The 57671-nt window shown below is 40.7% G+C and carries 48 protein-coding genes (2 of these 48 cut by a window edge); 34 read left to right on the top strand and 14 right to left on the bottom strand.

Going from position 1 to position 57671, the window contains the following annotated elements; all coding sequences use genetic code 11:
* Both AABK40_RS22090 and AABK40_RS22085 read left to right on the top strand, forming a co-directional pair.
* A protein-coding gene (locus AABK40_RS22090) for a pyruvate formate lyase family protein (RefSeq protein WP_338399328.1) crosses the window boundary here: on the top strand, positions 1-1765 show its 3' portion. It extends 416 nt beyond the left edge of the window; 1765 of the gene's 2181 nt are visible here — the last part of the coding sequence; its start codon lies off the left edge, out of view; it ends in the stop codon at positions 1763-1765.
* Between the two features lie 5 nt (positions 1766-1770).
* On the top strand, positions 1771-2190 hold the full coding sequence (locus AABK40_RS22085; RefSeq protein ID WP_338399327.1) for a hypothetical protein: 420 nt from the start codon (positions 1771-1773) through the stop codon (positions 2188-2190).
* 198 nt (positions 2191-2388) lie between these two features.
* Here the strand turns inward: AABK40_RS22085 and AABK40_RS22080 are convergent, their stop codons facing one another.
* Both AABK40_RS22080 and AABK40_RS22075 read right to left on the bottom strand, forming a co-directional pair.
* Positions 2389-3234, bottom strand: a complete 846-nt coding sequence (locus AABK40_RS22080) for an AraC family transcriptional regulator (protein WP_338399326.1) — start codon at positions 3232-3234, stop codon at positions 2389-2391.
* A gap of 605 nt (positions 3235-3839) precedes the next feature.
* Positions 3840-4439 carry a DUF4251 domain-containing protein gene (locus AABK40_RS22075; RefSeq protein ID WP_338399325.1) on the bottom strand — a complete coding sequence of 200 codons (600 nt, stop codon included), beginning with the start codon at positions 4437-4439 and terminating at the stop codon, positions 3840-3842.
* 181 nt (positions 4440-4620) lie between these two features.
* On the opposite strand from AABK40_RS22075, the gene AABK40_RS22070 reads away from it, so the two are divergent.
* Together AABK40_RS22070 and AABK40_RS22065 are read left to right on the top strand one after the other, a co-directional pair.
* Positions 4621-5184, top strand: a complete 564-nt coding sequence (locus AABK40_RS22070; RefSeq protein ID WP_338399324.1) for a sigma-70 family RNA polymerase sigma factor — start codon at positions 4621-4623, stop codon at positions 5182-5184.
* Positions 5185-5556: 372 nt separating this feature from the next.
* Positions 5557-7872, top strand: coding sequence for a serine/threonine protein kinase (locus AABK40_RS22065; RefSeq protein ID WP_338399323.1), 2316 nt, complete (start codon positions 5557-5559; stop codon positions 7870-7872).
* Between the two features lie 12 nt (positions 7873-7884).
* Here the strand turns inward: AABK40_RS22065 and AABK40_RS22060 are convergent, their stop codons facing one another.
* The 4 genes from AABK40_RS22060 to AABK40_RS22045 form a co-directional block, all read right to left on the bottom strand.
* Positions 7885-8778, bottom strand: coding sequence for a SphA family protein (locus AABK40_RS22060; RefSeq protein WP_338399322.1), 894 nt, complete (start codon positions 8776-8778; stop codon positions 7885-7887).
* Between the two features lie 227 nt (positions 8779-9005).
* Positions 9006-9761, bottom strand: coding sequence for a hypothetical protein (locus tag AABK40_RS22055; RefSeq protein WP_338399321.1), 756 nt, complete (start codon positions 9759-9761; stop codon positions 9006-9008).
* A gap of 339 nt (positions 9762-10100) precedes the next feature.
* Positions 10101-11369 carry a hypothetical protein gene (locus AABK40_RS22050; RefSeq protein ID WP_338399320.1) on the bottom strand — a complete coding sequence of 423 codons (1269 nt, stop codon included), beginning with the start codon at positions 11367-11369 and terminating at the stop codon, positions 10101-10103.
* A gap of 65 nt (positions 11370-11434) precedes the next feature.
* Positions 11435-12979, bottom strand: a complete 1545-nt coding sequence (locus AABK40_RS22045; protein WP_338399319.1) for an amidase — start codon at positions 12977-12979, stop codon at positions 11435-11437.
* 448 nt (positions 12980-13427) lie between these two features.
* On the opposite strand from AABK40_RS22045, the gene AABK40_RS22040 reads away from it, so the two are divergent.
* Positions 13428-14042 (top strand): hypothetical protein, encoded by a 615-nt coding sequence (locus AABK40_RS22040; RefSeq protein WP_338399318.1) that lies wholly within the window; start codon positions 13428-13430, stop codon positions 14040-14042.
* A gap of 70 nt (positions 14043-14112) precedes the next feature.
* On the opposite strand, the gene AABK40_RS22035 is transcribed toward AABK40_RS22040, so the two are convergent.
* The gene (locus AABK40_RS22035; protein WP_338399317.1) at positions 14113-15057 is read right to left on the bottom strand and encodes a hypothetical protein; all 945 of its coding nucleotides are present in this window, start codon (positions 15055-15057) and stop codon (positions 14113-14115) included.
* Between the two features lie 2587 nt (positions 15058-17644).
* Between AABK40_RS22035 and flxA the strand changes: the two genes are divergently transcribed.
* From flxA to AABK40_RS21915, 24 genes are all read left to right on the top strand, one after another.
* Complete coding sequence (gene flxA / locus AABK40_RS22030; RefSeq protein ID WP_338399316.1) at positions 17645-19174, top strand: flexirubin biosynthesis tyrosine ammonia-lyase FlxA; 1530 nt, start codon at positions 17645-17647, stop codon at positions 19172-19174.
* Between the two features lie 13 nt (positions 19175-19187).
* Positions 19188-19925: a flexirubin biosynthesis SDR family reductase FlxB gene (gene flxB / locus AABK40_RS22025; protein WP_338399315.1), complete on the top strand. Its 738-nt coding sequence runs from the start codon at positions 19188-19190 to the stop codon at positions 19923-19925.
* A gap of 151 nt (positions 19926-20076) precedes the next feature.
* Complete coding sequence (locus AABK40_RS22020; RefSeq protein WP_338399314.1) at positions 20077-21312, top strand: beta-ketoacyl-[acyl-carrier-protein] synthase family protein; 1236 nt, start codon at positions 20077-20079, stop codon at positions 21310-21312.
* Complete coding sequence (locus tag AABK40_RS22015) at positions 21290-21538, top strand: phosphopantetheine-binding protein (protein WP_338399313.1); 249 nt, start codon at positions 21290-21292, stop codon at positions 21536-21538. Before AABK40_RS22020 ends, AABK40_RS22015 begins: the two co-directional genes overlap by 23 nt.
* 3 nt (positions 21539-21541) lie before the next feature.
* Positions 21542-22438, top strand: a complete 897-nt coding sequence (locus tag AABK40_RS22010; RefSeq protein WP_338399312.1) for an LpxL/LpxP family acyltransferase — start codon at positions 21542-21544, stop codon at positions 22436-22438.
* A 1-nt stretch (position 22439) separates the two neighbouring features.
* Entirely contained in the window at positions 22440-23513 is a 1074-nt protein-coding gene (locus AABK40_RS22005; RefSeq protein WP_338399311.1) for a class I SAM-dependent methyltransferase, read from the top strand.
* 6 nt (positions 23514-23519) lie between these two features.
* A complete protein-coding gene (locus tag AABK40_RS22000; RefSeq protein WP_338399310.1) occupies positions 23520-23951 on the top strand; it encodes a hotdog family protein in 432 nt (143 codons plus the stop codon).
* The gene (locus AABK40_RS21995; RefSeq protein WP_338399309.1) at positions 23944-24390 is read left to right on the top strand and encodes an acyl-CoA thioesterase; all 447 of its coding nucleotides are present in this window, start codon (positions 23944-23946) and stop codon (positions 24388-24390) included. The genes AABK40_RS22000 and AABK40_RS21995 overlap by 8 nt, the downstream gene beginning before the upstream one ends.
* Before the next feature lie 10 nt (positions 24391-24400).
* Positions 24401-25513 (top strand): beta-ketoacyl synthase N-terminal-like domain-containing protein, encoded by a 1113-nt coding sequence (locus tag AABK40_RS21990; RefSeq protein ID WP_338399308.1) that lies wholly within the window; start codon positions 24401-24403, stop codon positions 25511-25513.
* Complete coding sequence (locus AABK40_RS21985; protein ID WP_338399307.1) at positions 25506-26090, top strand: hypothetical protein; 585 nt, start codon at positions 25506-25508, stop codon at positions 26088-26090. The genes AABK40_RS21990 and AABK40_RS21985 overlap by 8 nt, the downstream gene beginning before the upstream one ends.
* Before the next feature lie 2 nt (positions 26091-26092).
* A complete protein-coding gene (locus tag AABK40_RS21980; protein WP_338399306.1) occupies positions 26093-26350 on the top strand; it encodes a phosphopantetheine-binding protein in 258 nt (85 codons plus the stop codon).
* On the top strand, positions 26350-27543 hold the full coding sequence (locus AABK40_RS21975; protein WP_338399305.1) for a beta-ketoacyl-[acyl-carrier-protein] synthase family protein: 1194 nt from the start codon (positions 26350-26352) through the stop codon (positions 27541-27543). Before AABK40_RS21980 ends, AABK40_RS21975 begins: the two co-directional genes overlap by 1 nt.
* Positions 27533-28414: a beta-ketoacyl synthase chain length factor gene (locus tag AABK40_RS21970; RefSeq protein ID WP_338399304.1), complete on the top strand. Its 882-nt coding sequence runs from the start codon at positions 27533-27535 to the stop codon at positions 28412-28414. The genes AABK40_RS21975 and AABK40_RS21970 overlap by 11 nt, the downstream gene beginning before the upstream one ends.
* 74 nt (positions 28415-28488) lie before the next feature.
* Positions 28489-29154: a polysaccharide deacetylase family protein gene (locus AABK40_RS21965; RefSeq protein WP_338399303.1), complete on the top strand. Its 666-nt coding sequence runs from the start codon at positions 28489-28491 to the stop codon at positions 29152-29154.
* A 10-nt stretch (positions 29155-29164) separates the two neighbouring features.
* Complete coding sequence (gene lolA2, locus AABK40_RS21960) at positions 29165-29806, top strand: flexirubin biosynthesis/transport protein LolA2 (RefSeq protein ID WP_338399302.1); 642 nt, start codon at positions 29165-29167, stop codon at positions 29804-29806.
* Positions 29781-30404, top strand: coding sequence for a flexirubin biosynthesis protein LolB2 (gene lolB2, locus AABK40_RS21955; RefSeq protein ID WP_338399301.1), 624 nt, complete (start codon positions 29781-29783; stop codon positions 30402-30404). The genes lolA2 and lolB2 overlap by 26 nt, the downstream gene beginning before the upstream one ends.
* A complete protein-coding gene (locus tag AABK40_RS21950) occupies positions 30405-30758 on the top strand; it encodes an ApeI family dehydratase (protein WP_338399300.1) in 354 nt (117 codons plus the stop codon). It abuts the gene before it with no gap.
* A gap of 4 nt (positions 30759-30762) precedes the next feature.
* A complete protein-coding gene (locus tag AABK40_RS21945; RefSeq protein ID WP_338399299.1) occupies positions 30763-31950 on the top strand; it encodes a DUF2062 domain-containing protein in 1188 nt (395 codons plus the stop codon).
* Positions 31943-35746 carry a 1-acyl-sn-glycerol-3-phosphate acyltransferase gene (locus AABK40_RS21940; RefSeq protein ID WP_338399298.1) on the top strand — a complete coding sequence of 1268 codons (3804 nt, stop codon included), beginning with the start codon at positions 31943-31945 and terminating at the stop codon, positions 35744-35746. Before AABK40_RS21945 ends, AABK40_RS21940 begins: the two co-directional genes overlap by 8 nt.
* Positions 35746-37245: a phytoene desaturase family protein gene (locus AABK40_RS21935; RefSeq protein ID WP_338399410.1), complete on the top strand. Its 1500-nt coding sequence runs from the start codon at positions 35746-35748 to the stop codon at positions 37243-37245. Before AABK40_RS21940 ends, AABK40_RS21935 begins: the two co-directional genes overlap by 1 nt.
* 73 nt (positions 37246-37318) lie before the next feature.
* Complete coding sequence (locus tag AABK40_RS21930; protein WP_338399409.1) at positions 37319-38896, top strand: C45 family autoproteolytic acyltransferase/hydrolase; 1578 nt, start codon at positions 37319-37321, stop codon at positions 38894-38896.
* Positions 38877-40190: a flexirubin biosynthesis putative acyl-CoA ligase FlxY gene (flxY, locus tag AABK40_RS21925; RefSeq protein ID WP_338399408.1), complete on the top strand. Its 1314-nt coding sequence runs from the start codon at positions 38877-38879 to the stop codon at positions 40188-40190. The genes AABK40_RS21930 and flxY overlap by 20 nt, the downstream gene beginning before the upstream one ends.
* 186 nt (positions 40191-40376) lie before the next feature.
* A complete protein-coding gene (locus tag AABK40_RS21920) occupies positions 40377-40850 on the top strand; it encodes a hypothetical protein (protein ID WP_338399407.1) in 474 nt (157 codons plus the stop codon).
* A gap of 323 nt (positions 40851-41173) precedes the next feature.
* The gene (locus AABK40_RS21915) at positions 41174-41989 is read left to right on the top strand and encodes a hypothetical protein (RefSeq protein WP_338399406.1); all 816 of its coding nucleotides are present in this window, start codon (positions 41174-41176) and stop codon (positions 41987-41989) included.
* Positions 41990-42144: 155 nt separating this feature from the next.
* On the opposite strand, the gene AABK40_RS21910 is transcribed toward AABK40_RS21915, so the two are convergent.
* The 3 genes from AABK40_RS21910 to AABK40_RS21900 all read right to left on the bottom strand — a co-directional run bounded on the left by AABK40_RS21910 (position 42145) and on the right by AABK40_RS21900 (position 46241).
* The gene (locus AABK40_RS21910) at positions 42145-43680 is read right to left on the bottom strand and encodes a M20 family peptidase (protein WP_338399177.1); all 1536 of its coding nucleotides are present in this window, start codon (positions 43678-43680) and stop codon (positions 42145-42147) included.
* 335 nt (positions 43681-44015) lie between these two features.
* The gene (locus AABK40_RS21905; RefSeq protein WP_338399178.1) at positions 44016-45236 is read right to left on the bottom strand and encodes a DcaP family trimeric outer membrane transporter; all 1221 of its coding nucleotides are present in this window, start codon (positions 45234-45236) and stop codon (positions 44016-44018) included.
* Between the two features lie 30 nt (positions 45237-45266).
* Entirely contained in the window at positions 45267-46241 is a 975-nt protein-coding gene (locus tag AABK40_RS21900) for a hypothetical protein (RefSeq protein WP_338399405.1), read from the bottom strand.
* Between the two features lie 573 nt (positions 46242-46814).
* Here AABK40_RS21900 and AABK40_RS21895 point away from each other — a divergent pair.
* From AABK40_RS21895 to AABK40_RS21875, 5 genes are all read left to right on the top strand, one after another.
* Positions 46815-47765, top strand: coding sequence for an SDR family oxidoreductase (locus AABK40_RS21895; RefSeq protein ID WP_338399404.1), 951 nt, complete (start codon positions 46815-46817; stop codon positions 47763-47765).
* A 9-nt stretch (positions 47766-47774) separates the two neighbouring features.
* Positions 47775-48686: a helix-turn-helix domain-containing protein gene (locus AABK40_RS21890; protein ID WP_338399403.1), complete on the top strand. Its 912-nt coding sequence runs from the start codon at positions 47775-47777 to the stop codon at positions 48684-48686.
* A 3-nt stretch (positions 48687-48689) separates the two neighbouring features.
* Positions 48690-49193: a hypothetical protein gene (locus tag AABK40_RS21885; protein WP_338399402.1), complete on the top strand. Its 504-nt coding sequence runs from the start codon at positions 48690-48692 to the stop codon at positions 49191-49193.
* Between the two features lie 79 nt (positions 49194-49272).
* Positions 49273-50142: an SH3 domain-containing protein gene (locus AABK40_RS21880; RefSeq protein ID WP_338399401.1), complete on the top strand. Its 870-nt coding sequence runs from the start codon at positions 49273-49275 to the stop codon at positions 50140-50142.
* Between the two features lie 548 nt (positions 50143-50690).
* On the top strand, positions 50691-51425 hold the full coding sequence (locus AABK40_RS21875; RefSeq protein ID WP_338399400.1) for a DUF2625 family protein: 735 nt from the start codon (positions 50691-50693) through the stop codon (positions 51423-51425).
* Between the two features lie 124 nt (positions 51426-51549).
* On the opposite strand, the gene AABK40_RS21870 is transcribed toward AABK40_RS21875, so the two are convergent.
* The 4 genes from AABK40_RS21870 to AABK40_RS21855 all read right to left on the bottom strand — a co-directional run.
* Positions 51550-53226, bottom strand: a complete 1677-nt coding sequence (locus AABK40_RS21870; protein WP_338399399.1) for an AAA family ATPase — start codon at positions 53224-53226, stop codon at positions 51550-51552.
* Positions 53227-53308: 82 nt separating this feature from the next.
* Positions 53309-54985: an AAA family ATPase gene (locus AABK40_RS21865; protein ID WP_338399398.1), complete on the bottom strand. Its 1677-nt coding sequence runs from the start codon at positions 54983-54985 to the stop codon at positions 53309-53311.
* Between the two features lie 47 nt (positions 54986-55032).
* Complete coding sequence (locus AABK40_RS21860; RefSeq protein ID WP_338399397.1) at positions 55033-55890, bottom strand: hypothetical protein; 858 nt, start codon at positions 55888-55890, stop codon at positions 55033-55035.
* Positions 55887-57671 carry the 3' end of an ATP-binding protein gene (locus AABK40_RS21855; RefSeq protein ID WP_338399396.1) on the bottom strand. 1917 nt of this gene lie beyond the right edge of the window, so only the last 1785 of its 3702 coding nucleotides appear in the window; its start codon lies beyond the right edge, outside the window — the gene reads right to left on this strand; it ends in the stop codon at positions 55887-55889. The genes AABK40_RS21860 and AABK40_RS21855 overlap by 4 nt, the downstream gene beginning before the upstream one ends.

The raw sequence follows: 57671 nt of genomic DNA, 5'->3' as shown, positions 1-57671 counted from the left end.
AGATTATGAACTGGGACTTGAATTGGGCTGGAGTGGACTTTTAGCGAAGATCGATCATTATAAACAGGTAAATACTACCCCTGAACAACAGGCCTTTTATACTGCCCATCAGCAGGGGATCAATAGCGTTTTGGGTTGGATAAAGCGACATGTTGAAGTGATTGAAGGGATGATTCCTGCGCAAAAAGATGCCGCCTTAAAAGAAAATCTCAAGCAAATGGCTGCTGTAAACAGCAATTTACTCAGTGCTCCACCCAAAACTTTCCGGGAAGCATGCCAATGGATTATCTGGTATCATTTAGCTTCGCGGACCTATAACCGTGATGGTGCCGGAGGACAGATCGATACGCTTCTTCAGCCCTTTTATGAACGAGATTTGGCCTTGGGACACATTGACCGTGCCGAAGCTGTATATCTGCTGTCATGTTTCTTGATCAACGACCCCATATACTGGCAATTGGGTGGACCCGACGGGCAAGGGGGCGATGTAGCTTCAGAAATCTCCTTCTTGATTCTTGAGGCTTGCGATAAGGTGAATAGTTCACTGAACATTACCATTCGGGTGCATGAAAATATGGATCAACAATTGTTCGATCGCTCTCTTCAGTACTTGATAAAAAATAAAAATGCCTGGCCAAGGTATTCCGGAGATAAAGCCCTTGTTGAAGGATTTATGAAAAACGGCTATGAGGAGTCGCTGGCGCAAAAGCGGATTGCGGTGGGCTGCAACTGGATGTCGTTACCGGGGTTGGAATATACCATGAATGACCTGGTGAAGATCAACCTGGCCAAAGTTTTTGAGGTGGCCTGGGAGGAACTGATCGAGGGATCGGATGAATACAACAGTCACCGGTTATGGGAGATTTTCAGCCACCATCTTACGATTGCGGTACAAACGGCCAGTGATGGAATTCGCCACCATTTGAAGTATCAGCAGTTTAATGAGCCAGAATTATTGCTCAATCTGTTGTCGTATGGGCCGCTTGAAAAAGGGGTGGATGTGAGTGCAGGAGGGGCCACTTATTATAACCTCTCGATAGATGGAGCGGGGCTTGCAGTAGTTGCAGACTCTTTTGCCGCCATTGAACAACGCATTGAGCATGAAGGAAAACTCTCCTGGAAGCAGCTGGCGCATTTACTCGATCATAATTTTGAAAACGATGGGGGAGAACGGTATCGTCACCTATTACAGAACAGTCAGCGCTTCGGACAGGGTAATACTTATGGCGATACATGGGCACAAAAAATCAGCCGATATTTTTCTCAATTGGTGAAAGCACAAAGCAATGATCAGGAAGGGTATTGCTTTATTCCTGGGCTATTTTCGTGGGCAAATACTGTGGGTTTGGGGCGAAGTGTAAAGGCGACACCGAATGGAAGAAAAGCCACCACACCTATTTCTCATGGCGCTAACCCAACCGCCGGATTTGTGATTGATGGCGGAGGGTCGCTCGCTTTGGCCACCTCAATAGCCAAAATTCAGCCTGGTTATGGCAATACCGCACCTATGCAGTGGGAGCTGGATCCTTCTTTAGCTGTTAGTGATTATATTGATTTAATTGGGGCCGTCATTAAAACCCATTTCGAATTGGGTGGCACTTTGATCAACGTCAATATTATGGATAAGCAAACGATCCTTGATGCGCACGAACGACCAGAAGCTTACCCGGATTTGGTGGTTCGAATTACAGGATTTACCGCCTATTTTTCAATGTTGTCCAAAGAGTTTAGACAACTGGTAGTGGATAGAATTTTAGAAAACTGATAAAAATGACAGAGCAATATAAGCATCAGGGTGAGGGGTATGCCCCTTTCCTGATTCGGGAAGGTTGGCAAGTAGCACAGCTGAATTATGCGCCATCCCTTAGCGTTGAAAAGATTGATCGACTGGATATTCATTATCACACCGACGAAGCTTTCCTACTGATGGCGGGGGAGGCCGTTTTGGTTTCTGCAAAAATTGCCGATCAGGGCATTCAATACGATATGCAAAAGATGGAGGCCGGCATCATTTATAATATCCCCAAAGAGGTATGGCACACCATAAGCCTAAAGCCTGGGGCTCAAGTGCTGATTATTGAAAAAGACAATACCCACCTCGGAGATTATGAATTTTATTTCTTCAATACTGCGGAACAGCAGGATTTCGCAAATTTAATGAAAGCCTGTTACCGTAATGGAGAAGTGTAATCAGTGTTTGAAATGACCAATAAAATGCCTGTTAATTCCAGCATGATATTTTACTATTCTAAGGGCTGAATGAAAAGCGGCTCAGCCATTTGCAATAAAAATCCCAAAAATTGGAAAGCACATCTGTCATCAAAAGCGTTGATGTGCTTTTTGTTTTTGCCCTTAAAGAATAGGTTGATAATTCGTGTTCATTTCTTGTTAAAAAACCTTGTGGTGCTTAACGCGATACTCCAAAGGCGTCAGGCCATATTGCTTTTTGAACAGTCTGAAGAAATAGCTGTGATTGCTGTAACCAGCGGTTGTATAGATGACTTTCAGTGGCGCATTGGTCATGACTAACTGGACGGCGATATAATTTAGGCGCTGAAAATTAATCATTTCTGTGAGTGTTTTTTGGTAATGAACCTTCATCAATCGGTTAACATGATCGCCACTTCGGTCACATAAACTGATGAATCCCTGCTGACCCTGCCGCATATTTTTTGGCTTTTTGAACCGCTTTAAAGCAGACATTAACCAGGCCGGGGGATCATTCTTCCCCTGTTCTACCACTTCAAGCTGAGAAAATAAATAGAGCAAAAACAAATCAAGCTGTAAAGGACTTTTTTCCTGTTTGGAAATGATATCCGTTCTTTTGATCATAGCCTGAAGCAGATCCGGAGAAAACTGCCCCATGAGTGGCATTGCAGTCGTTTGCTGCCAAAAGAAGGAACGCCCCTGATAATACCTTTCTTGATAATGATGCACCGCTGCCCAGGGAAGAGCAAGGTTAGTGATGACAAGTGCCTGCCCGAGTGAACTCTTAAAAGTATGAACATCTTCCGGCCTGATAAAACAATAACTCCCCTGTTGTATAGCGTACTGCTGACCATTGATCAGGTGTACCCCTGTTCCTGAAGAGATAAAGAAAAATTCGGCATAATCATGAGAATGAAATTGCAAATCACCCACATCTTCTATCACTGTTCTTGCGATATGAAAAGGTGCTGTGGGTGTTTCTACAAAGGTGCTAAAGTGAAATATTTTTCTTTGGGCGACGCTCATAATAAAAAAATTAGGGTGATAGTACTCCTGAAAGAAGTACTATCCAAAATTATTCCACCTTGTGCTGCTAACCGCTAAATTTATATGATAACGATATAATTGTGTGTTGTCCTGATATAAATTGGCTTCAAATTTTCAGCTGATGGACCGAAAAAGGTGATCATAAAAAATTAAGCCGTGACCTGGATATTATCGCCAAAGGCAACCGCATGACATCTGAGTTTTCGGCTTTTTTAAAAAGAATTTGGTTGATAATCATGCCATCACCATTGCAGGACTTGAACAAAATCACTTTAGATCGTTCGAGTCAATAAAGAACACCTTCTATGATAGCGCTTAAAAAAATAGCTAATTACTTAAGTACCGAAGCAGGAACGCAACATCAGAGTCTTTCAATGCCAAAGGGAAGAATATCCAGAAAGGTTTTAGAGGGATGTCTGATCTTTTATACATGCTGTTCCGGTGAGCAGACTATGCTCTGAAATTCGGAGTGAGTCCATTAAAAACGTATAGCTGATGACATAGCAAAAGGGGGAGAATCCTTAGATGATATCAGATACTTCTTATCATCTAAAGATTCTCCCCCTGAAAATATTCATAACTTTTTAAAGCGTATAATCAATCATTCCTTCGTAGGCACCACTTTTACCTGCTGGTATGATTTTTCCCTGATATTTCAGGTCCTCTCCCCAATTGCCACGGATCGTTGCCATGGCAAATCCCGACGGCTGGATGCTCATTGAGACATCAAAACTACCGTTGGCCCCAAAAATACTATACTGCACCTGGTAACCTCCATGCTTTAGTTTTTTGTAGTCGTATTTGGTTACTTGCCCCGCACAGGTAATACCTCCGAGACCATTGAAGCCAAAATCCAAATCATCAAATGCCAACTGCAGGACACCTCTTTCAGGCGTTACAGAAACAAAATTGGTGGAAGCACTCACATTCTCCGTATTTCCGTATCGGTCAAATAGCATATTGGCTTCCAAAATAAAGGATTGGTTTTCGACCATTACTGCGGTGAGTATGGCCATCTTTTCAGCCTCTTCTTTTGCCTTCTCTTTTCTTAGTTTTCTTTGTTCACGACGGATCTGTCGCTTCGATTGTTTGTTGTTCTCACTTTCAGTAGTAACACTGAACAGGGTGAAGGATGACAGGCATACGATCATCAACATTCCCAAAATTGATTTTAAAGTTTTCATCGATTGCAAATTTTTGTTCAACCATGGAAGCCTTGAAAAAACAAACACTTCCTTCTGCAATCACCACTGGGAATTATCGTCGCATTTTCCCTAACTCGCCTGTCTAAATTTATAAAAAACTTAAAAATACTTTGAAAAACCTCCTAAATGAGCGATTATGAAGCCCCAAACAACAACTGCTATGAGTAACTCAAAGACCGAAGTAACCCAATTGCTGAATCAACTTGATGTAGCTTCCAATAGAGAAAAATTGTATCCATTGGTTTATGATAATCTTCATGTGATCGCCAATAAGATTTTTTCTAACGAAAGAAATAACCATACGCTTCAGCCAACGCTGCTGGTTAATGAGGCCTATATGAATCTGGTGGATCAGGAAAACTTATCGTGGAACAGTCGAACCCATTTTTATGTGGTGGGCGCCAAGGCGATTCGCCGAATTTTGGTGCACCATGCCCGTACCAAAAATGCACAAAAAAGAGGAGGTGGAATGGTGAATGTTTCGCTTGATGAGGGGCTTACGGTGGCTGAAAATCAGGAGGAGGCGATTTTGGACATTCACGAAGGACTTGAAAAGTTGGCTGAGGTGTCTCCACGTCAGGCGCAGGTAGTGGAGATGAAATTTTTTGGTGGACTCAAAATGCAAGAGATTGCCGAGGAACTGAATGTCTCTATCAAAACGATTGAGGTAGACTGGAAGGTCGCCAAAGCTTGGTTGCGAAAGTTTATGAAAACGGAGGTTTAGTAATATTAAAACTCATTAATCTTGAGCATCCGATCATAAAGCACGATATAAAGATGTATTGACTTGTCCACAGATTACGCAGATTTCCACAGATTTTTCATTGAGTTTTTTTGAATCGATGCTTACAAATCAATAATTATAAATAATCATGGCAATCCTTCTAATCAAGTAAATCATGGTCTATAATACCAGGCTGTCGAATACGTTTGTACCTATCGGTACTGACGTTGCATGCAACGTCCCTACAGCAGTAGAAATCATGATTTTGGATGGGGTGATTGCATACTTTCGAGAGGCTACTATAATACCCCTAACATTATTGTGTCATGTTATCCAACTTGTTAAAAACAGCTTAGCCATAACTTCTATCCAATGAATCAACCTTTACACGAACGGGCTTCTGCGGTATTGGCCAAAGTGATGGATTTACCATCAGAGAAAGCGAAACAGCTCATTCTGCAAGAGTGTGCCGATGATTCCGCATTGCTTCAGGAAGTGATGACGCTCTTTAATGAGTTCAGCCTTGAGCAGGAACAAAGCACTGAACCAACACCAAACAAGACGGAAACGGCTTCAAAAATCAAAGTTCAGAAGCTGGACAGTATTTTCGTTAAAAGCAAAGCACACTATGACTTTTTCAGTAAGAAAGGGCCCCGAATGGTGCTGGCCTTTACTGTTTTGCTGCTTTTAATTGTTCTTGGGGAATTCGTCCGTTCTTCGATTAAGCGGGTGATCATCAATTCTGAACTCGAGGAAAAGGTGGCGCTTCTGGAAACCACCCGACAGGTGATGCTCGACTGGATCGACTTCGAGAAAGAGCGATTGCAACGAGTTGCTCAAGATGATTTTGTGATTACCCTTGTGCAAAACCTGAACAATATTTCCGATCAAGATTTGACGCCCACCGAAAGAGATCAATTGCTACTTTCCCTTTCGAATAAACTGCGCAGGCTGGAAAAAACCGCCAATTTTGAGTACCTCGGTATTTTGCATCTTGATGTGCCCGAAGTTCAGCTTTCTACCGTTATGGCGACGGATTCAACCCTATCGATTTTCAATGATCTGAAAGTGGGAGAAGGATTTTATGCCCATTACAATGAGTTGAAAAGAGGGGAGACGATCTTTGTTCCCCCTCTGCATGATCGGGAAGCAGGTTACGATGTGCCCGAGGATTTTAAGGGGTCTGCCAATTGTATTTTTGGTACCCCTGTCAAAAATGATCAGGGGCAAACTATCGCCTACCTCTATTCCATATCGATGCCCCAAAATCAGTTTTCCAAAATCTTCAATATTGCGCATCATGGCCGAAGTTCGGAAATTTATGCGTTGGACAATGAGGGGAGAATGGTGAGTGAAAGTCGCTTTATTAAGGACATCAAACCAACACTTTTATTGGACAGTGGGAAATACCATACGGCAGTATATAACCTCGAACTGCTGAACCCTGGAGGAAATATACTGGAGGGTTATGTTCCTGATGTTCCCCGTTTTCAGTGGCCTTTTACCGAGGTGGTGCAAGATATTCAGGCGCACCTGATCAAGCGGGACAGTGTCTTTTCTGGGGGGATTCATAGTGCCTATCGCGATTATCGAGGGATAATGGTAGTGGGGGCATGGCTTTGGCTTCCTGAATATGATTTTGGGATGATCGCCGAAGAGGATGAAGAAGAGGTACTTTCGATGATGTGGCATTTTGACTTGATCTTAGGTGTTTTCTATCTGATCATTGCTGTGTTGTTATATCTTTTGTACAATTCAAATATTGATTTAGCGAGATTTTCTAAAAAAATCCATCAATTGGATCAATTGGGGCAGTATCGATTAATTGAAAAAATCGGGGAAGGCGGATTCGGTGAAGTACATAAGGCAGAGCATTCTTTACTGAGGTTGCCCGTGGCAGTCAAGATGTTGAAAAAGAACATTGCTGATCAGGAAGCGATCGCCCGTTTTGAAAAAGAGGTGGCCATCACTTCTATGCTCAAACACCCTAATACCATCAATGTATTTGATTTCGGCACGACCGAACAAGGGGTCTTTTATTATGTGATGGAATTCATTGATGGCCTGCCTTTGGATAAGGTGCTGAAGATGCATGAACCTTTTCCGATTGAGCGTTGTATCAGTATTCTGAAACAAGTATGTTACTCATTGCAGGAGGCGCACCAGATGAATTTTGTTCACCGCGATATCAAGCCGATGAATATTATGATCAGTCAGCTTGGCGGTGCCTATGACCATGTGAAGCTATTGGATTTTGGATTGGTGAAAGATTTGGATGTGGCGACTGAACTGCAAACGCAGGCAGGGAAAATAGGAGGGACGCCGCTGTTTATGGCGCCTGAAAGAATCCGTGATCCTTTTAATAATGATGCCCGTGTAGATATTTATTCCTTGGGTGCCCTTGGTTTGTATATGCTTTCGGGAAAATACTTGGTGGAACTGATCTCTCAAAAGGTTTTTGCTGGAGATCAGACCATGAATGCTGATTACCGAAACCGACTGATTGAAAGGGAAGATGTGCCTGAGGACTTGAAAAACATATTGATGGAATGCGTGCGATTTGACCCCGAAAAAAGGGTGCAGCATGTTGAGCAAATCATCATGGTTTTGGAAACGCTTGAAAGAGAATATCCATGGTCAAGAACCGATGCGCAAAATTGGTGGAAGACCTATGAGGTTTATGGTTAACGGACATCATTTTTAAAAACGGTAACTGATTACAAAACGGAAAGCATTGCCTTGTGGCCGATTGATGGCCAACAGCTCAAAGTAATTGCGCATGCGGAACGAAAAATGTGATTTGGTGGTGTATCCCATTTCCCAGCCAAAGCCATTTTGCTGATGAAAAGCACGGTGCAAGGAGGGGTCTCCGCCGGTTTGAGGGGTGGTCTGAAATTGAAAAAATCCTACAACACCAAAGTCAAAACGCTCATCGAAAGTGGACCCCAGTCCCCATTCAAAGGTATTGGTCTGACCTGCCGTAACGCCGGTTCCTGCCTGTTGTCCACAGAACTGATAAGTGTTGATTCCACTGAAGTGGAAACGTTTTTCTTTATCGAAATACACGGTGGCGCCTACACTGTAGAAATGACTCAGGTAACCTTTCCCTAAATTATTATTGGCGCCCGCCTTGAATCGTCCTGTTGGGGCGAAAAAACCCGCACGGGCAGTGACAAATACCTGTTTCATTTGCCATTCAAGAGCTACCGGAAGGACGAATAAATCCCCGATGCCAAGTCTTGCGGTATTGACACTCAAGTCCACGGGGCTAAGGGCCAGATTGGTGATTGGAATGCCCAGCATTGCGCTGTATTTGGCACCGAATATCTTTTGCTTTGGGGTGTAAGCAAACAGGTTGATATTAGTGAAACTCATCACTGACTTGTTCATTTCAGACACATTGCCGTCATTGAATCGAAATTGTGAAGCCGTATAAATGTGATTGATGGTGGTATAATAAAATCCTGGCGCGGGAAGATGTGCACCGCGCAATCCATTCAGTGCATACCCGTAATGTCCTGTTTCCAGCACTTGCGCCTGGCTGTAACTCGTTAGGGCAATGACTATTCCGATTAGTATAATAAGAACTCTCATATTTTTGATATTTAATGTTTCATTCATCACTGGGAAAAAAACACCCTTAATCCCTATATTCTTTATAAAAAATAACCCCTTTCTCATCGCTAAAATAAGTGAGGGGTTATGGTAAATTTAGTGGTACAAAAACTTCATGATGGACTATGCACAAAAGATGTTGTTGAAAAATGAGTTGCAGAAAAAAAGCCCCCGAAGGGGCTCCTGAAAAATTGTGCAAACGAAAATTATAAGAAAAATGTCAATCCGATTCGGGCGGTTCCACCCAGTCTTTGATCCTGCTTGTAGAAGCCGGAGAGCTGCATTTTTTCACTCACTTTATATTGAGCCAAAAACTCGCAGGCCACATTGGTGGTTCCGTGTCTGAAGTCGGGCAATTGATAGATCGGTGTAATCATAGTAAAGAAGCGTTCGCTGAAAACGATAGGGGTAATAACCTGAAAGGACATCCCGTGCATTTCACGGTCGTCGGGCATTGGGATAGATTCCCTTACCTGTGGCGCTCCATTTATTTTTTTGGACTGATACATATAGGAAAGCACAGGGAAGAACTGAATCCAGTCAGCGACCATGATGCCGGCCGTTAGACCAGGAGAAACAATGAATCGTCCTGTTCCGAGCCCTTTTTCTGCATCACCTGTTGGGGCAAACACATCAATCGAAGGACCGAAAGCCCCGATGGTTTTTGAGTAGTCTTTATGTGACAGGTAGAAATATCTGAACCGGACATCACCTACGCCTCCTGCTTTGGTTTGGGTATTGTACAGGATCGGCAACTCTCCCATGAATAAGTGTTTCTCCGCAGGAGAGTACATGATCGAAGCACGATACCCCACCTGATTGGATCCTGGTGAAAATTCAACCTGATTGTCCATCAAGGTATAGAAGTTGGTGGGTTTTGAAGCATCAATTTTTTCTTCTTCCTGCGCATAGCCGGTAAGAGAGGCAAAGGCTACCATTAGTATTGTCAATATCTTTTTCATTGCTGTATTTTTTATAATTTTATTGTTTTTGTATTCACTTACCACTGGGAAAAACAGCAATATTTACCCTAATAATCTTGAATAAATAATTTGATTTTTTTTGCTATGAAGTTCAAAAAAGGATTGTACAATATTGTCGGAGGGGTGTTATTGACCATGATGATCAATTTTTAATTGAATAGACCTTATCATTAGGCTGTCGAATATTTTTGTCCCTATCGGTACGGACGTTGCATGCAACGTCCCTACGGCAGTAGAAATCATATTTTTGGTTGGGTGATGGTATATTTTCGACAGGCTACCTTATCATGAAAAATCTGTGGACAAATAAATCCGTGCTTAGAAAGTCATCATCACCCTGAAGCCTGGCACATAGTTCATCTTCTGGTTCACCCCATAGATGATCTGCATATTCACACTCGCCGTAAACCACGGACGCACGAACATCTTATAATAAGCATCCACACCAGCCTCAAATCGACCTTCATACGCTCCAGCACCTTCGTTCAGTACCACACTGTAACCCAATTGATCTCCATGCCGATTGAAGGGGGATAGGTGAACAAATCCCACACCATATCCTGCGCGGTATTTCTGAATCATGCCGTTTCCTGCTGATGCCTTCAGTGTCAGGATACTTTTCTTGCTCAGTCCCTGATTTCCCACATAAGCCCATCCGTAGGCATTTCGCATCGGGTGATATTCTGCCGATGTGATACGGTCAAATCCGTAGCAGGTAAAGACGTGGGAAGAGTACAGGTTGTCCTTGGTGGGAATATTCCACCGAACAAATCCCTGGTAGAACAACGGCTGATTACTGCTGAAAAATCGGTGAGGCTCCATGATCGGGCTCTTTTCGTTCGCATTAACAGCCAGCGCACCAATGCTGACATGGTTGCTCAAATGAAACTCGGTCAGCATGCCAAAGCCCGTACCCATAGGTGGAACAGGGTTGGAGGTCATCGTTTTGCTGAAGAACGTCATTCGGTCCCATCCCGCATAGTTGGTGAAAAGCGTCGAAAAAAGCGGATCAATCTTACCGATAGAGATGTCGAGTCGATCATCAAAAAACAGGTTCTGAACATATAAATATTCCAGACTCAACGCATGCCCAGTTGCATCAAAGCCATTAACCTGACTGAAGATGCCCAAGTCTTTTCCAAATTGCTTGGTGTTTACCCCCGCCAAAAGGGAGTTTTGCTCCACCCATCCGTGCACCTTCATTTTGTAGTTTTTGCTTTCTATCCAGCTGCCCTTGTAAAATAGCCCGAGGCTATGGTTGAGGCTGTGGGTTTGTTGTGAGCCATTGAAGCCAAACTGAACCGAGCTACCATAATAGGAGAGGAAGGCGTGTTTCTTTTTGGAATAATTCCAGTGTTGGAAATTAGTCATCCGTCCCTTGTTTTTGGTGGGTTTTGGCCATTCTTGTTGGTGATCAAAAGCTTCCTGCAAATCGTTTTCCATGGCTTCATGAATTGAGGGGGAAGATACTTTGAGGCTGTCGGTATTTTGGGCATGCAGTGGGACAAAGCTTAGTATCACCCCTAAAAAAATCATCGCCCCTATAATCAGCCAATACAACTGGTTTTTTGTTTTTTCGAGTTTCATGATGGTAAATTTTAGGCTAAAAAAAAGCGGAACTTTCGCCCCGCCTTTCTTCAATCACTGCTTCACTATAAATCCAACAGGGTCATTTGTTTTTTGTATCCTTTATTTTTATAAAGCTCAGCCGTTTCTTCTTCGAAATTACTGACCACTCGGAATACCATTTCGGTATCATAAGGCTTGCCGATGAACTGGATCCCGATAGGCATGTTTTGTCCACTAAGTCCGACTGGTGCACTAACGACCGGCATGAAATTCAACAGGTTGAAAGGCATGGTATATAGTGTTCCGACAAAGGCATCGTAACGAACCCCCTCTTCTTCCACCGTATCTTTGGTGAAATCATAATCGGCAGGAATATGTGGGGTCGCTACCGTTGGGCAAATCATCAAGTCAAAACCTTTGGAAAACACTTCACGGTGGATTGCCGCATACATTCCTTTGATCATCAACTCGGCGTCAAGCTGCTGGTCTTTGCCATAATCCGCTTCAACCGTTGCCTTTATAAAGGTGGCTGCATAGCCCGTCATCTCTTCCATATCATTATAATAGGCCTGGAAACCGGCACCCATCGCACCACTCAATGCCAAGTTTTTGAAACCATTGCGAAGGCTGTCGGCGCTAATACCGAAGTCCAATGCCACTTCCTGAACCACCGCACCGCGCGCCTGCAAATCAAGAATCGCATCGTCCATGGCTTCATCTACCTCGCGGCTTGGCTTGGTGATGCCCATTCCGCCGACATAGGCAATTTTGACACCCTTCAAGTCCTGGTATTCGGTGGGGTATTGTCGGTTAGGCAATAAATTTACCCCATTTGGTGAGTGCCCGTTGATTACGTTGTGCATCATGATCATGTCTGTTGCGTTTCTTGCCATTGGACCTGTGCCAGAGAAGGGTGCCAAAGGAGTTTCGGTGAACACTTCGCCAAAGCAAGGTTTGAAGCCATAAAGTCCGTTCACTGAGGCAGGGATCCGAATTGATCCTCCCATGTCAGAACCTGTTGCCAAGGTAACATAACCCGCGGCCAGGGCTGCACCTGACCCACCTGATGAAGCACCAACCGAATATTGTGGGTTCCATGGGTTACGTGTTACACCCCAAGCTTTGGAGTGGGTAACAAAATTAAGGTATAACTCAGGAACGGTGGTTTGAATCAGTGGAATCACTCCGGCATCCAGCAGCTTCTGGGTAACATCATCTGTATAATCTTTGGGGGCATCATTCAGGTGAACCACAGATCCCATTGTTACTTTCATTCCTTTCTCGTGGTGTTCATCTTTGAGTCCAACGGTTATGCCTTCCAAAGGCCGCTGTGTTCCGCTGGCGTAGCGTTTCGCCGATTCATAAGCACGTTCACGTGCGGTTTGAAAATGCTGATAAGTAATCGCGTTGATTTCTTTGTTGGTTTTTTCAATTTGCTGAATCTGCGCCTCAACAACATCAATGGGCTTGATCACCCCCGTCTTAAATAGTTTTACCTGAACATGAGCAGGCATAAATGCCAGTTCCTGTTGTGAAAATTTACTGATGAATGGCTTGGCATGCGATAGGCTACCGATCATTAAAAGCATTATAACCAATGCGGCGTGAATAATTTTTTGATTTCTCATGTTGTATTTCTTTTCGTTCACACATCACTGGGAAAAGGACAGCGAAAAACCCTAACCGGGATTCACATTTTTTATTTTATTTAAAATTTGCCGCTCAGTATTTAGAGCTCATTACAACTATAAAGGGAATTTTTTTAGGTGGTTTAATCAGCTTTTTTCCCAGTAGTGGGAGAGCAAATGATGGTGAAAGATGTATGGAAATCCCTCGCGTTAACCATTGCGGGCTTTTGATTTGTTGGTTCAATTTTCCGTAACCACCATCTCGATCCAGAAAAATAACCAAAAAAATAATCCTCACAGCCAGACCAAATAAATACCCTAACATTAAGTAATGCTCACAGCTACTATCAAAACATGATTCCTATACGGTGATGATCTGATCGCTTTCTCAGCTATCGTGAAAGGCATCCATTAAATCGATATTCCAATTTTAATTCATACACACAAAATGAAAAAGCTAAATATACTGATCGTATTCGTGATGGCACTTTACTCCCTTGGGTGCTCAAGTTCCTATAAACTGATGGAGCAAACCGGCGCCCTTTCACCCACCGAAATGAAAGAGAAAAGTTTGATGGTTTTGGTGCTTTATCCCGATGAACAAATTGAAAGCCGCGTCGCACTCGAAAAGAGTGTAGTGGATCATCTACGATCCAAAGACATCAAGGCCATTTGCTCCTATCAACACCTGACTTCTGTTGATGGTATAGCAACAAATTTGGACAATTTGATGACTTATGTATCATCAAATAAATGTCATAATTTATTGATTTTCAATCCTATAAAATCTATCGATTACAATGAAGATTCCTACCATAACCAAATGGGTGTCTATCGTGTGCTTGACCTTAAAACAGCCGAATTTTGGGGGAGCGTAGGCGCTCTTGCCGAATCCGCCGAAGCCTCAAGATTTATATATGGCGTTTCGATGTATGACCTGAACAAAAAGAAAGTCACCTATCAAGCCAAGTATAAAATCAAGGCGCCTGCAGGCTATGACCTTGAATATGCCAAGGGGTATGCCAAAGAGTTTGTTGATGAGATTATTGGTGATTTAAAATAACTTGATTTGGCTTGCGCTAAAGGAGGCTTTATTCGCCCTGAACCGCGTGGCAGGGCGATTCTAAAGCAAGTTAAAAAAGGATCAACAAGCCTGTTCCTAAGGAGTAGGAGGGAAACAAATCAGTGTCAAAAGCCAAAGTCATAAAATCCGTTTCCAGACTGAGATCAATAAATGCAAACTTGGACAGCCTTAACCGTAGACCAGTCGATCCAGCAAAACTTACCCCCATCCCTTCTTGATATTCGGGGTTTCGTAACGAAAAAATATTCAATCCAAGATCAAATTTCGGCTGAATAAATTTTGAGGAATAAACGTACTCGAACCGCAGGGGTATTCGGTATAGCGACTGCTGATTTTGCTGAGAGGAAAACAACAGACCTGTTTTCAGATAAATGCGCTCGTTTGATTTTGGCAACCAAAAATACAGTAACCCTCCCTGTTCAGCATAATTACCCAGGCCCTTAAAATGGGTTGAGGCAAAATAGGGTTCAATCGCCATTATGAATTTTGCCTTCTTCTTTTCAAAAACAATGCAGGTCCCTTCCCCACATACTTTGTCGTTGTACTTTTTGGTTAGATGGGTCAGTTGTTTTTCGTTGGGCTTTCGCATACCCTCAATTTCCTTGTAGAGGTCAGGGCAATCCACAAAATAGTTTTTTAATATCCCTATATATTTTGTCGATTTCCTCTGATAGCTCTTGCCCTGTTGGGAAATCATTTCATTTTGAAAAGGTAAAGCCATCACGCTACTATCATTGCAGTCGATCAGATAATGAAAATCTTCCCAGTCCCGTAAAAAATAAAGCCCTTTCTGTCCTTTAACCAAATATTCCACAAACACCTTTTCGACCATCTCCTGCTTTATGAAATTTTTGGAGACATAAAACTTCCCGTCCTTAAAGGTGTAACCCTTTATCTCATAAGGGCTTGCGGTATTCTCTTTGCCGTCAGCATCAATATAGCTACACAATTGGCTGTTTTTGATATCTCCTTGATACCGTATTTTGGTTTCCAATGAATCCGATTTGAAATACACTGTCCCAGGCCGATACTCCTGAGCTAAGAGCACGGCAGGAGATAAGATAAAGCTAAAAGCAAGTAAGAGCTGATTGATCCTCATGGATAAAAAACTAATTCACCGAAATATAGATGTTTTCCCTCTAAATCTCTTAAAAATAGTTGAATTCGAAAAGGCCCCCATTATGGGCCTTCCCAACGCAAGGAGTGAAATGCTTCACTTAACTCACCATGAAAAATAGATAACAGACTAACAATAAAAGAGATAAGCTTACATTTTATCAATTATTCAGATTGCAAAATTTGGGGAAAATATCTATAATAAAATTCATAGTTGCCACAAGCAGACCGATCATTATTTGATGATTGAAATTTGCTTCCCTACTTTTGTCTGTTTGGCCTTATTGGGAGGGAATCGCTCGAAAATTCATAAAAAAAGCGATTTCAGAAAAAAATTAAATTTGATTATCTAATCCATACTACCGATAATTCCTTCATTTTCTTGAGAAAGAAAATGAAATTGCTGAGCTTATTTCAAAATTTGACACATTTAAAGGTTGTAGATATTAGGGACAAAGAAGTGGCGAAAAAGTGATGAATGGCGTTCAAGTGGCTGTCTAAATGGGGAATACAGATTTTAAGGATTTTTTGACAGGCTCACTGTACGCTCAATATCACGAAGACTCATGGTGGTTTCAGTATGTAAAATTAAAACCAAAGTAGTAATGACCCAACAGTGGCTGTGGCGCTTAATTTTTTTTATCACCATATTTAGACCCGACTTTTTCCCTCTTTATACTTCTTTTTCCAAAATCGGCACGGGTCTTAAACCTTTCGATTTTGTTGATTCGCCTTTTCTCTTTTAACTCATGCGGTTGATTTTTTTCTTCTTAGGGATTTTTTATTTAGTTGATAACTCAAAGCTATTCTGGTAAGGTTGAATGACGGTTTGGATACTCAATTTAACCTTTTTTTCTGGAATTGTATTTTTGTGAATTTTCGACAGGCTACGTCAAGGCCTGAAGGAAACGAAAAGTTTGTTGGGTGTAGAAGCAGGAATAACAACTGCGTAGGCCGTAGGTATGGAAGGAGGTCATAAAAATCAGTAGGTGGTACCGGGGTGATTTTTGCATAGGACAATAGTATGTTTTGGCGTTGACAGTTTTTGTATAAAGTTATAGCTGGTGCCGCCTTCATATGATTCGTAAGCTAATAAAAAGCATAAAGGTAATTAATATAGTTATATTTTTGTTTGATTATAAAACTGGTATTAAGGAAAAACAGGAATCATAGTAGCTATTTTTACAAGCATTAAACGAAAGAAGGAAATCAATGAAATATGGACAACGCTTAAGCTGATTCGGGATAGGATATAAGAGGAGACGACTGAACTGCCTCCAACCATGAACCCGACTATTTAGTGTTGTTCTGTGCATGTATGTTTTACTATATAGAGGTTTTATGTTCAACAAAATATTTTAGGGTAGTACGAGAGATCTGCTTCACGTATCGTTGATAAGCAACACCTCAAGAAAGTGAAGTGCAAGATTGCTCGGTAACAGAAAATCAATTAGGAATCCGGTCAGCGCTTTAATGTAAATTAACAGGTAATTATTCAGTGGCCATATTCATGGATTTTTTAAGCCTGGAATCAAATGCGCAACAATCCATTTAAACTCGCTAAGGTTTTACTTGATGAGTACCTTGAGCTTAATATAACATACGGTTTAAAGGAGATCATTCTGAATTATAGTTGTGTAAAATTGTCCATCAGTTGAAAGTTATGGAATTTTATTTATATAAATAAAAGGGTGGGAGAGGGTTGTTGAGTTCATTATTAATAAAATATTCACACAATAAATATAAAATGGATAAAATAAATCATTTTCATAATGATGAAATAATCCAAATCCCAAATATATAAAATTTAAAATCGATCGGTTTGACCTTTTCTATCGGCTAATTTAAATGTTGAATTTTGTCGGTGTAGGGTGCTACGGTGGGTATTAGGGGCAATTCAAAATCGTGTCATTACATATTTTTTAGTCATAATTTGGGTGTGATTATTTATATTACTACTTTAAAAAGTAATAGTTTGTTGATCTTCAAGCATTCGAGGAATAGGATTAGAATACGATTTCAGGGCTATAATGCTTGTAAGTATTGCCGAAGTTTATTTGTTCAGAAGGAGATTTAATCGAATGAACTCGCATTAAAAATTAAATCAAGTAGTAGTCCTTCCTAATGTGTACAAGGCTATTTAACTTTTATTATTATTGTAAATATAATATAAGTTACGAAAAATAGTGGTTGGAGATCAAACTAAAAGAGTTTATTTTTTTGCTAAAAATGCTTTTATTGTATAGATTTTCGATTACAAATACTGGTTTTCAATAAGAGTGGTGGTTGTGTTTACGAGTACTTCTAAGGGGCTTAATATCTGACTTAAAATTTTTTTGACACTAGTAATTCATAATTATTGTTAGGCAAATTGAAATGTTTTGATTGCCTTTTGATTAGGAAAATATTGTTTTCTTCTTTGTAAGAATATATATTTGCATCCATTTAAATTAATCAAGTAGGCTGTGTTTAGAGAGGTACATTTAAAGAATTTTAAGGAGGTTGTATTTGGTTACAATCAAATACAACTATCTGACGAATTTATTCAAAAGGTAGGTGACAATTTTAATTTTCTACAATCTTTTTCAAAAGATAAAGTTATATATGGTGTCAATACTGGCTTTGGCCCAATGGCTCAATATAAAATAGAAAATGGTAAATTAAGGGAATTACAATACAATCTAATTCGTAGCCATGCGTCTGGTGCGGGAGATATGTTTCCTGAAGTCGCTCTGCGTGCCATTATGTTCGCTCGTTTATGTTCTCTTGCTCAAGTAAAATCTGGCGTGCACCCCAGTCTGCTTGAGACTATAACTCAACTACTTAACCTAAATGTACTGCCTGTTATTTATGAACATGGCGGTGTAGGGGCAAGTGGTGACTTGGTTCAATTGGCACACTTAGCCTTATGCTTGATCGGAGAAGGAGAGGTTTTGTATCAAGGGAAGATTAGACCTACAGCGGAAGTTTTTGCTGAATTGAATATAGAGCCGATAAATATTTACATCAGAGAAGGATTAGCTTTGTTAAATGGTACCTCGGCAATGACAGGTGTTGGACTTGTTAACTTAGTTCATGCTTATAATCTTTTGGATATTGAATTGCAAGCTTCTTGTGTGATGAATGAAATTGTATCATCGTTTGATGATCATTACTCCAAAGAGCTTAATCAAGTAAAAGGACATTCGGGTCAGAACGAGATTGCCTCCATGATGAGAGAAAAGCTTTTAGGGGCCTCAAGAATTAAAAGTAGACATCAGCATTTATACAAAAAAACAGAGGTTGCTGAGTTTAAAGACAAGGTGCAGGAATACTACTCATTGAGATGTATTCCCCAAATTCTTGGGCCAATTTTGGACTGTGTCAAGCAAGCAGAAACGGTACTTTTAAATGAACTTAATTCTGCAAATGACAATCCGGTTATTGATTCGGATATAGAGGATGTTTTTCATGGGGGAAATTTTCATGGAGATTATGTTTCCTTTGAGATGGATAAACTTAAAATAGCCATGGCGAAACTGTCTATTTTGTCTGAACGCCATGTTAACTTTCTTTGTAACTCTAAGATCAACAACATTCTTCCTCCATTTGTGAATCAAGGTGTTTTAGGTTTAAATATGGGAGTTCAAGGGATTGTTTTTACGGCTGCTTCAACAACAGCAGAGAACCAGATGCTGGCCAATCCAATGTATGTTCATAGCATTCCTAATAATAATGACAACATGGATGTTGTGAGTATGGGTTGTAATGCAGCAAATATCACAAATCGAGTAATCAATAATACATATCAGGTAATCGCTATTGAATTAATTACGATGATCCAAGGAATTGATTGTTTGAAGGCGTCTGCTGAATTATCTAAAAGCGCACGTCAACTATACGGATCGTTACGTGAGATTACTCCTAATTTCGTTGAGGACATCATTCCCCATATCGAAACTAAGAAGATCGAACAATACATGCGCTCACTAATTTTGGGCAATAAACGAAATTAATTTTAAGCAGAAAATGGAATCAAAAAAGGTAATTTTAATTACTGGAGCATCGCGAGGCATTGGGCGTGCGACGGCTATAAAAATGGCAACTTCAGGAACGCATATTCTGATTAATTATCAGTCCAATATAGTTGCTGCAGAAGAAACAAAGTGCCTTGTTGAGCTGGAAGGGGCAACCGCTGAGTTACTCCCTTTTAATGTCAATGATGCTGAGGCGGTGGATCAAGCATTGGACCTGTGGCATGAGCAGAACCCTGAACTTTTTATTGATACGCTTGTGAATAATGCGGGTATTCGTAATGATACCTTGATGATGTGGATGAGCAATGAAAGTTGGGAGTCGGTATTAAACACCTCTTTGAATGGTTTTTTCTATTGCACACGCAGACTTTTGAAAAATATGCTGGTCAATAAGAAAGGTAATATTGTCAACGTTGTTTCTTTATCTGGAATAAAGGGCCAAGCGGGGCAAGTTAATTATTCCGCTGCTAAAAGCGGTGTTATAGGAGCAACCAAAGCCTTGGCACAAGAGGTTGGGAAGAAAGGAGTTAGGGTAAATGCCGTAGCGCCTGGTTTTATCATGACCGATATGACCGAGGATCTTCCGATAAAAGATTTGAAAAAGATGATTCCTTTGAACCGATTCGGTAAAGCGGAAGAAGTGGCCGACGCTATTTCTTTTTTAGCGTCTTCTTCTTCCTCTTATATTACAGGAGAGGTCTTATCGATTAATGGTGGGTTATATACCTAATTTATAACTGGATTATTTAATACGCATTTAGGAAATGCTCTTTCAGGGGAAATAATACTGAAGGCTTTGGTATAAGAAATTATTGGGCAAAAGTAATCCGCCAGGCGATTCACTTGTTGCGCCTAAACTTGAAAAACGGTAAAATTTTTAGATGGAAAATAAAGTGGTAATCACTGGCGTAGGCATTTATTCATGTCTGGGGACGAGTGTTGATGAGGTGAAGAAATCCCTGTTTGAAGGACGTTCAGGGATAGGCATCGATCCAAGAAGGATAGCATTAGGTTTTCAATCTGCTTTGACAGGCTTAGTCCCTAAACCGGAATTGAAAAAGCTATTGAAGAGACGCCAGCGTATCGGTTTGGGTGAACAGGGCGAATATGCCTATGTATCGACTGTTGAGGCCTTAAAAATGGCCAATATTGATCAGGCATATTTAGACCAAAATGAAGTAGGTATATTATTTGGAAATGATAGTTGTGCTCGGGCTGTGATCGACAGTGTTGATGTGTTGCGAGAGAAAAAGGATACGAGCCTGATAGGATCAGCTCCTTTATTTCAGACAATGAACTGTACGGTAACAATGAACTTGTCAACCATTTTTAAATTGAAAGGAGTGAACTTTACCATCTCTGGGGCTTGTGCAAGTGGTTCTCACTCTGTGGGAATGGCCTACACACTGATCAAGGCCGGCTTGCAGGAAATGATTATTTGTGGTGGCGCGCAGGAGATTAACGCTGAGTCGATGGGAGCTTTTGATGCACTTGGAGCTTTTGCAACCAATGAGGACCCGACAAAAGCGAGTAAGCCATTTGATAAATACAGAAGCGGACTGGTACCGAGTGGTGGTGCTGCGACTTTAGTGTTGGAATCTTATGAGTCCGCGGTAAAACGAGGAGCAACTATTTTGGCTGAGGTAGCCGGCTATGGCTTTTCCTCTAACGGGGATCACATATCAGTACCTAATGTTGACGGCCCAGTACGGGCGCTGAATAAAGCCTTGAAACAAGCCAAAATGCGTGCTGAAGAAATCGATTACGTCAATGCACATGCCACTTCGACCCCTGTTGGTGATGGAAATGAAGCCAAAGCTATTGACGAAGTATTCGGGGCAAAAAAACCATTTGTAAGTTCCACCAAGTCAATGACAGGCCATGAGTGCTGGATGGCAGGAGCGAGTGAAGTTATTTATTCACTCATCATGATGAATAATGATTTCGTAGCTCCAAACATAAATTTTGACGAGCCTGACGAAGACTCTCAAAAATTGAATATAGTAAGCAAAACAAAAGAAACAAAAATTAATGCATTGTTGACTAACTCTTTTGGATTTGGTGGAACAAATGCGGCAATAATTTTAAAAAAATATGGAAAAGACGGAACTAATTGAGAAAATAAACATCTTTTTGATCGAGGAATTTGAGGTTGAGGGCGAATTGAATGCTGATGAGTCTCTGATGGAAGCCTTGGATTTGGATAGCCTTGATTTGGTAGACCTTGTTGTTGTGATCGAAAAGAAATTCGGTTTTAAAGTTAAGAGTGAGGACTTTGAAGGAATCCGTACTTTGAACGATTTTTACGACTATGTTTACCAACGTACACAACATAATTCATAAGGAATGAGTAAGTGGTGGAGTGGTAAAAGTAAAGGTAATCCGTTGGGTTATAAAATTTTCGTTTGGTGTTTGGATGTTTTTGGCTTGCGGTTTACTTATTTGATTTTAGCTATGGTGGTATCCTACTTCTGGGTATTTGCGCCGAAGGTTTTTATTAGTCAATACCGCTACTTCAACCAGCGCTTACATAAAAATCCATTCAGTAGTGTTTTTTGGGTTTTTCGTAACTACTTTTCCTTTGGGCAGGTCATTTTAGATAAAATCGCCATGCTTTCAGGCCGAGGGGGTAAATTGAAATTTGAATTCGACGGTGAGGAGCATTTGCAAACGATGGTCAATAATGGTAAAGGCGGAATACTCCTTGGGGCACATATTGGCAATTGGGCCGTTGCAGGTCAATTGCTTAAGCGCATTAATGTAAAAGTTAATGTAGTGATGTTGGATGGGGAAGTTGAGAAAATTCAGTCTGTAATTAATCAACAAACCATCGAGCAACCCTTTAATATCATCCCACTAAAGGATGATTTGTCGCATGTGATAATGATCAAGGAAGCACTTCGTAACAATGAGTTTGTCTGTATCCATGGTGATCGATCTTTATCCGAAAGTAACACTGCGGAAGTTTTATTTATGGACGCAACGGCTCACTTTCCTTTAGGGCCTCATATTTTGGCGGGTAAATTTAATGCACCCGTTAGCTTTGTATTTGCCATGAAATCGACCCTGTCGACTTATCACTTTTACGCTTCAGCTCCTCAGTCATTTAAATTACCAAGACAAGCGGATGCAAAAAATAATGTTTTAATGCTTAGCCTAAACCGTTATGTTTCAGCATTGGAAAGCACATTATTGAAGTACCCACACCAATGGTATAATTATTACAATTTTTGGAATAGATAACATGAGTGATTTAAGATCCTACGGGAATGATAATAAATCAGCTGTTCAGGCTAAATTTGATGCTCAGAAAATAGCTTTCGGCCCGATGATGTTTCAGGCAGCTATATCTTTGAGAAATTTAGGTATACTTGATTATTTGAAAAAACATAAGACGGGTAGTCAACTTAAGCAGATAAGTGCCGATTTGGGCGTTTCAAAATATGGGTTGACGGTCTTGCTCGAGGCAGGTTTGAGTATGGAAATGGTCTATGTTCAAGAGGATCAATATTTCCTGACCAAAACCGGTTTATTCATCCTAAGTGACCCTTTAACCAAAGCTAATATGGACTTCACACAAGATGTGAACTATTTGGGCATGTTCAATCTTCAGGATTCTATTGAACAAGGAAAACCCGTAGGGCTGAAAGTGTTTGGTGAATGGGATACTATTTACGAAGGTTTGTCCTCATTGCCTCCGAAGGTTCAGAAGTCATGGTTTGATTTTGATCACTATTACAGTGACAATGCATTCCCGGAAGTTCTGAAAATTGTTTTTGCACATAATGTTAAACGTCTTCTTGATGTAGGAGGAAACACCGGTAAGTGGAGTATTCAATGTGCGAAATATAATCAGGAAGTCGCAGTTAATATTCTCGACTTGCCAGGGCAATTGGAGATGGCTCAAAAGAATATTGAGGTAAATAACCTTCAAGATAGAGTAAGTGGTGTTGCAGCAAATCTTCTGGATCATAGCCATGAGTTCCCTAAGGGGTATGATGTGGTCTGGATGAGTCAGTTTTTAGACTGTTTTTCAGAGCCAGACATTGTATCCTTGCTTGTTCGTGCGAAAAATGCCCTATCCGATGATGGCTGTGTTTATATCTTGGAAACGTATTGGGATCAGCAAAAATACCAGGCTTCGACCTATAGTCTTCATGCGACTTCCTTATATTTTACGGCACTGGCAAATGGCAATAGCCGAATGTATCACTCTCAGGACATGTACGAGATGGTTGATCAAGCAGGAATGAGGGTCGTTGAAGAATTCCAGAATATTGGAATATCTCATACCTTACTTAAGTGTGCTAAAAAATAATTGAAGATGATTTCATTGAATTCAGCGGTAACGGATTTTATCCCTCAAAGAGCGCCATTTATTTTCATTGACAGGTTGGTGAAAGCTGATGAGCAGATGACTAAAACAGAGTTTTCTGTTCCCTATCAACATATATTTGTTGCTGATGGCCAACTGATTGAAGAGGGGCTTATCGAAAATATGGCGCAAACAGCAGCTGCAGGCGTAGGTTACCGACAGCTTTCTGAAGGTAGAGAGGTTGGTCTTGGCTTTATCGGCGCCGTTCAAAAGATGATTATCCACCAGGCTGTTCCAGCAGGGAGTAGTATATATACCGTTGTTCGTGAGGAAACTACATTTGCAGGTGTACATTTAATTAGTGCGGAGGTATATGATTCACAAGAAGATCACTTGATCGCTAATGCTCAGTTGAAAATCTTCCTAAAAGAAAATGGCTAAAAGAAAAACGAAAATTTATCCTACGACATTGGTGAGTGTATGCCGGGTTCCCGTTAGGTTCAGTGAAGTGGATTCTATGAGAGTGGTCTGGCATGGCAACTATGTCAAGTATTTTGAAGACGGACGAGAGGCTTTCGGTAACGAGTTTGAGCTTTCATACATGGACTATTTTCATAATGAATTACTGACTCCTATTGTCAAGTTAGATTGTAACTATAAGCAGTCGCTCCGTTATGGTGATATTGCTGAGATCACGACCCGGTATATGGCTTGTGATGCCGCAAAAATATACTTTGAGTACATGATCAAAAATGCTGAAACGGGTGACGTTGCCGCCACAGGTAGTTCCTGTCAGGTATTTATAAATACAGATCAGCAGCTACAATTGACCTCTCCTCCATTTTATGAAAAGTGGAAGGCGAAGTGGTTATCAAAATAAACTTGGGTAAATGTCAGTATATATAAATTATCGGTATGCGCTAACAGGCCTTGGCGAAGGAGTGAATCATCATTTTGATCAGATTCTAAAAGGGGTGTCTGCAATAAAGAAAATCGACGACCCTCAATTTGCTCATCCCTTTTATGGCTCAATGATTCCCTCTTTCTTTTTGGAGGGCTATTCATACGATAGTCGGTGCTTTAACTTACTGGCACGAGCAATTGACCAACTAAAAAATGATTTTCCCATAGATTTACAATCAGCAGACACGCTTTTATTGGTGGCCACCACTAAAGGGCCTATCGATTTACTTGATACCACAAAAGAGGTCAATGTGATCAAGGCCATGCAGTCTTTTTTGAAATCAGCCTATCAACCTAAAAACACACCGGAGGTAATTTCTCTGGCCTGTGTTTCGGGAATTGCTGCTCTGGATTGGGGAAAGCAGTATCTGGAGGCAAGCCTGTACAAGCAAGTTATTGTTATTGGTGTTGATATCCTGTCACCATTTGTCGTCGCTGGTTTTCAGTCTTTTCAATCTTTGGAAAATGGTATATGCAAACCATATGATAAAGACCGCAAAGGCTTAAATATCGGGGAAGCCGTTGCGTTGGCAGTGTTAAGTAAAATGGATTGTTCTGGTAAAGATGTCCAAATTATCGGGGCGGCAGGTAGCAACGATGCTAACCACATCTCCGGGCCATCACGTACCGGGGAAGGGCTGATGCAAAGCATGGACAGGGCAATAAATGATGCTGGGATTACCACCGAGCAGATTGATGCAATAAATGCTCATGGCACAGCAACCCCTTATAATGATGAAATGGAATCAAAGGCCATGGGATTGTTGAAGATAGATCATAAGCCACTGAACTCGCTTAAGGGATATATTGGTCATACCCTTGGTGCTTCGGGCCTTGTGGAGAGTTTGATTGGCAGCGCACAAATGGACAACCGTTTGGTGCTCGGCACATTTGGGTTTAAAGAGATGGGGGTTTCTATTCCATTAAACGTAAGTGAGCACGCAGCCACAACAAAGGTCAATATTTTGTTGAAAACCGGCTCTGGTTTTGGTGGTGTAAATTACAGTGTTCTATTGAAAAGAGGAGGGCAAAATGACTGAAGTAACAACTGTACATTTAAGAGATGAAGAGTTATTAGGCGTTGGGTTGGAAATAAAAAACGATCAAATCTCCTTTAACTCATTTCTTAAGAAAATATACCAGCAGATAGACGGGAAGTATCCGAAGTTTTACAAATTCGATACTTGTTCCAAAATGACCTATCTGGCCGCGTTCCTACTGTTAGAGAATATGGTCACTCACATGGATCAATTGTCGATTATTTTTATGAGTACCGAAGGTTCTGACCTCATAGATCAGAAGCATTTGGCAACCATTACTGACCGAGAGCATTATTTCCCGAGCCCCGCCAATTTTGTTTATACGCTTCCCAATATAGCTATTGGAGAGCTTTGTATAAGACATAAAATTAAGCAAGAAGGCATATTTTTTATTGACGAAGAATTCGACCAAAGGAAATCATTTTCACGGATAAGTATATTATTCAATAAAAGTAATATTCAATGTGCTTTAGCCGTTTGGGCGACCCCAAGTCAGAAAACATTAACAATGAGCCTGATACCTAAGGCTACATTTAGTGAAAAAACAATTGATAAAATTTTTAAAAAAATTATATAAAAATGGACACGTTTAAAATTAAACTTAAAGAGCAACTAATAGAAGCATTGAATTTGGAAGATATGACGCCAAAGGAGATTGAAGATGATGCTCCTCTATTTGGTGATGGATTGGGTTTAGACTCCATCGATGCACTTGAGTTGATCGTTCTCTTGGAAAAAGAATACGATATAAAATTGGCTGATCCTGAAAAGAGTCGTGCGGTCTTTGCATCGGTAAATACCTTAGCATCATTCATTACAGAAGAACAAGGACAATAGTGAAAAATCCTAAAGCACTTGTGGTGGGGATGGGGATTTGTTCGGCAGTGGGCATGAACCCGTCGGAGGTATGGAATAATTTATCTAATGGTTTCAGAGGAATATCCACTGTTAAACATTTAGAGACCTCCAAAGATATTTTAGTTGGCGAAATAAATGCATCCAATTTAGAACTCGCAAGTGCGTTAGGTATTTCTGAAGGGCAATACAGTCGTACTTTTTTGTTGGGGTTTCACGCGCTCAAACAAGCGATCAGTGATTGTGAGATTGACTTCCATGCTGAAAGAGTCGGCTTGATTTACGGCAGCACTGTGGGTGGTATGGACCAGACTGAAAAGTTGATCAAGCAACATGGATGGACGGTAGGCGAGCCTATCGTACCTATATATTATCAACACGATTGTGGCGCTTTTCCGGAAATGACTCAAGAAATTCTGGGGATCAAGTTTGATTATATTAATACGTTAAGCACTGCTTGTGCCTCAGCGGCGAATGCGATTATTCAAGGAGCTCAGATGCTGGAGTTGGGTCTATTGGATAAAGTGATCGTTGGCGGTGCGGATGCTTTGAGTCTCTTTACTGTAAATGGATTCAGTTCTCTGATGATTATGGAGCAGGATTATTGTAAACCCTTTTCTCGTACGAGAGCAGGCTTGAACTTAGGAGAAGGGGCAGCTTTTCTGGTGCTAAGCGCTGAGTCCACGAAGTCATATGGTGCAGTTAGCGGTTATGCGAATCGATGTGATGCTTATCATCAAACGGCAACATCTCCAAATGGTGAGGGCCCCTTTTTGGCCATGGAAGGAGCCATAAAAAAGGCTGGGCTGACGGCTAAATCCATTGATTATATCAATACACATGGAACGGGTACCCCCAATAACGATGCAACTGAATTTGCTGCGATGCAAAGAATTTTCGGAGATGGTCAAGTACCTGCCTTTAGCTCTACAAAGTCCTATACAGGTCACACTTTAGCAGCTTGTGGGGCAATTGAGGCAGTTATTTCTATGCTTATGTTACAGCATCAGCAATTGATAGGGAATTTTGAATATTATGAATCTGAGATTGAAGGCTGCCATCCGCTGGTAGGGCTTCAAAATGCCACTATCGAACATTTGCTTTCAAACAGTAATGGTTTTGGGGGAAATGATTCATCCATCATCTTTAGTAAAGTACCTGAACATGGAGTTTAACGGTTTATACATCAAAGCGGCAAATGCAATCGGTATTTCCAATAGCTTTGCACTTGAGCATATCTCTGCACTTGAAAAGCCAGATAACCAGGATTTTCAAGCCATTAAATTTAAAGATTACCTCTCTGTAGGGCGCTTGCGTCGAATGAGTCAGATTTTGAAAGTAGGTAATGTAGCGGGCATTACGACAGTGAATGAGGCCGCATTAACTTGTATTGACGGGGTAATCGTTGGGACTGGATTAGGTTGTTTAACGGATACGCAAAAATTTCTTAATCAGTTGATTGAGCGTAATGAAACTGCCTTGTCGCCTACAGCCTTCATACAAAGCACACACAACACCTTGGCTGGCCAATTGGGAGCACACTTTAAATGCCACCAACACAACCAAACTATTGTGCAACGTCAACAGACAATGCAAAATATTATCATTGATGCTTATTTGCAGTTACAAGGGCCTTCAGAAAAAAATATTTTAGCAGGTACTGTCGATGAACTTACAGAATATTCAGCACAGTTAATTAAGAAGGTTGAAAATAAAGATGCACTATTAGGGCAGGGCGCATCATTTTTTATCTTGTCAAACCAATCCAACGACACTAAGGCTGTCGCTATTGATTCATTGGTGACCAATCAATATTTTGAAGAAGTTAAATATGATTTCAACGCCAAGTATGGCCACAATGCATTGGTGTTACGAAAGGCAAATCAAAATGGAGCAACACATACTTACGAGGATTATAGTGGAGCTTATTGGACATCCAATGGATTTGGCCTTTGGATGGGCTATCGCTTATTGATGCACCATAAGGGGAGTATTTTAATTGAATTGATTGAAGATCAAGCTTATCTGATTTTGTCATGCGATTAAACCACTCCGTATCATTATTTCTACTTGTAACAGGGATTATCGGTAGCTTATTACTAATAAATATTCATCCTCAGATGGGGTGCTGCTTATTTGGTATTGCTCTATTGGTCTATTTTTTACTGAACCTGTATGGCGTGTTAAGTCCCTCATCATCATTCTTTACCGCTGTGATTAGCAAGGGGAATAAGGAGCGCGAAGTTTACCTCACTTTTGACGATGGCCCTACTGAAAATAGTGCAAAAATCCTGGATTGGCTTAAAGAAAATCGAATTACGGCCGTATTTTTTTTAATAGGGAATCAAGCCAAACAGCAACCGCTTATTGTCCAGAGAATGATCGATGAAGGGCATATAGTGGGCGCTCATACGATGACTCATCGGTGGGATTTCCCCTTACGTCGGCCTGATAATATTGCAACCGAAATTATGAAAGGAGTAGAAGTAATCCCTTGTACTGTTGAGTGGTTCAGGCCTCCATTCGGCGTAATCAATCCATTGGTGGCTTTGGGGGTGAAACGGACCAATTTAAAGATAATGACCTGGAGCCTAAGGACTTTCGATGGGGTAACTTTTGATAAGTACAAAATAATACAACGATTAAAAAAGGTGAAAGGAAAAGATATTATTCTTTTTCATGATACCAACGATGATATTATTTCTTTATTGGATCGTTTTAATGAGATTATTGATCAGAAAGAACTAACCTTTGGCCACCCATCATCTATTGGTGATAGCATTTAGAAAAGACAATATGAGAAAAATAGGATTACTAATATACGTTATTTTTGGATTCTGCTATATAGCAAATGCTCAGTCAGATCAATTTAAAAAAGTTGATCATCCTGTAGAATTAATAGATTTACTTCAGCAAAAAACAAGTGGAGTAAATTCGATTGAATCAAGTTTTACTCAGCACAAGCACTTGAGTTTCTTAGAAGATGATGTGGTTTCTAAAGGGAAATTCGTATTTAAAAAACCAAATAAGGTAAAATGGGAATACTTGACCCCGGCCAGCTATCGAATTATCTGTAATAATGAGCAGATGGTAATTGATGATGGTGTCAAGAAACAAATATTTTATGAGAAGGATAATCAGTGGTTTTCATATATGAACAAAATGATGTCAGGATTTATGACCGGTAAAGTATTTGATATGGATGATGCCTTTGATAGTCAATATTTCCGCCATGACAATTTGGTGAAAGTAGAGCTTTTACCTAAAAATCCTTTGGTCAAAGAATACCTGAAGTCTGTATGGGTATTTTTCGATCTGAATAAGGATTTTGTTACGGTTCTTCAGCTAAATGAAATAGGGCAAGATTATACGAAAATTATATTTGAAGGTCAGGTATATAATCAAAAAGTAGATGAAAAAAGTTTTATGGATCAATAGCCTGTTATTGTTGATGCTGACCTCATGTACTTTAAAGAATTATCATCAGTTCAAAAGGTGTGACACTTTAAATCAGCAGGTCTTAGATGTTGATGCCCAGGAGTTTGGAGAAACGAATGTTTTTGAAATAAGCATGGATATTTATAAGCACCATTTTAGTGGCTTATTAGTGATTAAAAAAAAAGAAGACCAAGTCTACCGATTGGCGATGATTTCACATATAGGTTTGTCAATATTTGATATGGAGGTGAACAAAGGCCATGCAAAGATTAATCATATTATACCCGCTCTGGACAAGAAAATGATCGTGAAGCTGTTCGAAAGTGACTTCACCTACCTTTTTTCCCCGTTCAGTGAAGGCGTTGTAAAATCAATTTATAGTACGAATAAAGACGATGTACTTCTATATAAAATTAAAGAGGGTAAGGAGTTAAATTATTATTTTATTCGAGCGGGAAAGATTGCTCAGATTGATAATTGCAATTCATTATTTAAGTTAAAATCATGTAGCTTAAAATATATTGATAATACCCTACAAAATGTAAATATTCAGCATTTTGGACTAAAGATAAAAATTGAACTGAAGAGACGCTCATAAATGAGAGATTTATTTATATATCATAAAATAGAATTAAAAGAAGATACACTAACCGCTCAGGTGAAGGTGAATCATGAACATTGTATATTTGATGGTCATTTCCCTGAGCAGTCCATATTACCTGGTGTATGCACCATATTTTTAATCAAAAACTGCCTTAATAAAGTACTAAATAAACAATTTCATCTGAAACAGATCAAACAAGTAAAATATACTAAAATGATCATACCTCAGCAGGAAAGGGAATTAACCCTTGCATTAAAGTTGGTGCAGGAAGAGGAGTTTCTTAAAGTGAGAGGAAAGGTCTTGGATCAGGATAATATAGCGATAAAATTCACAGCCTTCTACAATTAGAATTATGATATTACAATCTCTATTTGATAGGTATAAGGTATGTGTTCTCATTCCGACTTATAATAATGAGCAAACACTGGCCGCGCTCATTAATGATGTGCTTTCATACACCTCAGATATTATCATTGTTAATGATGGTGCTACGGATCAGACGGCTGAAATTTTAAGTACCTACCCTTTACTCGAAATAGTTTCCTATCAGCCAAACAAAGGCAAAGGATATGCATTAAGAAAGGGCTTTAAACATGCGCTCAATTTAGGTTATGAACGTGCGATAACAATTGATTCTGATGGGCAACATTATCCGGAAGACTTTATTCAGTTTTTTGATGTACTGGAGAAACAGCCCGATGCACTCATAGTCGGTGCGAGGAATATGACCGTTGAGAATGTGCCATCAAAAAGCAACTTTGGGAATAGATTTTCAAATTTTTGGTATTTTGTTGAAACGACTGACCGATTGAGTGATACACAAAGTGGTTTTCGACTTTATCCAATTAAATTAATCCAAGATATTAAGTTTGTTGGAAACAAATTTGAGTTTGAAGTCGAAGTGTTGGTTCGATCAAACTGGAAAGGTATTACCGTTACTGAAACACCCGTTAAAGTCTATTACCCTAAACAAGAAGAAAGGGTGTCACATTTTCGACCTGGCAAAGATTTCTTTAGAATATCGGTATTGAATACTGTTTTGACCACCTTGGCCTTGCTTTGGTATCTTCCTTTAAAGTTTATCAAATCATTGAGTGTCGAGCGTATCAAAAGTCTGATTGTTTCAAATATCTTGGATTCGGGTCAATCTAACATGAAAGTCAGTTGCGCCATTGCTTTTGGGTTATTTATGGGAATTGTTCCTTTTTGGGGCTTTCAGATATTGCTGGGTTTGTTTTTTGCTCATTTGCTTAAACTCAATAAAGGAATCGTAGTGCTCTTTTCAAATATAAGTATCCCTCCAATGATTCCATTGATAATCTTTGGCTCCCTTCAATTAGGCTCGATGATCTTCAATGGTCATTGGGCAACACTAAGCTATTCATCGGATTTGTCTTTGGAATCAATCTCCAAAATAACACTGTCATACGTCATTGGTTCCTTTAGTTTGGCGTTTATCGCCGCACTTATTGGTTGGGCAGTAAGCATGTTCCTTTTGGTATTGTTCAGGCCTCAAAAAAATAATATTACGCATGGATAAGATCCTTACTTTTATGGGCAAGAAGAAGGGGTGGGTTTTAGGCTTCATTTTCTTAATACTTACTTTTTCCGCCTATCGGCTAACAGTTATTAATTTCCATGAGGACATTACTGAGATGCTCCCTTTTGACAAAGGTGATCACCAAATTATTGATGCCCTAAAACATGCGAAAATATTAGATAAGTTTATTCTGGTTATTGACCAGGACAGTAGTAATCTCTTCAATAACACGCAGTTAACTCAGGGAGGAGTGTTCTTTGATGCCCTTTTAGAAGATAGTACGATTAATAATCAGCTGATCGGAAAGCAGAGCCATATCACTGGCAATGAAATGGATCATTTGATGAGCTTCGTGTATCAACATTTGCCAGTATTCCTTAGTGATGAAGATTTTCAGGAACTTGAATCAAAAAGCAAACCAGACTCGGTAAGGCAGGTGATTCGTAGAGGATATAAAACGCTTATTTCGCCAGCGGGATTAGTTAGTAAAAAATATTTTCTGAAAGACCCTTTTAGTTTGGGATTGACCGCCTTGGCGAAATTTAAGTCCTTGAAACCGGATGATCAGATTACATTGGAAAATGGCTTCCTGACATCTAAGGACAAATCCAAAATATTTTTCATATTGACGCCTAACTTTGAGGCGAGTGATAATGCAAAAGCAGAAAGGTTTCTGGCATTAATTAATGAAAAGATCACTTTAGCGAAAGAAAAATATCCTCACCTTAGAATTCGCTATTTCGGAACACTTCCGGTCGCCTATCAGAATGCAAAACGCATTAAAACAGATGTGATGGTGACTTGTAGTCTTGCATTAACGGCGTTATTTGTTCTTATCGGCTTTTTATTCCGAAAATGGTATTCTTTGTTTTTGGTTATACTACCTCCAACGATGGGTGCCTTAACAGCAATAGGTGTTCTCTCTCTTTTTGAACAAAATATATCAGCTATTTCACTTGGTGCGGGTTCGCTAATTTTGGGGATTACCATTGATTTCTCACTTCATTTTCTGAGTCATTATTTCTTCATCGGTAATAGGAGAAAGACACTCAAAGAGATTTTTATCCCTTTATTGGTGAGTAGTTTAACGACCACCACAGCTTTTTTCTGTTTATTCTTTGTCAAGTCGAAAGCGATGCAGGATTTAGGGATGTTTGCTGGGGTTTCTGTATTCTCCAGTGCCATTTACACCTTGCTCATATTACCATTGTTGGTGAAAGATAAAAAGGCAACCATCGGCATTAATTTCCCGCAGTGGTTACTGAAAAATATTGAATATGCTTTTCATGAATCCAAAGTGTGGAAGATGGTGATTTGTGGTTTGACCGTGGTAGCGGTTCTTTTCTATAAGACACCCACCTTTGATCATGACCTGAGTAATATGAACTACATGACGGAGGACCTCAAAAGTGTTGAGGCAGATTTAAATCAAATGAGTAACCTCGTTTCCAAGTCGGTTTATGTAGTGAGTGAAGGCAAAGATTTTGAAGAAGCTCTTCAGCATGCCGATGGATTTAGAGAGAAATTATCATCAGCCATACCCAAGAATACTAAGATCACACACATCTCCTTGACAAGTGTGGTCCCACCCCTTGCTGAGCAACGACAGCGAATCGCTCGCTGGGAAAAATTTTGGCTGAGTAATGGTCCCGCAATTCGATCGCAAATTATTGAGACTGCTTCTGATTTAGGCTTTCGCCACCAAGCTTTCGCTAAGTTTGATCAGATACTTGAAAAAAAATACCAAGTAATTGGTTCGCAAGAACTCAAACACACTCCTGGCTTTACATTTTCTGATTTCTTTGCACAGGGTAAGGAAGCTACCTATGTCTATGATTTGCTGAAAACCAAGGATTTAGATGCTGTTAAATCGATTACCGATCATTGCCCGAGCAGCTTTGTATTGAACCGTTCGAGCTTGACTTCTAAAATGGTTACCATGCTAAAAGACGACTTTTCAAATTTACTCTACTATTCTTCAGTTGCTGTATTTTTGATTCTGTTGGTTTTCTATGGGCGAGTAGAATTAGCCTTAATTACCATTATCCCGATGATGGTAAGCTGGCTTTGGACCATCGGATTGATGAATCTGTTTGGGATAAATTTCAATATCTTCAATATCATCATCATCTCCTTTATTTTTGGTTTGGGAATTGACTATGGAGTCTTTTTGACCAATGGTCTAATGACGGACCGAAAGAATGGAACGAATAATTTTAAAGCATTCAAACATTCTATTTTCTTATCTGCAGTAACTACACTTTTTGGTATTGGCGTATTACTTTTTGCCGAGCACCCTGCTTTGAAATCAATAGCATGGGCCTCAATAATCGGCATTACCACTGTATTACTTTTAACTTATAGTATTCTACCGATCTTATTTCATTGGTTGGTAGGTACAGGGAAATATAGTCGTAAGCTTCCTTATAAGTTAAGTGACATGTTAATGTCATTATTGACCGGGACTGTTTTCATACTTGGGAGTATCTTATTAAGCCTACTGACTTTGATTTTGATGATTCCGATAGGCCCTAAGCCAAAGCGCCAAAAGCTTTTTCATTGGTGTATACAAAAGGCAATGCTGGTAGCGAGATATTCGTTGTTGCATGTGCCTTTTAAATTACATCCTTATCACAAATCATTATTTGATAAGCCTGCAGTGTGGATCGCCAATCATCACTCGATGCTTGACTTGATTTTCTTATTATCGATCAGTCCTAAGTTTATTGTGGTTGTAAAAGAATGGGTTGTGAATAACCCACTCTTTGGAATGGTTGTTCGATTTGCCGATTTTATTCCGGTTCATCAGGGTTACGACGAGGTAAAACCCATGATTGACCGCAAGATTCTGGAGGGCTATTCGATATTGGTTTTTCCTGAAGGTAGTAGAAATAGGGGGCAGAAGCTGAGTAGGTTTAAGCAAGGGGCATTCGTGATGGCTCGTGAATTAGGCCTGCCTGTTGGCGCCATTGTTACGCGTGGTTTTGGCGCCGCTCACCCCAAAGGGCAAACATGTGCAGTGGCAGCAAGAATGGATATGCAAATATTTCTGCCCGTTGCGCCTACTGCAATGGGACAAACTCCTCGAGACCAAGGTAAAAATTGGCGAAAATTTTATAATGAGAAAAATAGCCAACTTGCACAACTCCCAGAGATTGTGAAAAATGAAGCGATGTTGATCACACAACATTTTTTATACACCCCACCGATTGTCTATTGGTATGTCAAAGTAAAATTGCAATTGGAAAATAACTATTTGGACTGGATGAAATATATCCCACAAACAGCCACGATCTCTGATTTGGGCTGTGGGTACGGATATACCGCCGGCCTATTAAAAAGGCTGTCTGCTGAACGTGCGGTTTATGCTTATGATTATGATCAAGAAAAAATAAAATACGCTCAAAACTGTTTGGGTAACCATTTGGATATTGAGTTTGATTGCGTTGATTTAGTGGAACTAAGCCCGAAATATTCTGATGTAATCATCATCAAAGATGTATTGCATTACCTGACAACCGATCAGCAAAGCAAACTACTTGGCCGATGTATAAAAGCATTGAAAGAGAACGGAAAGCTGTTGATTCGGGAAGGAAATGCAACTAAGGAGCAATCACATAAAAAAACGGAACAGTCTGAACGGTGGTCTTCAAGAATTGGGTTCAACAAGCGGAAGCAACCATTTCACTTTATAGATCAGAATTTTATGATGAATTTTGCTCGACATTATGGAAAGCAGATCGAGGTAGTTCCTCAATCAGAAAAGACATCAAACACGCTTTATATTATTTATTAATGGAAAAAGAAAAATACGACTTTGTAATCATTGGAAGTGGAATCAGTGGTTTGTCATGTGGTCTTATTTTATCCAAAAAAGGGTACAAGGTCGCTGTTCTTGAACGTCATCATAAGATTGGGGGGTGCTTGCAAAACTTTCGTCGAAATGGTGTTAATTTTGACACCGGTATTCACTATGTCGGCAGTATGGAAGAAGGGCAGGTTATGCACCAGTGTCTAAAGTATTTTGATGTACTTGATAAAATCCATTTAAAAAAAATGGACATAAACAGTTTTGAAAAAATATGTTTTAGGGGGGATGAAAATGAGTACCCTTATGCGGTTGGTTTTGACAACTTTATCGATCAGTTATCGCCATATTTCCCTGAAGAAAGAGAAAATATCAGCAATTTCATCAGGGAGATCCAACGGGTGTGTAATGAATTTCCAATGCACAATATGGAAGTTTCACAAATATCCACAGAAGCTACGGAGCAGTTTTCTACAACGGTCGATGCATTTATAGAGCAGTATATCACTGACCCCAAACTAAAAGGTGTTTTGGGAGCGACCAACTTTCTTTATGCAGGTGAGAAAGGGGTTTCCCCGAAATTTCTGCATGCCTTGGTTATAGGCTCGTATATTGAAAGCGCGTATAAATTTACGGGAGGGTCTGCGCAATTAGCCACAGCTATGTACCAGCAGATCAAGAAACATGGTGGTAAAGTGTTTCGTAACGCGGAAGTTATAAGCTTCGAGACCGAAAATCGACAGATCAAATCTGTTCATTTAAAAAATGGTAATAAAATACAGCCTAAGAATGTAATTTCCACTATACACCCCAAAAAAACTTTGGATTTTTTGGCCGATGGTACAGTGCTAAAAGCATACAGGAACAGAATTAAGAATCTACCTGAGACCCGTTCTGGTTTGGTGATGAATATTAGACTGAAGCCAAATAAGGTACGCTATCAATCTCACAATACTTATTATTTTAAAAGCGAGCGTGTTTGGGTAAACGAATATCAAAAAGAGGAATGGCCCGGCTTTTACTATTTATTTACATCTACTGAAAGCGATGAACAGGAATATGCGAGTTCAATGACGGCAATGACCTATCTTGATTTGGATGAAATTGAACAATTTGAAGATTCAAGTATTGGAAGTCGTCCAGTTGAATATGAGGCTTTTAAAGAAAAGAAGAAGGAGATCTTCTTGGATTTGATTGAGGAAAAGTTCCCTAAGCTTCGAGACGCTATTGAAGAAATATTTATTGCAACTCCTCTTACTTTCAGAGATTACCTAAACATACCAGACGGAGGGCTCTATGGAATCAAGAAAGAGGCTGAAGGTGCTTTGCGATCCACTATTTCACCCAAAACAAAGGTGAAAAATTTGTACTTGTCAGGGCAGTCAATAGGTGTACATGGGTTAATTGGCGCTACAATGAGTGCTATTGTTACCTGTGGGTATATTATTGGACATGAAAATTTGGTTGAGGAGATTCGAAATGCTTAGATTAATTTGGAAAGGGTTGAAGCGGCTGACGCTGGTATTAGTAGTGACTCTTCTCGGTATATTTGGCTACATTATGAACGCATATAAATACTATGCTTATAAATCAAAGACCTACGAAATACATAAAAAATATGAGTTGGATACCGCCCAGTCAGGGATGGTTACTTACGGACCAAATTGGGAGTACCATAACCAGTGGGGGGTAACAGAAGTTTATGTCGAAGGCTCAGCTTTAGAGAGAGGAGATGCAATTGGTGCTTTAACGCAGGATCAAATCAGGCGTCAAGAGCAGGTGTTTATTGATCAGATCAACACCTTGATTCCTTCGACGTCTTACCGCAATTTACTCCATGCTTTGATTCGGCATTTCAATAGAAAGCTGGAAGAAAATGTTCCTGCTGAATATCTGAAAGAAATTTATGGGCTTTCACAATACGCATCCAGTGACTATAATTTTATAGGGGATAAATACCATAGAATACTCAACTATCATTCTGCTCACGATATTGGGCATGCATTGCAAAATTATATGTTGGTAGGCTGTACCTCATTTGTTGCCAGGAACGAAGCTACAGCAGACAGTAGTTTGCTCGTAGGTCGTAATTTTGATTTTTATGTAGGAGATGCTTTTGCAAGAGATAAAATTATCCTTATCGAAAAACCAGACAAAGGCTACAAGTTTATTTCTATTACTTGGGGAGGTATGATCGGTGTACTTTCTGGAATGAATGAGAAAGGAGTTACGGTTACCTTGAACGCGGCAAAATCTGATATCCCTACGGCCTCAAGCACTCCGATATCAATTATTGCACGTGAGATCCTACAGTACGCCTCAAGTATCGACGAAGCATATGCTATCGCCAAAAAACATCGCGCTTTTGTTTCGGAAAGTTTGTTGATATCAAGTGCTGTAGACCACTCTGCCTCATTAATTGAAATATCCCCCAATGACATTGACATCGTTCCCATGACGAAAAGTACATTGGTATCAACCAACTTTTTTCAAGGGGAAAAACTAGGACCGAACCCAAATAATATTGAGTTCAAAACAATGGGGTCGTCCTTGTATCGGCACCAACGTGTGGAAGAATTATTAAGAGAGGATCAACCATTGACCTCAACAAAAGTGGCTGAAATCCTCAGAGATAGAGCAGGTAAAGGAGGTGAAGATATTGGACTGGGGAATGAAAAGTCGATTAATCAGTTAATTGCGCATCATGGAGTTATATTTAAGCCAGAGCAACAACAAGCCTGGTTTTCTACTGCTCCCTATCAGTTAGGTGAATTTATCAAATACGATCTTCACCATATTACTGCCTTCAGTAAGGATTTTAAGCTGTCCGAAAATAGCGGAGTAAGTGATATCGCCGAAGATCCATTTATACACACGGCAGCTTTCCATAATTATGAGATTTACAGAAAAGAAAGATTGAAAAATATTGATTTTTCATCTAAAGAAAAATGCCAAGTCTATATTAGCTTGAACCCAAATAGTTATGCTCCCTATCTAAAAATAGGTAATTACTTTTATGAACATAAAGACTTCAATCGAGCTGTAGAATTTTATCATAAGTGCCTGAAGCATGTTGTAGAAAATAAATACATAATTGCTGAATTGAACAAAAGAATTAATGAATACGAAAAAAAATAATCCCAATTGGAATATCCCATCGGCACACTATAATTCAGACCATTGGAAACGAGATCAATTGGCAAGTCTTCAAGAAAGCCTCCGATTTATTTTTGAATATTCACCTTTTTATAAACAAAGGTTGGGAGAACAGCAACTTCCTTTAGGTTTTTTACAACAAATTTCTGACCTGCAAAAGTTTCCAGTCACTACTAAAGAGGACTTGCAATTACATAATGAGGACTTTTTTTGTGTGGAAAAGCATCTGATTAGGGATTTTTGTACTACCAGTGGAACCCTCGGTGAGCCTGTGAACTTTGGACAAACTGAAGCCGATTTGGAACGCTTATCTGAAAATGAACGACTAACTTATTTAAGTGCAGGAGTTACTCTTCATGATGTAGTACAGTTAACCACTACTATGGATAAGCGTTTTATGGCCGGACACGCTTACTATTTGGGAGCAAGAAATTTAGGTGTTCCCTTTATACGATGTGGAATGGCTCCTGTGAGTTTGCAGCTTGATACTATTGCTCGATTTGGAACAACGGTTTTGATAAGCGTTCCGTCGTTTATTTTAAAGCTAATTCAATACGCTAAAGATGAAAACATAAACCTTTCCGAAACCACTGTCAAGAAGATAATCTGTATAGGAGAGCCTGTCAGAGATCAGTATTTCGAGTTAAATACACTTGGTAAGCTCATTCATGACCAGTGGGATGTTGAGCTTTACAGCACTTATGCATCAACTGAAATGGCAACAGCCTTTACTGAATGTAAACACAGTAAAGGAGGCCATTTATTTCCTGAACTGATCCATATTGAAATACTCGATAAAAATGATCAGCCCGTAGAGGAAGGACAGCCAGGAGAGGTTTGCATTACTACTATTGGTGTGGAAGCAATGCCATTGATTCGTTTCAAAACTGGGGATATTGCTATTTTACACACCGAAACATGTGATTGTGGTCGTACAACGCCACGACTATCTCCGATTATAGGTCGAAAAAAACACTTACTGAAATTTAAGGGAACTTCTATCTATCCAAATTCTATATATAATGTACTGAACAGGTTCGAGGATATTGATGATTATATTATAGAAGTATGCTGCTCTGAAATAGGGCAGGATCTTGTTCGTATTTTGTTGGAGAATACGCCAAAAGTGATCGCCTTACAGTATCATATTAAACAGACTTTGCAATCTGAACTTCGTGTCCTTCCTGAGATTGTTTATATTAATAAGAGTGAAATAAGGAAAATGAAGTATCCAAAAAATAGCCGAAAACCAGTGACATTTATAGATTTAAGATAAATATTTATGAATTATAATTATTAAAGTAGGAAATGCTATTTGATGATGAAAAAATAAATTGGGAATTAGTTTTTTTCATACATAATACGGTTATTGTTAATATTATTAATCAAATATAGATTGTAATAATCGGAAAAAGACTATTCAATTGTTTGATATTAATTTAAATTTTTAACTTTATAAATTATGAGATTATTTTTTGTACCCGCACTACTTCTATGTTTATTTAGCTCTTTCACCGTAAAGGATAGTGTTGGGCATGGCAGACCCACAGCAAGCGAGGTTCGAAGTGCAAATGCTGGTTTATCAGCAGGGGTAAAAGTATTTTTAACATTTGAGGATATATCAGGAGAAGTTAATGTCAATGGGGACAATGCGGTAGAAATGTTAGCAGATTACTTATATGATCGTACCAATTGCACTATCGTGGATGACGCAAATGCTGCAGATTACATTTTGAAGTTAAACGTCATTGAGAAAAAAATGACATATCGACGAGCAAGACTTGTTGTCTTAACAACTGAAGAAAAGGAGATATTCAATTCTGATTGGAAAGTAGGATCAAGTGATTTTTATAATGGATTTTCTGGATCAAGACAAGCAATTAAGCGAACCTTGACTAAAGGACTTTTTAAACAGTATAAAAATATTTTAAAGTAATTTATCAATTACGACTGAAGGTTAATGGGGAATTATCCCCATTAACCTCTCTAAAATCCCCAGTCTATTTAACATAAACCTTATTATATAATCCTTTGCATCGTCCTGAATACAGTTGGTAATACTTCAATAAAAGACTATAAAACAACCTATTCACAAAAAGGAAAAAAAGAAATAAAAATTTTCTCAAAATAAATTCGGTCACTTGCTCAACGTTTCTGTGTTGAACTTCCTTGTAATAAGGAAATTTTGGCGCAGTATAAATTTTTCAACCCATCACTTCAACGTCAGTTATAAGCTTATAGAACCAAACATCACTGATCATGAAAAAGATCTTCCTACTGCTCTCCGGTATACTTTTATTGACAACAACAAACCTGATCGCACAAGAATCCCAAACCAACAAACCTCAACTGTCCCTCGATGCTGAACTGGGTTTTCTCTCGGTACTCAGTCACCGTGTGCAGTTCGGTCAAGACGGTACCTACTTTAATTATGTAGAAAATGGGGGGCAGGATGTGCTTTTCCCCTTCACCAGATTTTCGATTACTTTCAAGCCTTCCCCAAAAAATCATTGGGTGTTTTTGTATCAACCCCTTCGACTTGAAAGCAGTGAGGTGTTAAATGATGCCATCCGTGTCGATGGGCAGACCTTCCCCGCAGGCACACCGATGAACTTTCTTTATAACTTTCCCTTTTTCCGACTAAGCTACCTTCGTATTTTAAGTGATCCAGATAACGACCTTCGCTTTGGGATTGGGGCGAGTTTACAGATTAGAAATGCAACTATTAATTTTGCCTCTGCAGATGGCACTTTATTTCGAAGCAACAGAAATATAGGACCAGTTCCCGCCCTAAAATTTAAGCTGGAGAAAGACTGGGCAGAATATTACTTTCTGGAACTGGAAGCCGATGGGATGTATGCCCCAATCAGTTACCTGAATGGTAGCGATAACAAAACGATAGGATCGATTTTAGATGCCAATGCTCGTATGGGGTATCAGGTCAATAAACAGATGGCTACTTATCTGAATGTGCGGTATCTGGGCGGTGGCGCACTTAACGAGGATGAAAATGATTATACGAAAAACTGGCTAAATTTTTTGACCGTTTCCGTGGGCTTTAGATTGACATTATAGACTGATTCTCCCCTTGATATGACCGGCCTGAGGGTAGCATCATTTGTATTTATGCTGACATAAAAAAGGCCACACCTATTGGTGCGGCCTTCGTGGGTGTGGTAAGTGTCTACTGTTTAAGTAGTGTGGTGATTATGATTTTTTGTTTCTGGTGTTTAGAGGTGGTTTTCCAAAACTTCGAGGTTGTTGAAAATCTGGTAGAAGAAGCCGATAGATTTGGCATATTCATCTACAAGGATACGCTCATTTACACCGTGGAAACCTTTGAACTCGGTGGTTGATTCAAGCTGAATCGCCGTGATGGTATATACATCAGGGGCAAAATCTTTGGCCTGGAAGTGTTTTGAGTCTGATCCGCCGACCACAAAGAATGGTGATACGATCAAGTCATTACCCCAGATCTGACGGATGGTTTTTTCAAGGGCTTCATATCCTTTACCGGTAGGGTCGGCAATGTTTGTTGCCGGTGTGGATGCCGAAATATCACGGATGGTGATGCGGTCATCTTTGATGGCTTTTCTGATGTGTTCAATGATCACCTCTGGGGTGTCGCCTGGCATCGGGCGGAAGTTCACCACAGCAGTGGCCGTAGGCGGCAATACGTTGTCTTTGATTCCGGCATTGAACATTGTGGTGGCAATGGTGGTATGAAGCATCGCTCTTGTAACTTCATTTTTGGACATTTCATCGATAAACTCCTCTTCCATTGGCGTTACTTCACCGTCTTTCCCAAAAGCTACCGCTGCATAAAGTGGCTGTTTCTTTTCATCAAGTTCCGGTCCCATATAACGGTACTGGTGACGTACGGCAGGGTGAATTTTGTAAGGGAACTGTGCTTCCTCAAGCTTGGTGATGGCTGTGGCCAAAATACCAATGTTGGATTCTTCCGGTGGCATAGAAGAGTGCCCACCGATACCGTTGATTTCCAGCTCAAGACTGATAAACCCTTTTTGAGCAATACCGATCAAAGCCGTATTGTCTTTAATGCCCGGGAAAATTCCTGGTGTCAGTGGTGCAGACTCATCCATTACATAAGCAAATCTTTTGATGCCCCGCTGCTCCAGCACATCAGCAATATGTTTGGCGCCTTCATTTCCGCCCACTTCTTCATCCTGTCCGAAAACAAAATACATGGTTCGTGTTGGCTGCCATCCTTCTTTCAATCTCATTTCTGCGGCCTCAAGAATGGCGTGAATCTGGTTTTTATCATCCAGCACCCCACGTCCCCAGATATAGCCGTCTTTCACTGCACCCGAGAAAGGGTCTTCTTTCCACTGATCCCTTGAGTCTTCCGGCACAGGAACAACATCCTGATGGGCGTAAAACAATGCCGGCTCCAGACTTGGGTCGCTGCCTTCCCAGGTGTAAAGCAAGCTGTAAGGGCGCGGGTTACCGAGCAGTTCCCTTTTCAGATGCTTGTGCACATTCGGATAAGATTCCTTGATAAATGCATGGTAATCATCAAATGCCTGGGTATCAAAATCCTCACGGTCCTGATTGGAGATGGTCTTGAACTGCACGGCTTTCGACAGTCGGTCCACGGCTCCATCAAGATCAACATCAACGGTAATCTGCTCAATGCCCTGCATCTGCATGGAAGTGAAGTTTTTCAGCTCGCCATCCTGGGCGAAAGATGCCTTGGCGCTGGTCAGCAACACGAAGGCGGATAGAAGAAGATGTTTGATTTTCATATTTTTATTGTTTTGATCGATGTATTTTTTTTATTCCCAGGAGATAAGCGATTGTCGTTATCCCCTGATGACCTTACAAATATGCAAGCTTTCTCTGGTAGTTTGTTTGCATGTTCAGTTCAAGCTTTTGCATAAAATCGGCAAACAGATTTTTTATTATTTATTGCCCTGAAAAAGGCTATTCAATTTTTCAAATGGGCAGCTATAAAACTTACTATCGCCTCCATAAATTGAATCATCTGTCGCGAGACTCCGTCTCGTGACTTAATCATGACCCGGTTCCATGACTTGCTCATGACTTAATCTCGCAACAAACTGATCGCATTAACATTTGATCAGAAGGCATATTTAATCATCACCTGCCAGCGGGAGGCATGTCCTTTGGCGCCGTCCAGATTGGCCACATTTCCCCATCCGTATTCCACACCGGTGGTGGTTTGCTTGTCAATATTCCAGATCAGGTTGGCGTGCCCCATCAGTCCGGTGTTCAGCGTCGGCTCCTCACGTTCCGCAAGCTCGCCCCTTTTCAGGTAGGCCACCGCCACATTTGCCGATACTTTCTGCGTGATTTTGTATCCGCCACCAAGGGCCAAAGTAATGGCTTCTTCGGTGTCGAGAGTACCGTCAGGGTTCAGTACTGCCCCCTGATCCGTTCCGCCGAAAATAAGAATCTGATTGGTGAGTCCTTTATTATAAGCCGCGTGCCAGGTACCAAAAAGGCGGTCCGTGATCATCTGCCGGCCATTGAAAACCAGCCCATAACCTATCGCTGTGGCGTTGGGTCCCTCTTTGAGACCATACCATCTGACCTGCTGCATTTGTCCGCCGAACATCATCATGCTGCCATCTTTTTTGTTGTTGGTAATGCGGGCAGAGAGCAGTGGCATCACCGGCATGGTTTCTCCGGCGAGCTCATAGGGGTTGTAAATACCACCCAGGCTCGGCATTTCGAGTGCCACACCATACTGCCAGGTTTTGTAGAAATTCTGCTCGTAGCGCACCTGCATCGACCGTCCGCCGAACAGGGCATCACCTGCCGAGAAATCCATGATGAAAGGGAAAACCCGTAGATCCGAAAGGTTGGTCCAGGTTTGTCCGATCAGCAGGTTGCCGTATTTCACAAAAGCATGACGCAAACGCGGCACCCCGGCATGCAAAGACTCATCGAAGAAATCAAACTCCATGAAAAATTTCAGGTCCTTGCCCAGGCTTGTTTTCCTGCGGATATCAAAGTTGAAACGGGTTTCACGAAGGTGCATATTGAAGAACGGCCCGGCATTGGCTGCAGGCGTTCCGTGTACGGGTATCTGCCCCATGAGCAACTGATTCCGGCTTCCTGCCCCGGTGAGGTCGTAAATGGCATCCAGACGGAAATACCCGCCAAATTTCATGTACATATCCGTACCGGGCAATTTCCATGCACCAGGGAAGTTGGTCGTCATCACGCTGTCTTCCTCGGAACCCCTGAGGTTGTGGAAGTTATTTTGCGCGGCCACATTTTGCTGCAAACCAAACAGCAGCAATAAGCTCAGGGCAAGTTTGAAAATATTTGACATTATTGATCGTGATAGATGTTCGAAATTAAATTACCAGGGCAATGGAATTACTGGTGCAATCTGGAATCTGATTTGTCCTTTCGGGCCAAAACCTTCCGGCGCGGCCACATAGTGCCAGTACTGCACACTCAGTCGGATCGGCATCTTGCCAATGCGTGTTACCTTGTTGACCCCCGTTCCGACCGGCAGGGTCAGGCGGCTGCCCTTCGCTCCATTGTGGTTGTAGGCAAAGGTGGGTTGCCCCTGAATTTGCCATCCATTTTTCAGGTTTACCGTGTAGAAATACTGACCCGCAGTGATGCTCGCCCGCTCGCCGTTCATCGAGGCAGGCAACATTGGGCTACCCATTCCGGCGCTCATGGCCAAGCCCATATTCAGCGGCGAATGCATGCCCATCTGAGTGGCTTCCACAGGATCGAGGGTATTCAAACTCCAGGCGTGGTTGATCATCACACCGGCAACCCCCCATTTGAAAATCTGTGCGACCATAAACTCAGGTCCCATGGTGGTGAATTTCGAACGCAGTTGCTCATCCGTAGCCGTAGGGAAGCCCCCAAACACCCCGGCAATGGTAATCGTTTTTGACGACCAGGTTTTCCCGATGGCAATATCAGCACTGATATTCCCAAGGTTAACCCCTTTTTGCTCGAAGCCTCCATCGCCATAAACCGGCTGACTGATCACCAATGGAATAAGCGGACGCACGAAAAGGTTAAGTCCCGGCGACAACGGAATCGGGAGACTCGGCTGAAAATTGGCCACCACACCAAACTGCTGATTGGCCCCATTGAGGGTACCGCTGTATTGAATAAAATCTATGGGAACGGCGAAAGTTCCGAGCGTAGTGTTCGGGTTGGCCAGCTCTTTGGCAATTCGCTCTTCATCGTTGTCTTGCGACTCCGCAGCTTCCTCCTGGGCCATGGCCGGCACGCTCAGTAACAGGGCGGTCAGCAGAAAGAAACCACCGCGCAAAAGCTTATTAAATTTGATTGTAGATAGATTCATGCTTCATGTATTTTTTGGATGAGTATTGGGAATTGGGAAAAAATGATCCTCTGTTTCATTTTGTGACTTCCGCCTTCCGACCTTACAAAGGTGCATGATTCCGGTGGTTTCTTGTTTGCACGTTCAATGCAAGAATTTGCATAAAAATGTCAAACTTAAAAATATACGGCTTCAATGGGTATTGATTATTAGCCTAAGGATAGACCTCAGCAGAAAAGAAAAAATTATTCATATGAATAGGATTATAAAAGGCTTGGTTAATGATTTTTACTAACTATTTTCATTAAAATTTAATATAAAATATTTAAACATGCAAGAATCTCCCTTAGCGCTTCAATAACTTCCTCAATCCATCTTTAATTCAGTTGGCATGATCTGAAAAGCGTGCTAATCAACGCCGCGACAATAACCATTGATGATTTGTTCACATCAGGTAAATTGGCCCATAAATAAGTCCTTCAACTCCAGCCATCCACCAAAATGTATATGACATTCGAAAATCTGTATAAGGATTTTGCCTGACTTCCTACCGACCTTTGTCATGTGCTCATTAACAGTTAAACAAAAGTCGAAATGGAAGCGAATCAATTTGGAAAACAAGGATGGACCCCCGAAAGGATAGGAGACCTCAGAGGTAAAACATTTGTTATCACAGGTACAACGAGTGGTACAGGCTATGAGGCTGCAAGGATTTTACTTTCAAAAGGGGCAACGGTGATGATGCTGAACCGCAACCCCAAAAAATCAGCGGATACCATTGCTGCATTGAAGCAAACATTAGGAGAGAAAATTGATGTTTCGGCCATTGAAATGGATTTGTCAGATCAGGCGTCAGTCAAATATGCAGCCCAACAGGTGAAGGCTTCGGTGCCTCAGATTGATGCCTTGATCTGTAATGCGGCCATTGCTCAGGTGCCTTCCCGTGTGCTGACCAAGGATGGTTGGGAAAGTCAAATGGGCACCAACTATTTCGGCAACTTCACCTTGCAGGCATTGTTGTTTCCATTGATAGAAAAGTCAAAAGGACGGATTGTAACGGTGGGAAGTATGGGCTATGATATGGGACTGAAGACGATCAAGTTCGACGATTTAAATTGGGAAAAAGACTACACTCCCAACAATGCTTATAGCCAAAGCAAGCTGGCGCAGATCATGTCGGCTTATGAATTACAGGACCGATTGAATGCATCTGACCATTCGGAGGTGAAGGTGTATGCCTGCCACCCTGGATCGTCAAGAACCAACCTGATCAGTACAAATGGCAGTTTTATGATGAAGGTGATTTTTGGTTTGATGAAATTATCTCCACTGACCCAAACGGCAGAGAAAGGAGCCTACCCTGAATTGATGTGCGCTACTGAGCCTGAGCTCGACCCTGCGGGTTTTTACGGCCCAACAGGTCGGAGTAATTGGGTTGGTGCTGTTGGGGCACACCCGATTGAACCACATGCAAAGGACAAAGCCATCTCAAAAAGATTGTGGGAACTTTCGGAAAAGGTTACAGGTATAAAGTGGAATGTTTAAATTAGGAATATGCAGCATTTTAAAACTCTACCCGATTATTTTGATTATCTAAAACTGCCTCGGCCAGAGCACCCAATGTTAAGTGTTCTCAATGCCAAAGGCGAAGGTGTTTTGCCCTGCGCCATTGAAAGCTCCCCGCCCATCACCAATGACTGCTACTCGATTAGCCTAAAAAAATATGTGCACGGCGACCTGAACTATGGGCGTACGAAATATGATTTCACCAACGGGGCGCTGATATTTATCGCACCAAGGCAGGTTCTGCAATGGGACAATAATGTCATTTTCGAGCAACAAGGCTTTTCAATAAATTTTCATGAAGACTTTCTGAAGGGAACCGACCTGGCGCAACAAATCAAAAAGTATGGTTTCTTCTCCTATTCGATCAATGAGGCTTTGCACTTGTCTCCCAAAGAAGAAAAACAGATCACATCGATTGTCGATAATATTGAAATGGAGTATCAGAACAATCAGGATATTTTCAGCAAGGAAATCATCATCTCTCAACTGACGACTTTGTTGAAATATGCGAATCGTTTCTATGAAAGGCAATTTATCCATCGAAAGGAGGTATCGAATGACCTGCTGGAACAATTCAACCAATACCTGACGACCTATTTTGAATCAGGGCAATTGCAGGAGAAAGGCATTCCGAGCATAGAACATATTGCTGCGCAAATGTCGGTTTCCCAACGTTATTTAAGTGATATGCTCAAAAAGGAAACAGGTAAAACCACCACAGAGCATTTGCATTTGCACCTTATCGGCGAGGCCAAGAATGCGCTGCTACAACCCCATAAAAGTATTGCCGATGTGGCGTATGAGCTGGGCTTTGAATACCCGCCCTATTTTTCACGCTTATTCAAAAATAAAGAAGGCATCAGCCCAAGTGAGTACAGAAACAAATATAAATTGAATTGAGAAATGGACTTATTGAAATTATCAACCGACTGGGCAAGAGCGGAAGTGTTCTCTGCAAAATTTTTTATCCTATTCGGCCTCTTATTTATCTTGGCAACCATCGGGTTTTATCAACTGGGAAAAACAGAAGTCGCCAAAGCCTATGTTTACCCTACTTTGGTTGTGGGAATTTTACTGACCATCATCGGAGCAGGACTGCTCTATGCCAATACAGAAAGAATCCGAACTTTTGAGGTGGCCTACCGCACCGATGCCAAAGCCTTCCTTGAATCCGAAATTGATCGGGCAGAAAAAACAATCAAGGAATATGAAACGGTTGTCTTTACTGCCATCCCGATCATCATTATCGCCTGCGCCCTGCTGATCATCTTCCTCAATACTCCCACCTGGAGAGCGATAAGCATCACCACTATTGCCATGATGGTTTGTATCCTTCTGGTAGATGGCACAGCGCAAAAGCGGATCGCTGAGTATCATGAGCAGCTGTTGAGGATTAACAACAATTGATCGGTGGCAAGGGCTGGAATCACCTTTAATTATTGTAATTTAAGGTATCAACTTTTTAGTCCAACTTAGCTCATTGGTTATGCGAATTAGTCACAAAATTTTAATCTTCTTTTGCATTTTCTTATCCGTTCATGCTACTGCCCAAAATATAGGGATCATCCATGATAAAGATGGGTACACCAATATCAGATCTACTACGCGCCCTAAGTCAAAGATTGTGGGTAAAATTAACGAAACCCAACAATTTGTATTTTATTCGTCAGACACCACCAATTGGTGGAAAGTAAAACTAATAGATAAAAAGGGCTCTTCCAAAGAAGGCTTTGTCCATAAATCAAGAATTCGAGCACTATATCAATCCGAAAAAATCAAAGAAGTTCGCTACCATCAGTACGGAGCAACAGCCTCCAGCTTTCGCCTGATGAAAAGAAATATCGACAGCAATGATTTACCTGATTCTTATTTAATAGAAACCATTGACATCCGTGGTAGAGTATGCGATTTAATATTTTTTTGGGAAGGAGAGATCGTTAGTAACCATTTATGCTATTTACCGCCATGGATCAAGTATGAATACCCTAATGACACCACTATTATCCACCGTAATTTCGATTCAAACGGCTCCCCATACTCAGATATAGAATGTGAAGTTTGGCATCAGACAACCTATCACCTAAACTCAGAACAAACGAAAATAATCAAAGTTAATCGTGAAGTGAAAATCGACACTGCGCAATACTTAAATGAGTACGGTTGGGATAAAGATCTTTTGTTTAATGTTCTGAGAGAGATGAATCAAACAGAACCAGGGCTTGGGTCGATTGAAGACTATAAAAAATCAACCGCCAAACTCAATGGAAAATTCCCTATAGGAGAGGAATTTAAACTGTATAAATACGGAGAACCTGATTTAGAATATGAAGAGATTAAAGCCCTCCTATTCAAATAACTACCCTTCAAAATCAACTAATACCATTGTGTTTCGGTGAGATACTTTAAGTAATTAGGACACAAACTCAACCCATCCATTGACGAAACAAAACACTCAGAATGACATTTTTATCAAAAGAAAAAATTTTATACAACTATATATATTTATCGGATTTGGTCTTTATTTCTCTATCACTAAAAAATGCTAAACATATTCAATATTCGCATCATAGAATTCACAGTAGCATCATTATGTTTCCATTTTGGACATCACTAAACCTCATTTCAATCCCTTTCTGCTATTCTCTTTTTGGTGCTGAATATTATATTGCTTTCTTCATCATCAATGGCTTAATTACTTGGGTTTTCGAATTTTACTTGGACAAAGAGCATGATAAACTAATGTTAGACAAAAAATACCTAAAGCAACGAAATAACTACTTTAAGGAATTTCAAAAAACAAGGAAAGGATGGAAGTATAGATTCTTTAATGAGTATATGCTCCTATTTTCATACTCTTTGTTCTTCTTATCAATTTTACCCCTTATTCATTAATCGATTCAACCTATGAGAAAATCAATATTTACCTTCATCCTGTTGGCCAGTTTGAATATCACCGCAAATGGTCAACAACAAACCTTGCGCCCATTAAGAGATTTAATAAACACCATGGATCCAGGGTGGGCAATAATTGAAGGCTGGCTTAAAACAGCAAAAAATGACATCAAAATACTACCTAAAGAACAAATAAAAGCTGACTCTGCACTGTATTATACTCAAGTAACCTCAAGATCTCTAATGGGTGCTATAATCTATGAAAGCGGAGGAATTTTAGTAGATAATGGATGGCTAAGAATACTTGGATCAGGTTCAAAGGAATTAAATAGAAGCCTACCCGAATGGAATAAGGGAAAGTCATTTGAGAACTATGGCCAAGCTCCAGCATTTCTGCTCATTGCAGATGATGTAATTGGAGGAATGTATGCCATAAACGGTGGAGCTTTCGGTATGGCAACCAGAGGAAAGGTGTACTATTTTTCACCTCAACATCTGAAATGGGAATGCATTAACATGAGTTACTCCGAATTTATCCACTGGGCTTTTCACCAAGATCTAAATGAGGTTTATGAAGAATTACGTTGGTCAGATTGGAAAACAGAGGTAAAATCAATCAGTGGTAATCGAGTGATGTTCTTTTACCCTTTTCTTTTCTCTGCTTATGACAACATTGATGGACTTAACCGAAAAACGGTTCCGATAAATGAAACATGGCAATTTTACATGAAGCAAACTAAGCAATAGATAGGGGTTTGTTTCTTAATATAAAGGTCTATTATTGTTAACCTTTTCAATAATAGACCTAAATGTATTTAACTTTTCTTAAGTGATATTTTTTAGATAGAAATTCACTGTAGCACTATACTCATCAAAAAGCACAAACCACCTCTTTCCCCTCAAAAGCAACACCCATACACAAAATATCCGTATGCCCATGAGCTTTGATTTCATCCAGATAATCCCTGTCATGGATTTGTTTTAAGGCATCTTCGGCAAGAGATTGCAAGTCGCCTTTGTCATCTTTGTCTTTCTTCTTGAATTCCAAAATCCACGCTTTTGGATTGGAAGTATCTTTGGGGTAAAAATAAATATCCGCACGCCCGTAACCGACTTCTCTATTCGATCGAATATGGTAATCCTTGTCCAAATGCGCCAATAAGCCCAACATAAAAGCGTGATAGATTTTTTCGCTATTGCCTTCTTTGCCGATATCAAAATAACTGAAAGATGTTTTTACATATTGCGCCAAAGCGTCGGCAAAAGTGTTGGCTCTTTGTTCCAACAAAGCCTTCATCAAATCAGTATCCCCAGCCTGAGTAACACCATTACCCAAATAACCTTCGAGCATACGGCGAAACATGAGCTCAATTTCCTTGTTCGGGATGCGCAATTTATAGGATTGAAAATGATCAAACACCTCGGCCGTCAGGTAACCACTGAAAAGCAAAAGCCCCAATACGGTCGCATTCTTTCCTGCGTATAAATCCTTGAACACCGTAAACTCTTCAATCGAAGTCGTCACCTTCTTCCCTTTCAGCAAATCGAACAATACATCCTGCGTCTCCTTATCTGCCTTCGGCAAAATTTCCTTGATCAGATCATTGGAGGAAGTATTGACCCAATGAGGCTTCAGTCCATCTTTTGGATGTGCCACATAATTAAGAATCGACCACGGATTGTAGATCTGAGTCGTTCCTCCAAAGGAATACCCATTGTACCATTCAGCCACCGCATCACGATTTTCAGCAGAACCCGCATCATCCAATAGCTGATCTACCTCTGCCTGCGTCAGACCGAATCTTTCCGAAAAATTGGCATTGAGAATGGAATAGGTAATGATATTATTCAGTCCCGAAAAAATATTCTCCTTCGCTACGCGCAAGATCCCCGTGATGGCTCCTTTGGTCAGGTTTTCATTGTCCTTAAATCCCGCTGAAAGGAAATTACGCATAAAGGCAATCATCTCATCAAAATAGCCATAGCTGTAAGAGGCGTGGATAGGTGCGTCGTATTCGTCGATCAGGATAATCGGCTTGGCTCCATAGTGAATATTGAGCATATAACTCAGATCAGCAAGAAATCTTTCGACCTCCAACCAGTCCGTAGTTCGTCGAACGATGCCTTTTAAATAATCAAGATCAAACTCATCCAAAGCATCCGAGTTGAGTAATGCTTTAAATTGACGGCGGATCAAATTCCCCAAAAAAGAAATAAACTTCGCCTTGAAATCTTCCATCGAAGCACACTTCAATTCTTTGAAAGAAAGAAAAATCACAGGATACTTCCCTTGGTGTTGCCATGCGTCAGACTTCTGAATCGCCAAACCATCAAACAGTTTGGCATTCTCTTCGGCTTCCTGCACATCATAAAAATACTTCAGCATACTCATGTTGAGCGTCTTACCAAATCGACGTGGACGAGGAAACAGATAGGTTTGTGCACCATTTTTCATAATATCCTCGATCAACAAAGATTTGTCAATATAATAATCGCCTGCCTGTCGAATTTGTCGAAAATCGGATTTGCCTATGGGTAAATTATTCATGATGCTGATTTTGTGCTTTGAATGCAATATAAGGATTTTTTCAGTTTTGCTTTAAGCTAAACATTGGTTGCCCAAATGCCTTTTAAAAAGCACAAACCACCTCTTTCCCCTCAAAAGCAACGCCCATACACAAAAAATCCGTGTGTCCATGCGCTTTGATTTCATCCAGATAATCCCGCTCATGGATTTGCTTTAAGGCATCTTCGGCAAGGGATTGCAAGTCGCCTTTGTCATCTTTGTCTTTCTTCTTGAATTCCAAAATCCATGCTTTTGGATTGGAAGCGTCTTTGGGGTAAAAATAAATATCTGCACGTCCGTAGCCGACTTCTCGGTTCGATCGGATATGGTAATCCTTATCCAAATGCGCCAACAAGCCCAACATAAAAGCGTGATAGATTTTTTCGCTATTGCCTTCTTTGCCGATATCAAAATAACTGAAAGATGTTTTTACATATTGCGCCAAAGCGTCGGCAAAAGTGTTGGCTCTTTGTTCCAACAAAGCCTTCATCAAATCAGTATCCCCAGCCTGAGTAACACCATTTCCCAAATAACCTTCGAGCATACGGCGAAACATGAGCTCAATTTCCTTGTTCGGGATGCGCAATTTATAGGATTGAAAATGATCAAACACCTCGGCCGTCAGGTAACCACTGAAAAGCAAAAGCCCCAATACAGTCGCGTTCTTTCCTGCGTACAAATCCTTGAATACCGTAAACTCTTCAATCGAAGTCGTTACCTTCTTCCCTTTCAATAAATCGAACAAAACATCCTGCGTTTCCTTATCTGCCTTCGGCAAAATCTCCTTGATCAGATCATTGGAGGAAGTATTGACCCAATGAGGCTTCAAACCATCTTTGGGATGCGCCACATAATTGAGAATCGACCACGGATTATAAATCTGCGTCGTTCCACCAAAGGAATACCCATTGTACCATTCAGCCACCGCATCACGATTTTCAGCAGAATCCGCATCATCCAATAGCTGATCTACCTCTGCCTGCGTCAGACCGAATCTTTCCGAAAAATTGGCATTGAGAATGGAATAGGTAATGATATTATTCAGCCCCGAAAAAATATTCTCCTTCGCTACCCGCAAAATACCCGTGATGGCTCCCTTGGTCAGGTTTTCATTGTCCTTAAATCCCGCTGAAAGGAAATTTCGCATGAAGGCAATCATCTCATCAAAATAGCCATAGCTGTAAGAGGCGTGGATAGGTGCGTCGTATTCGTCGATCAAAAGCACGGGGGCGGTACCATGGTATCTTTTCAGTAAATCGCACAATAATCGTAGGGTCGCCTCCAATTCTGTTTGATTGACTTCCATATCCAACAAGCGAAGTAAAAGGCGTTTCTCACTTCTGACCAAGCCTTCCATGTGTTCCAAATAAGGAAAATTTCTTTCAATATAAGATGAAAAATAGAACAGACTTTTTTCAATGAAAATGTCCATCGAAGCACACTTCAATTCTTTGAAAGAAAGGAAAATAACGGGGTACTTCCCTTGGTGTTGCCATGCATCAGACTTCTGAATCGCCAAACCATCAAACAGCTTCGCATTTTCTTCGGCACCCTGCACATCATAAAAATACTTCAGCATACTCATGTTGAGCGTCTTACCAAATCGACGTGGACGTGGAAACAGATAGGTTTGCGCACTATTCTTCATGATATCCTCGATCAACAAGGATTTATCAATATAATAATCGCCAGCTTGTCGGATCTGCCTGAAATCGGATTTGCCTATGGGTAAGTTCTTCATGATGCTGATTTTGTGCTTTGGATGCAATATAAGGATTTTAGATTAAATCAACTTTCTATAAAAACCTCCTGCTCCAAGCATTTTTTGTATTGATGAAACAGCTCGATAATCCATGTGTACTCCTTCGGTAAAGCCGCCAACTGATAATGATTCAACTGCTGATCGTATAATTTTTTGTTGCCGTATTTGGCTAAAGAAAACTCAAAATCGTGTGGAATTAACAGCTTGGCACGATCCCCCAAATGGGTGGCATATTCCGAAAGAAAAATATTTATTCCTGCAAAATCAAAATCTCCAAAGTGTAGATATGGATGATTATTTTTCTGCATCCAACGGACAAAATCTTTATTCTGTGGATAGCGGGAAACAAACATATAAGGGCCATCGGTAAACAGGTGCTTTTGCTTGTGCAGCTGCCTGAAATTCTCCGCATTCTCAACCCCGACCACTACTACATCCTCAGGAATAATGAACTGCTCGTAATCATAAATAAAATGAAAAGCACCTTGCGTAGGGTGAAGAATAAATTCCTGACCATTCAAGGTGGTCGTCAGCGGCTCCAAAACGGTCACCATAAAACCAAAAAAGGTACGCTGATGCCGAACTTTCGAATCGCTACTTACTTTTATGGCTGAGGCCCGATCAACCTTCTCCTTTTCTTCTAAAAACACAAGGTATTGCTCCAAGTCATCAATCCCAAAATGACTCTGTAAATAAGCATCAAACGGAAGATTTGGATTCAAGAAAATACTTTTCGATCGGCGATTGATTTGCTGAACCAGCACAAGCTGATCCTCGACCATCTTTTGCCAAATTGCCAGTTTCAAATTTATTTTACTTGAAGGCAAGGTCTCCCCCGCCTTCAGTTGTAAAAGTACTTTCGCTTGCGCTATATTGATTTTCATGCCAAGGCGCTTTGTTTATTGCTGATAATTTTGGTTACCATCGTATGATTGGTCTGATGATTTTTATCCAATCGATAGATGTGACGGTAACTCAAAGGATTACTCTCGGTCGGTGAGCCATTGATCAATAGAATATTACGATCGTTGGCAAATTTCAAGATCCCCTTGACGTTGTTCGGGTGCAATTTCCCAATCTCATCCATCATACAATGCAGTTTGAAGTCTTTGAATTTTTTGGAAGAATCATCCTTATAGACATTCAAGAGCATAATATAGACCATCGCCTTGACCAAAATATCCGTTCCGTCGGAGCCCACACTCGAAAGGCGTTCGACCCAACCCGTATCATTTTGGTTTTCTTCCACTCTGAACATCAACTCAAAAGCATCCGAAAGATCCAGCTTCTCCCGCTTTTCATTCGCCAAAACCTTGTTCAGTCTTCCCAGCAAATCACTCACCTTCTCCCCCTGTGATCCCGAAGCATCAGAGAATAAGTTCATTGAGCCCATTGCATATTGATTTTCATCATTATATGCTTTAATTTCTTTCAGTAAAACCACTAAAGCATTCCGGCTGTCCTCGACTTTCATTTCAATTTTCTTGACCGCCCCAACGAAGTTTTTCTCCGTAAAATCACGATTTACCTTCTGAATAATGCGCTGAACTTTACCGGTCAAATTCACCAATTCGCCCGTTTCTTTACCAATCGAATTGATGATATGGGTAAAACGCTCACTACTACGCTCTTCGAACAATTTGATTTTATTTTCAGCAATAAACTGACGCAACTCCTTCGCAAAGTTCAATAGTTTTTCCGTCTCTAAGGGCGGTTGTCTCAAACTGAAAATATTGTCCTGATCCACACAAGTGAAGAATCTATTGGTTTGCTTTTTCAGACCATCCAAGGCCGCTTCCCGATGGCTCTCCAGCTCATGCAATTGAAGCAGATAAACACTCGCTTTCTCCTGCAAATCAATTTTTCTTCGGCTCAAATCCGCTGAATGATCCGTTTCTTCTGTGTCAATCACCATGTTTTCAGACTTCAGATATTGATACAAAGAACCATTTTCAAACTGCTTTTGATAAACCAAAATTCCCTCCGAAATATGATCACAAACCTTGCGCTGTTGCTCCGTCTGCTGTTTACGATCCGACAGCTGACGAATAAAATCTTTCTCCTGCGTCACAAAATCTTGCTCGGTTTCGATCAATTTCGACTGCAAAGCCAACTCCTCCCGTTCAAATTTCGGCAAATGATCCAGCAAATCCCTTTTGCGACTTTGATAAATCAACACCGTTTCCTTATGCCCTTCAATCTGCTGTAATTGCCGGTCAAGCTCCTTGATTTCCGCCTCAATGCGCCCAACCTGCTCGGTGTCCACCCCTTTCGAAGCCAAGGCCTGATCTCTTTCGGCCAACAGCTTTTTCGTTGTTTGTTCAAAAGCCAACTCCGCCTGATGCGCCTTCGCCTGCAAACCTTCACGCTCTTCTTCCGTCGCTTCAATCAGTTGCTTTTCCTCCTCATCAAATCTCGTCCTCAATGCCTGCAAATCCGCTTTGAGTTGCGAAGCAAGTGCTGATTTTTGACCTTTGAGTTGCTCCACCTTCGATTTTGCAAAGCTCAATTGCTCTTGTGCTTCAGCAATTTTCTCCTGCTTTTCAACCGTTGCCCGTTCTTCCAAACTTTTCAACTCTGCCTCTGCATCACGAATTTTTCTCTGCGCCTGCTGATGTTCATAAGTCAGCGTATCAATTTGTGTAGTCAGTGCCCCATTTTTCTT

This window comes from Persicobacter psychrovividus, from assembly GCF_036492425.1.
In the GTDB taxonomy this organism is placed as follows: domain Bacteria; phylum Bacteroidota; class Bacteroidia; order Cytophagales; family Cyclobacteriaceae; genus Persicobacter; species Persicobacter psychrovividus.
This window is presented reverse-complemented; position numbering and strand designations above follow the sequence as displayed.

Excerpts from the sequence above, each read along its gene's own strand:
- AABK40_RS21910 (WP_338399177.1), bottom strand. The coding sequence starts at position 43,680 with ATGAAAATCAAACATCTTCTTCTATCCGCCTTCGTGTTGCTGACCAGC.
- flxB (WP_338399315.1), top strand. The coding sequence starts at position 19,188 with ATGGAATCAAAAAAGGTAATTTTAATTACTGGAGCATCGCGAGGCATT.
- AABK40_RS21935 (WP_338399410.1), top strand. The coding sequence starts at position 35,746 with ATGGAAAAAGAAAAATACGACTTTGTAATCATTGGAAGTGGAATCAGT.
- AABK40_RS21930 (WP_338399409.1), top strand. The coding sequence starts at position 37,319 with ATGAACGCATATAAATACTATGCTTATAAATCAAAGACCTACGAAATA.
- AABK40_RS21915 (WP_338399406.1), top strand. The coding sequence starts at position 41,174 with ATGAAAAAGATCTTCCTACTGCTCTCCGGTATACTTTTATTGACAACA.
- AABK40_RS21980 (WP_338399306.1), top strand. The coding sequence starts at position 26,093 with ATGGACACGTTTAAAATTAAACTTAAAGAGCAACTAATAGAAGCATTG.
- AABK40_RS21880 (WP_338399401.1), top strand. The coding sequence starts at position 49,273 with ATGCGAATTAGTCACAAAATTTTAATCTTCTTTTGCATTTTCTTATCC.
- AABK40_RS21900 (WP_338399405.1), bottom strand. The coding sequence starts at position 46,241 with ATGAATCTATCTACAATCAAATTTAATAAGCTTTTGCGCGGTGGTTTC.
- AABK40_RS21885 (WP_338399402.1), top strand. The coding sequence starts at position 48,690 with ATGGACTTATTGAAATTATCAACCGACTGGGCAAGAGCGGAAGTGTTC.
- AABK40_RS22045 (WP_338399319.1), bottom strand. The coding sequence starts at position 12,979 with ATGAGAAATCAAAAAATTATTCACGCCGCATTGGTTATAATGCTTTTA.
- AABK40_RS21945 (WP_338399299.1), top strand. The coding sequence starts at position 30,763 with ATGATATTACAATCTCTATTTGATAGGTATAAGGTATGTGTTCTCATT.
- AABK40_RS21920 (WP_338399407.1), top strand. The coding sequence starts at position 40,377 with ATGAGATTATTTTTTGTACCCGCACTACTTCTATGTTTATTTAGCTCT.
- lolA2 (WP_338399302.1), top strand. The coding sequence starts at position 29,165 with ATGAGAAAAATAGGATTACTAATATACGTTATTTTTGGATTCTGCTAT.
- flxY (WP_338399408.1), top strand. The coding sequence starts at position 38,877 with ATGAATACGAAAAAAAATAATCCCAATTGGAATATCCCATCGGCACAC.
- AABK40_RS21860 (WP_338399397.1), bottom strand. The coding sequence starts at position 55,890 with ATGAAAATCAATATAGCGCAAGCGAAAGTACTTTTACAACTGAAGGCG.
- AABK40_RS22075 (WP_338399325.1), bottom strand. The coding sequence starts at position 4,439 with ATGAAAACTTTAAAATCAATTTTGGGAATGTTGATGATCGTATGCCTG.
- AABK40_RS22040 (WP_338399318.1), top strand. The coding sequence starts at position 13,428 with ATGAAAAAGCTAAATATACTGATCGTATTCGTGATGGCACTTTACTCC.
- AABK40_RS22080 (WP_338399326.1), bottom strand. The coding sequence starts at position 3,234 with ATGAGCGTCGCCCAAAGAAAAATATTTCACTTTAGCACCTTTGTAGAA.
- AABK40_RS22050 (WP_338399320.1), bottom strand. The coding sequence starts at position 11,369 with ATGAAACTCGAAAAAACAAAAAACCAGTTGTATTGGCTGATTATAGGG.
- AABK40_RS21970 (WP_338399304.1), top strand. The coding sequence starts at position 27,533 with ATGGAGTTTAACGGTTTATACATCAAAGCGGCAAATGCAATCGGTATT.
- AABK40_RS22055 (WP_338399321.1), bottom strand. The coding sequence starts at position 9,761 with ATGAAAAAGATATTGACAATACTAATGGTAGCCTTTGCCTCTCTTACC.
- AABK40_RS21990 (WP_338399308.1), top strand. The coding sequence starts at position 24,401 with ATGTCAGTATATATAAATTATCGGTATGCGCTAACAGGCCTTGGCGAA.
- AABK40_RS21895 (WP_338399404.1), top strand. The coding sequence starts at position 46,815 with ATGGAAGCGAATCAATTTGGAAAACAAGGATGGACCCCCGAAAGGATA.
- AABK40_RS21905 (WP_338399178.1), bottom strand. The coding sequence starts at position 45,236 with ATGTCAAATATTTTCAAACTTGCCCTGAGCTTATTGCTGCTGTTTGGT.
- AABK40_RS21995 (WP_338399309.1), top strand. The coding sequence starts at position 23,944 with ATGGCTAAAAGAAAAACGAAAATTTATCCTACGACATTGGTGAGTGTA.
- AABK40_RS22020 (WP_338399314.1), top strand. The coding sequence starts at position 20,077 with ATGGAAAATAAAGTGGTAATCACTGGCGTAGGCATTTATTCATGTCTG.
- AABK40_RS21870 (WP_338399399.1), bottom strand. The coding sequence starts at position 53,226 with ATGAATAATTTACCCATAGGCAAATCCGATTTTCGACAAATTCGACAG.
- lolB2 (WP_338399301.1), top strand. The coding sequence starts at position 29,781 with ATGAAAAAAGTTTTATGGATCAATAGCCTGTTATTGTTGATGCTGACC.
- AABK40_RS22015 (WP_338399313.1), top strand. The coding sequence starts at position 21,290 with ATGGAAAAGACGGAACTAATTGAGAAAATAAACATCTTTTTGATCGAG.
- AABK40_RS21865 (WP_338399398.1), bottom strand. The coding sequence starts at position 54,985 with ATGAAGAACTTACCCATAGGCAAATCCGATTTCAGGCAGATCCGACAA.
- AABK40_RS22065 (WP_338399323.1), top strand. The coding sequence starts at position 5,557 with ATGAATCAACCTTTACACGAACGGGCTTCTGCGGTATTGGCCAAAGTG.
- AABK40_RS22085 (WP_338399327.1), top strand. The coding sequence starts at position 1,771 with ATGACAGAGCAATATAAGCATCAGGGTGAGGGGTATGCCCCTTTCCTG.
- AABK40_RS21965 (WP_338399303.1), top strand. The coding sequence starts at position 28,489 with ATGGGGTGCTGCTTATTTGGTATTGCTCTATTGGTCTATTTTTTACTG.
- AABK40_RS21940 (WP_338399298.1), top strand. The coding sequence starts at position 31,943 with ATGGATAAGATCCTTACTTTTATGGGCAAGAAGAAGGGGTGGGTTTTA.
- AABK40_RS22005 (WP_338399311.1), top strand. The coding sequence starts at position 22,440 with ATGAGTGATTTAAGATCCTACGGGAATGATAATAAATCAGCTGTTCAG.
- AABK40_RS21890 (WP_338399403.1), top strand. The coding sequence starts at position 47,775 with ATGCAGCATTTTAAAACTCTACCCGATTATTTTGATTATCTAAAACTG.
- AABK40_RS22070 (WP_338399324.1), top strand. The coding sequence starts at position 4,621 with ATGAGTAACTCAAAGACCGAAGTAACCCAATTGCTGAATCAACTTGAT.
- AABK40_RS21950 (WP_338399300.1), top strand. The coding sequence starts at position 30,405 with ATGAGAGATTTATTTATATATCATAAAATAGAATTAAAAGAAGATACA.
- AABK40_RS21875 (WP_338399400.1), top strand. The coding sequence starts at position 50,691 with ATGAGAAAATCAATATTTACCTTCATCCTGTTGGCCAGTTTGAATATC.
- AABK40_RS22010 (WP_338399312.1), top strand. The coding sequence starts at position 21,542 with ATGAGTAAGTGGTGGAGTGGTAAAAGTAAAGGTAATCCGTTGGGTTAT.
- AABK40_RS22060 (WP_338399322.1), bottom strand. The coding sequence starts at position 8,778 with ATGAGAGTTCTTATTATACTAATCGGAATAGTCATTGCCCTAACGAGT.
- AABK40_RS22000 (WP_338399310.1), top strand. The coding sequence starts at position 23,520 with ATGATTTCATTGAATTCAGCGGTAACGGATTTTATCCCTCAAAGAGCG.
- AABK40_RS21985 (WP_338399307.1), top strand. The coding sequence starts at position 25,506 with ATGACTGAAGTAACAACTGTACATTTAAGAGATGAAGAGTTATTAGGC.